Below are 57,671 nucleotides of genomic sequence, written 5' to 3' on the forward strand. Positions count from 1 at the left end.
CGTGGGCCACACCAACTCATTTCAGAGGAAGTACCACCATGTCCCACCCCCACGAAACCCCGGAGAGCGAACGCTACCCCACGCCGTACGCCGACCACATTCGAAAGATCGGCGAAGATCTGCTCGAAGAAATCCGCCAGGCCGATCTTGAGATCGAGCGACTGGAAGCGGAGATCGCCGCGCTGCAGAAAGCGCAAGAGACGAAAGAGCGAACGCCGCCACCACTTGATTCCCTCGACCAAGAGATGCACGAGGCCATCCAACAACGACCGAGCGTTCCTCGCTTCCGCGTCGATGCGCACGGTAACTTTACGCGGCGCGAGGAATCGTTCAACAACCTTCGTCCGAAAACGATCGATGTCGACGCGATCCTTACCAGATCACTACCCACGCAAGAGTCGCCACCCAACAAGAAAACCCCTCACCCTAACCCTCTCCCCGCAGGGGCGAGGGGACCGGAACGCGGGCACACGGCTGACTGCCGGCGGGTATCAAGGTCCAAACAACACCAGATACCCCAACCCTCACCGCATCCAACACCACCCCGGGGGCCACGCTCAAGTCTGCCTGGGCGTGCTAAGCAGCGGCAAGCAGTACCACCGCCAGATCCTGCGGCGAAGCTTCGTGCTCGTGCGGGTTTACGACGTCCTGCGCACCAGCCTTTCCCTCTTACCCGGTTGCCCATTGCGGCAGAAACGGCCACACTTAACCGAATTGATTTCCTTTGACCTGGCCAACTGAATTACGAGTAACCTGCGATGTCGATCTCCCTCCCCCGCGAGCCTGACTTTGAAAAGGCCGGCGGTCTGGTGCCTGCGATTGCGCAAGATGCCGACAATGGCGAGGTGCTGATGATGGCCTGGATGAACCGCGAGGCCTTTCAAGAGACCCTGGCCACCGGCCGGGCTGTCTACTTCAGTCGCAGCCGCAACAAGCTGTGGCGCAAAGGGGAAGAGAGTGGCCACCAGCAGCAGGTTCGCCAGGTGCTGATCGACTGCGATGCCGATACGGTTCTGCTGAAAGTGGAACAAAAAGGAGCGGCCTGCCACGAAGGGTATCGAACTTGCTTCTTTCGTGAAGTAGGCCCCACCGAAACCAAGATCGTCGAAACGCGCCTGGTCAACCCAGACGACGTTTATAAGAAATAGCCCACAACGTATTTCCCTCTCTTCCCAAGGAAGAGGACCATGGAAAGGGTTGGTGATGCGTGTACCTGCTTCGCCCCCTCACCCTAACCCTCTCCCCGCAGGGGCGAGGGGACTATAGAAGAACACTTAACCGAAAGAATCATCATGAGCTTCGATGCCAACCTGGATGCTTTGAACGTGGAACTTCCGCCGGCCCCTAAGGCAATGGGTTTGTACAAGCCAGCGGTCACGGTCGGCAACCTGGTTTACCTCTCGGGACATGGCCCTTTGAGCCCCGACGGTTCGCTTCAGCTCGGCAAAGTGGGCGTCGATGTCGATCAGGACACGGCCAACGCCGCCGCTCGTCAAACCGGGCTGGCCATGCTCGCCACGTTGAAGGCGCACCTGGGCAGCCTCGACAAGATCAAGCGTCTGGTGAAGACCTTCGGCATGGTCAACTGCGAAGATACATTCACGCAGCAGCCGGCGGTGATCAACGGTTTCAGCGAACTGATGAAGCAGGTCTTCGGCGAAGATTGCGGCATCGCCGCACGTAGCGCCATCGGCGTGAATGCCCTGCCAGCTGGTATGACCGTGGAAATCGAAGCGATCTTCGAATTGAACGACTAACACAACTCCTGTCCCCTCTCCCTGCGAGGGAGAGGGGACAGGAAGACTTCGCTCCCACAAGAACACCCCCACACCTTTCTCGGATCCACCATGGAACGCGAGTTTTACGATCGAGCAGAGAGCATTCGTCAGCGACTCCTTCAGTTAAAGGACTCTCTTTGACTACGCTGCCAAGCAGCAGCAACTGCAGGAAATTGAAGAGCGGATGTCGGCCTCCGATTTCTGGAACAACCAGGAGAAAGCCCAGGAAACGGTCGGCCAGATGAAGTCGCTCAAGAGCCTGGTCGAACCGATGGAAGAGTGCCTGTCGGGTATCGAAGACCTGGAAGTCATGCTCGAAATGGCCGAGGAAGATGCATCCCTGGCCGCGGAAGTTCCCGGCACGATCGAGAAACTGGAAAACGACCTGGAAACGCTCGAGCTCAAAGCGCTGCTCGATGGACCGTACGACAATTGCGGCGCGATCGTCACGATCAACGCGCGCGATGGTGGTACCGATGCCAACGACTGGGCAGAAATGATGCTCACGATGTATGGTCGTTGGGCGGATCAGAACGAGTACGACGTCGAACTGATCGACCGCACCGACAACGAAGAGGCTGGCATCAACAATGCCACCTTCGTCGTTCGCGGGCCCATGGCTTACGGTTACCTGAAAGGGGAAACCGGCATGCATCGCCTGGTGCGGATCAGCCCGTTCAACTCGGAAGGCAAACGCCAGACAAGCTTCGCAGCGGTCGACGTTTCGCCTGAGATTCCCGATAGCGAAGAAGTCGATATCGATGAAGACGACGTACGTGTCGACACGTTCCGGGCCAGCGGTGCTGGTGGTCAGCACGTGAACAAGACCGACAGCGCTATTCGCTTGACGCATATTCCCACCGGCATTGTCGTGCAGTGCCAACAGGAACGCAGTCAGCATAAGAACCGGGCCCAGGCCTGGAAGATGCTGCGTTCGCGAATCGCGCGCGTCGAGGAAGAACGTCGCGAAAGCCAACAGGCCGAAAAGTATAAGACCCAAGCCAAGGTCGGTTTCGGCTCGCAGATTCGCAATTACTTCCTGCACCCCGATCAGCGCGTGAAGGATGCCCGGACCGGCTATTACATGGGCAGCTTCCATAGCGTCATGAACGGCGAAATCCAAGGCTTCCTCGATGCCTACCTACGCTGGCGAGTCGGGCAGGAATCGCCGCAGAACTAACCACCAGGAACATCAACTCGTGTCAGAATCGTCCACCGATGCCGAGGGCTTTTTCGTTGAATCCATTCGCGAAGATGGCGTCGGCCTGTTCATTAATTTCGTGAAGCAGAAAGATCGCTTCGGTCACATCATCGCCTTGGTCCAGGGGGACGAATGCATCCCGCTGTTCGTTTCCATCGAAGGGGACGACCAGGAGCCGTGGCCGGAGAGTCCTCCGTTTCAAGAGATCCACCTGGAAGAACGCAAGGAAGGAACGGTCGCCCTGCTGGTGGGAATGGCGGGCGATAGCCACTGGTCGGCAGCGGTCGAACCGATGGCCGAGCCAGGCGGAATTCATTTCTCGGTCGCGTGCCGCATGAAGGACTACCCGATGCGGATTTGCAGCCACTACGGCAGTGCGATGGAAGACGAGATCGATCCCAAACTGGAACGGGATGGCCCATGGGTTTGGAACATCAACGGCAGCGAAGTGTGTGTGGATGTGATTGCTCAAGAGCAATTCCCCACGCCTGAGCTACCGGCGTCGGCCAATGGTTTCGAGGTAAACGCTTCGCTCGACGGCGAACCGTTCCCGAAGACGATCCAATGGCGTTATCAGATTTGGGTGCGATAACGTTTAGAAATCGGTCGCGCTGAACGTCGCCCCCAGCGACATGGCTCCACAACTGTTCCCGCAATCTCCGCGAACAGTTTCCAGGAGATCGGTCATCAGGTCCTGCATCTTCGAGACCGTACCAATAACCATCGCAGCGTGTTCATCTTCCGAGCGAACTTCCACGTCGTTGGTCAACTGACGCGACGTTTCCGCGAGAAGTTTGGCCGCTAATTCCAGTCGTTTCGACGACGAACTCGAAGCGTTGCCGGCCACGCCAGGCAGGCCGCTCTGTTTCCAGGTTGTGTTGGCAAGCCACCGCAAAATGCTTTGCCGACTGAGGATCCCCAGGGCCTTGCCGTTCTCGGTGATCAAGACGGTACGAATCGAAACACGATTCAGAAATTCCCAGACAACACTCAAAGGAATGTTCGGCGGGTAGCAGATCAGGTTCTTCCGCATCACTTCGGCGATAGTGATCTCATGAGGATTCGGCCGGCTGGCAACCGACATCAAATCCTTCTCCGAGACAATCCCCACCAGGTTGCCATCGTGGTCGACGACCGGTGCGGAAGGGATGCGGTAGTTCAAAAAGAACTGGCTGATATCGATAACACTCGAATCAGGCGTCACCGTGCTGATCACCGGGGTCATCGCGTCGGAGGAAACCGCTCCGCCGAACACGAAATCGAGATGACCCGATGCGTCGCTCGAGACCGCATTCTGTAGCTTGTTGAACGAGACAACCTGGTTGCGTCCCTTTTGCTTGGCTTCGATCAGGCATTGATCGGAGGCCTCGACCAGGTTATCCAGATCCTCCATTTCGGCCATTGCCTCGGCAACCCCGAAACTGCTGGTCACGTTCACGACAGCCGCATCCAGGATGATTTCGGTCTCGGCAATACGTTTGCGGAGGTTCTCGGCCCAGACGCACGCTTGAGCGGCCGAGGTCTCGGGCAAGACGGCACAGAACTCTTCGCCACCATATCGGCAAATGATATCCGACTTGCGTACCGAATCGGCGAATACTCGTCCTACTTCGCGTAAGACCTGGTCGCCGGCGGCATGACCATGCACGTCGTTGATTCGTTTGAAGTAGTCGATATCGAAGATCACGCACGACAGCGGCAAACGATAGCGACGCGAACGGCTCCATTCCTTGGCCACCATGTCTTCAAACACACGTCGTGTCGGCAGCCCAGTTAAGAGGTCGTTGTTGGCCAGGTGAGTCAATCGTGTTTCCAAGGCCAGAATGCGTTGCCCCGATCGCATACGTGCGACCAGTTCGCCGCGATCGATTGGCTTGGCCAGGAAGTCGTCGGCCCCGGCGTTAAGAGCCTGGGTCAGGCTTTCGCGATTGCCGTGAGAAGTGGCCATCACGATATACATGTAGTGCGAGCTGACCACGTGCCGCACATGACGAATCAGATCGATGCCTGAACCGTCGGGCAATTCCCAGTCGGTGACCAGGAACTTGAATTCATGCTTTTCTTCTTCCAACACCTCGAGCGCCTGACGGCAGTTCTCGGCCGTAACCACTTCGTACCCTTCTCGCGTCAGAAACTCGCGAATCAGAGTTCGAATGAGCCTATCGTCGTCAACAACCAAAACCTGGCTGCGAGTCGGTAAGGATTCGGGTTGAATTTTGGTGCCGGGTGTCAATGTAGTGCTCTTTCACACGCTTACAGCGAAGCCACTGAAATATTCAGGTCAAGCAAAGGTAGATCACATTTAACGGTGTGCGAATGATTACATACTACGAAAACAATATTTCTTTCCACGGATCATTTCAGCCCTCCAGGCAGATCCAATTGGCCTGTAACGATTATCCGGAACGTTCCCCTCCTAGGGCATGTATCACGTATGCGTCCCCACCTTCCGACTAGCATGTCTGACGTGGTTGGTTTGAGTGATTGCATTGAAATCGTTTGGTCGATTCCGTGTTTAGGAATCGATGCGCCGCTGCACGGATGGCAATGGGCTGCATCACGAGACACTTCATGGATGGACCGATGGACCGACCTCTGCCCTCAACCAGCTGCGTTGGGATTGCCCTGAGTCTGACGATCATGCTGATCGTCGGCTGTGGAAGCGATTCGACGGTGGCCAAGCACACTGACGAGAAGTCGCCGGCCAGCGCACCGAACCGTTTTCATGCGCCGGACGATGTACGCCCGATGGCACAACTAGCGGCTCATCTTGAAATCAGTGAAGCGCACGAGAACATCGTCAACAATCCTTACGCCAACCCTAAGCGTCTTCCTCCGGTTGCCAAATCGAAACCATCGGACAAGCCAACTTCGCTTGAATCAATTCGCTTTCCGCTAAAGATCGAAAAGTCGGTACAGCCCGAACAATCGCCCCAGACAGAACCACCAGCAAAGCCGGCCCCTTCCATGCCGCGAAAGCCGGAAGAGCTTCTGCTTGAACCGCCGACGCATATTCATGGCCCTAAGCCAAACATTGCCCAATCGCAGCCAGCCCCGACGAAGCCTGCGCCGTCAAAGCCCGCGCCGTCGAAGCCTGCTCCCACACCTCCAGCCCCAGCCAAGCCGGTACCACCCCAACCGGCTCCGGCCAAGTCGATTGCGGCCCAACCGGATCAGATGCGCTCGGTGCTCGAATCGAAGCCGTTGACCGCCCCCAGCCAGCAGCTCGAACCACTTGCGATCAACCCACCGCAGATCGAAGCGCCGCGCAGCGTGCCCGCTCCGCCAGCCGCACGTCCGACACCACCGGCGGAAATGCCGCTGGCCAGTAGCCGTCCAGAGCTGCAGCTTCTGCCGGAAGTCGATGACATGGACCTGGAACCCCCAGCGATGCGTCACATTCCACAGGCACCTGCGATGCCCAACATGCTAGGCAGTTCACAGCCAACGGCAGAGCCCAAGTTGCCAGCACCTAAGCCGGAATCTGCGTCGCAGACGCCGTCCAAGTTCGTAAGTCTCGCACCACCGGCACCCCAGCAAGAGATTACGCTGAATCCAGCGAAGCAAAACATAGTGGACGTTGCCGACATGCCGCTCGGGTCGCATACCGCCGCGCCCCGATCGGTGGTCATGAATCCGAACTTCGCCCCAACCATGCAGCAGCGTGCCCAGGTCGATCACGCTATGCTGGCCGTTCGCGGGCGCATGGCTTCGCTGGTCGATCATGGTTTGATCCTCGCTCAGCGAGGTGCCTATTACTCGGCCCGCGCCGAGTTCATTCAGGCCCTGCGTCTGGCAACGCAAACGCTGGACACCGCCGAGAAGACGCACCGCCACAGCGAAGCACTCGCCGATGCGATCGCCGCTCTGGATGAAGCAGGCGAATTCATTCCGGCTGGGGCTCAACTGGAAGGGAATGTCGACTTGAACCTGGTGGTTGATGCCCATCGCACGCCGGTTCTTAAAGGGAAGGACCTGCAATACGAAACGGCCCTCACCGCCGCTCAGGCCTACTTCTCCTTCGCTCAACAGCGTTTGAACGTCGCTTGCGGTGGTATGCCGGAAACGGCTCGGGCACTGGTTGGACTGGGTCGCATTCAGCAATACCTCAACAACACCACCGGCGACAACCGTACGCTGGTCGGGCCGCGCTCGATTGCCTTGTTCCAAACAGCACTCGCCGTCGATGGCTTGAACTACGAAGCTGCCAACGAACTGGGCGTGCTACTGGCTCGCTACGGTCAACTGGAAGATGCGAAAGCGGCCCTGCTGCAAGGCGTCAAGGCTTCGCCGCGGCCTGAGATCTGGCAGAACCTCGCTTCGGTGCATCAAACGCTGGGAGAAGTCGAGATGGCTCGACGTGCTTCCCTCGAAGCCGAAGCGGCCCAGCAATTCGCCAACATGAACGCTGGCCTCGATGCGGTTCGCTGGGTGTCGCCTGAGCAGATGGCTCAACATGGCCGCGGTGACGCCGGGCTGAAGCAGTCGCAAGAGGAAGCAGCGGTCCCACCGGTTGCCCAGCGTCAACGTTCCACCTCACGATCAACTTGGTAGTCCGGTCAAGGATTCGACCTGATGCGTATTCATAAACTGATTCTCTGCAGCTTGATCGCACTTTGTGTGACGTCGTCGGCCTGGGCTCAAATGATGGCCCCCAACTGCAGTCCACACGATCGACAAGTGCTGGTCGGTGTCGACTCGACCGATCCAATGTGCGAAGGAGAACCCCACTGGGATGCTCGTCGACCGATACCCTGGCAGGTCTTCGCCCAAGGAGAATACGTCGGTCCGGCTCGTACGGCTCATGTGCCTGAGTATCGCCTGCGGGTGGGGGACGATCTCGACTTCGTCTATCGCTTGACCCGTCAGGAAACGACGCGTCCCTACCGATTGGAAGTGGGGGACAAAGTCAGCATCGAATCGCTTACCGACCCGAATCTCGATCGCGACCTGGTCATTCAGCCCGATGGAACCATCACCGTCTTGCTGCTGGGTCAGGTTCATGCTGCCCGCCGGACCGTCGACGAACTGCGATCCGCGCTCGAAGAGAAGTACAAACAGTACTACAAGGTGCCAGCCATCGCCGTGACTCCGCTGCAGGTGAATACCAAGCTAGAAGACCTGCGAGCGACGGTCGATGCCCGAGCTGGTACCGGTGGTCAGGGCCGCAGCAGCCGCGTGACCCCGGAAGGAACCGTGCAGCTACCGGCTATCGGCAACGTGCCTGCCCAAGGGATGACGCTGGATGAACTGAAGCGCGAGATCGACCAACGCTACGCCCAGGAGATCGAAGGGATCGAAGTCACGCCGGTCCTGGTCAACCGAGCCCCACGTTACATCTACGTGCTGGGGGAAGTCCCCAACCCAGGCCGCTACGAGCTGACCGGCCCAACGACCGCCATTCAAAGTATCGCCATGGCGGGCGGGTGGAATGTGGGTGCCAACCTGCGTGAAGTGGTCGTCTTCCGCCGCGCCGAAGACTGGCGTCTGGTAGCGACCAAGCTCGACCTGAAGGGGGCCCTGTACGGCAAACGCCCTGCCCCTTCGGACGAACTTTGGATCCGCGATGCCGACATCGTGATCGTCCCCAAGAGCCCTGTCCTGTGGGCGGACGAGTTCATCGAACTAGTCTTCACACGCGGCATTTACGGAGTGGTGCCATTCCAAGGGGTGAACATCAGCGTCAACCGACTGAGCAACTTCTAGTTGGCAGGAAAAACCTGAAAAATTTACGCTTGGCGAAACTTCTGGCTGTTCACTACAGTTTATGAAGTAGGAATTCGCTCGCCTGGCTTTATTTCTCGGGAGTGCCCACGTCGTGTACCGCCTCATCCTTGTCTTTTCCTTGAGCTGCCTGCTGGTATCGCCGGCCTGGGCACGAGAATCGAAAATCGAACCTCAGCCGATCGGCAAGAAGATAGAAGGGTTCGAGCTGAAGGATTTCCGCGGCAAAACACACAAGCTCTCGGACTACGCCGCTAGTGACGTCGTCGTTCTGGCGTTTATTGGCTGTGAATGCCCCGTTGCCAAACGGTACACCGTCACCCTGGGCGAACTGGCCAACGAGTTCAAGGATCAGAAGGTCGCCATCCTGGCGGTCGATGCCAACCAGCACGACTCGATCACCGAGATGGCCGCGTTTGCCCGGGTACACTCGCTGGAGATCCCTTTCCTGAAAGACCTGGCCAACCGACTGGCCGACCAGGTGGGTGCCGAGCGAACGCCGGAAGTCGTGCTGTTGGATCAAGAGCGAACCATTCGTTATCGCGGCCGTATCGACGATCACTTCCAGGTGGGCAACATCCGCGATGGCTCTTCGCGTGATGACTTGAAAATCGCCATCCAGGAAGTTCTAGCTGGCAAGAAGGTCAGTGTGCCGGAAACCGATGCCGTCGGCTGCCATATCGGACGCATTCTGGAAGCGGACGAGAGTTCGGAAGTAACGTACTCGAACCAGATCGCGCGAATCTTCCAAAATCGCTGCGTCGAATGCCACCGCGAAAGCCAGATCGCTCCTTTCGCCCTGACCGACTACGACGAGGTGGTTGGCTGGGCCGAGATGATTGCTGAAGTGGTCGAAGATCAGCGGATGCCTCCCTGGCATGCCGATCCGAAGTACGGGCACTTTTCCAACGATCGCCATCTGAGCAAAGAAGAGAAAGACACCATCCTGAAGTGGGTTGAAGCAGGTGCCCCGGAAGGTGATTCGAAGCGGCTGCCCGAGCCGGTAAAGTATGTCGAAGGATGGACTTTGCCTGAGAAGCCAGAGCTGATCCTCGATATCACGAAGGAGCCTTACCAGGTTCCGGCCGAAGGGGAAGTCAAATACAAGTACTTCGTCACCGACCCTGGCTTCACCGAAGATAAGTGGATCAAGGGAGCGGAGTTGAAAGCCGGCAACCTGCAGGTCGTGCATCACATTTTGTGCTTTGCGTTGCCGCCGGGTTCCGATGGCAGAGACCTGGAAGGAGGCGCTCGTGGTTTCCTGGTTGGCTATGTGCCGGGCAAGCTGGCCCGAAACTACCCGGAAGGAATGGCCAAACGCATTCCGGCCGGCTCGCGGCTGGTGTTTCAGATGCACTACACGCCAATCGGTTCACCGCAGGAAGATCTCAGCCAGATCGGTTTTAACTTCATGGACCCCAAGGACGTAAAGTACGAGGTGAAAACGACCAGCGCGGTGAATCATCGCATTGCGATTCCACCGGGGGACAACAACTTCAAAGTGGAAGCCAAGTCGAGGCCATCGCCGAGTGACGAAACGGTTATCCTCAGCTTCATGCCGCACATGCACCTGCGTGGCAAGGCGTTCCGCTATGTGGGGATCGACAATGATGGGACGGAAGAGATTCTGATCGACATTCCGGCGTACGACTTCAACTGGCAAACGGCCTACGAACTGGCTGAGCCCAAGAGGATGCCCAAGGGTTCGCATGTGCGAGCGATCGCCCACTACGACAACTCGAAAGAGAACATCTTCAACCCCGACCCAACCAAGACGGTGCGTTGGGGGGATCAGACCTGGGACGAAATGATGATCGGCTACTTCGACGTTGCCGTGCCGGTCGATCCAGAGAGCCTGGCCCAGAAGGGGAAGCCAGGCGAAGTTCCGCAAGAGGTGATCGACAAAGCCAACGAACTGATCACCAAGTTCGACGCTAACCTGGACGGCAAAGTCGATCGCGACGAAGTGCCAGAGAAGGGGCACAACGTCTTCGATCGACTCGATAGCAATTCCGACAAGACGGTGACCCGCCAGGAACTGATCGACATCTTCCACAAGTTCCCGGCCGTGATGCGATTGATTCGCTAATCAGCCGAGCGGCCAATGCTTCTAGCAAGGTCCGTTTTGCGTTAGAACCTGCAGAAAGCGGCCCCCGTTGTCGTACCATCCTTGCCGTGTGAAGCGGGTCCACAGCAGGTCGGTCACCATGGATGCCCGCGTACCGTCTTCGGCTTCGAGGGTCAGGATCACGCGGCGATACGGGAGGGGATCGCGATGGAAGAAGTCGATTCCGCGCTCGGTGATATTCTTTCCCACGACGACGGTCGATAGTTCGTTCAGGGCCTGGCCTGAGGCATCGACCGGTGTCAGGTAGATCAAGTGCGGATACGGATAACGGAAGTCGCGCCGCCGTTCGTTGGTGATCTTCTTGGGCAGAATCCGGCTGATCAGCTGACCTACCGTTGCACGCACTTTGGCTTCGCTCTCGTCGGAGCAATTGGGAACCGTGGTGAATGCAAATTCAGTCGTGGTCAAAACGCCGCTTGCCATGGATTCAACCTGAAGAGTAGCGAGACAAAAAAGAGAAGTAGCTCGTGAAGCAGGCAGCTCACGAGGTTGTACGCGGAAAAGGAGGAGGTTCCAGCCAGCAGCGGTGAGCCGAACAGACGGAATAACCGATCCGCGCGGACCTTCCTCACCAAGCTTGCCTGAGAACTAATGAAATAAATAGGTCATGATTCGACGATGGGCAAACGAAAATACCCCTAATGCGGCGAGAATGCTGCGAATCCCAACCGTTTCAGCGGTTAGCCGGCGGTCAGCTGGCGATACTGGCGACGCAGTTGGGCGACGGCCAGGGGGTCGTTCTCATGCGCTGAGATAGCCAGACGCAGGGCATTCTTCGCTTCGAGCCAATCGCCGCGGCTGGCCGCGTCTTGAATCCACTGCTGATAGATCGAACGCACCGAGTGGCGGCTGTTCGCCGGATCGGTTTGCGTTTGCAGCAGGCGAAGCGATTCCGAGTAACGTCCCTGGTGGCACCACTGATCAATCACGGCGTCGACGATCTTACTGCGGTTCCCTTCCAGGTCAGGGTCATGCGGACGCTGCGACTCCATTCGCTCGAGGATCTCGAGCGCCGTTTGGCAGTCCTTCTGCGTGATGCAGGCCACGGCCCAGTTGTTCAGGATCGCACTCCGGTTCCGCAATGCCGCTTCGTCTTGCGGGTCTAACGACAACGCGAAGTTGAGGTACTGGATCGCGCCAGGATAGTCTCCTTGCGCCGCGGACTGGCTGGCTTTGTTGTAGGGGATCTTTGCGGCCAGACCGCGCGCGGACAGCGTACGCGCTTCGCTGGCCGCTTGGACGGCGGGGGATTGATCTTGATCGTGCGGTTCCAGCAGAAACCAGGTCGGACAGGTCGTTTCGATATCCAACTCTGGGCGGCTCAACAGGCGGCACCAGACGTGCCCTCGGGTTTGCATCGCCACGGTAGGCAAGCCTGCTCGGTCGCTGAGAATTTGAAACAGGATCGTCGCGGAAACGCAGTTGTAGTTACCTTCGACCAGTGCGGTGCTGAGTGCGTTCTGGTCTTCGTCGTACTTGCCGGTCAGCAGACGATCGTGCATCGACTGAAAGACCCAAGCGGCCCGCTCGGCGATGGTGTAGCGTCCCCACTGTTTCGGAAGGTTGTCTTCCATCCACTTCAGGTGCGTGGCCAGGCGATCCTGAGCCGCGGAACGATCGGCTTCGCTGAGGTTGCCTTCAGCGGCCCAGGCCATTTCCAGCAGGGTAGCGGGACGACTGGCTGCGGCGCGGCGCTGTAATGTTGGCAACGAGGCGACCGTCATGATCACCAGGTACAACAGAATCAGCATCCAAAGGACGCGGTCAGATTCCTTCCAAATTCGAAGCATACCGTCACCGGCCGGGATTTGGTTCTCGGGAGAGTTTCCCAATTGTGCGCGCTGGCTGGCGGCAGGCAGTTGGCGATGCTGTTTTTTTTCCACACGCAGGCATTGCCCAAACGGCAAAGCCCAGTAAACCGGCACGACCCGATCGCATTGCCCCATGCGGACGATCAAATGCTGGTCACTTGCACCGAGTTTAAATTCGCCATGGCCGATCCTTGCTCCGCATTTTCCCCACGTTATATTTAGAGGTACGCCTTGCGGGTGTAGCTCAATGGTAGAGCCCTAGCTTCCCAAGCTAGTTACGAGGGTTCGATTCCCTTCACCCGCTCTGGAAATGAAAACGCCGCGTAGGAATTACCTTTCGCGGCGTTTTTTGTTTCGAAGGCCTTTCCCAGGTACGATAGAACCTTCCCAGCATCTCGTCCCTTGAAGTTTTCACCGGTGAATCGCCATGCTTGCTCGCACCCCTGCTCTGCTGTTGTTTGCTTTCGTGTTGTTTGCGTCGTCGCTGGCAACCGCCCAGGAAGCGGTGGACGTTTACATTCTTTCCGGTCAGTCGAACATGGCCGGCAGTGGTACCAAGTCGCAGATGCCGGAGAAGTGGCAAACGCCGCTGCCGTCGGTCCAATACTGGGACGGCAAGCAGTTTGTCGACTTCGATCCGATGAAGTTGAATGTCAACGGTAACGGCAACGGACGCTTTGGACCGGAAGTTGGTTTCGCAAGCACGATGGCCTCGCTTCAGCCGGGTAAGAAGATTTACATCGTTAAGTTCGCGCTGAGTGGTCAGCCGCTGCATGCGGGCTTCAACGGAGGGAATTGGATGGGGGAAGCACCGGGGCCCAATCGAGCGACCTTCTACCCGGGCACCTCGCCCGAAGATCCGAACATGGGCAAGCACTACATCCGTCTACGAGAGCAGTTCACCAAGGCCTTTGATGCTTTGAAAGAAGCCGGACTGAATCCGCAGCTGAAGGGAATTGCCTGGATGCAAGGGGAAGCGGATGCCAAGCAGGAAATTTCGGCCACGACCTACGATCAGTCGATCGCGCTGCTCAAGTCGCGAATGGAAGAGGACTGCCACAGCGGGCCGGTCCCGTTTGCCATGGGACAGGTTCTACCCAACATCCCATGGATGGAACGCTTCACGCATCGGAACGAGATCCGCAAAGCCCAGGCCGATGCCGACATGCGCAGCGGATCAGAGCTGGCCATTCTCGGCGTGTGGAACGTTCCGACCGATGGCATGCCGCTGCTAGCAGATACGGTGCACTACGACACGACCGGCCAGTTGATGCTGGGGACTTCCTTCGCGCTGGGGGTTCTGGAAGCAGCGAACCAAATGAAGATGCTCTCGGCCGGGGACGATCCTGAATAATCTTTGCTAGCACCAGGTGGAATTCGCCTGCTTCGCCTGACTGATATTGCTGGCAACCGCGAATCGTTGTAGCTTTCGTCGGTTCCCAATTCGCCGTGACGGTACTGCGCAATGGATGTGCGTTTACGACGGCGAGATTCCCAAGGGCACACCGCGTTGCAAATGCTTCCTGGTGTGCTACTTACCGAGATTGCACGACCCGAAGCATGAAGTATCTGCTGCTCGCGATTCGCCACTGTGTTTCCCATTACCGCTGGTCCATCGTTGGTTCGATCATCTGCTCGTTGATGGTGGGCTTTCTGTGGGGCGCGAATATCGGTGCCGTCTATCCGTTCGCCGAAATCATTTTCGACGGCCAAAGTCTGCACCAATGGGCCGAGCGCGAGACAGTCAACTGTAAAGAACAGATTGCCCATCTCCGCAAGAAAATCGACGGCTACGACGAAGAGATCGCCAAAACGGACGATCCCGTCAAGCGAGCAGAAATCAATCGACATCTGCGCCGCGACGATAGCGCGATGAATGGCTGGGAAGACAAGCTGGCCAACATCGAGAAATCGCAGCCGTGGATCGACGCCTATGCGCCCGAAACCCCGTTCAATACGCTGCTGTTATTGGTCGGCTTCCTACTGGTGGGCACCCTGGTCAAAGGGGTGTTCCTCTCGTTGAGTATGATGCTCGTGGCCCGGGCTACGCAGCTAACGACCCTCGATCTAAAGCACCAGGTATTCGATAAGCTGCTTGATATTCGCCTGGGTAAATCCAACATCTCGACCGGCGATTCGACAACCCGCATGAACGGGGACGTCGGTTCGATCGGTGCCGCACTCGAAATCCTGTTCGGTAAAACCATTCGCGAACCGGTCAAAATGTTTGCCTGCCTGGCCGGTGCCGCCTATATCAACTGGCGACTGTTGATTCTCTCGCTGCTGATCGCTCCGATTGCGGCGTTCGTGCTGTATAAGCTTGCCCGCACGATCAAAGAACTGAACAAGTCTTCGATCCTGATTCAGGCCCGCATTACCGGTTTCTTCCTGCAAGTGATGAATGGCTACTACGTGGTGAAAGCGTACGGCACCGAAGATTACGAACGCAAACGCTTTGAAGCCAAGTCGCGTGAAGCGTATTGGGAACGGGTCAAAATCCAGTTCTTCAACTCGATGGTCCGCGTTAACAACGAAGTGCTGGGTCTGGGCATGGTGTGCCTGTCGATGATTGCTGGTGGCTACCTGGTGCTGAATCAGGAGACGCAGATCTTTGGTATTCCTCTAGCGGATAAGCCAATGGAACTGGGTTCGATCCTCGCTTTTTATGCCTTCCTGATTGGCTGCACCGATCCGCTGCGAAAGCTGGGGGACGTGTTTGGATCGATCCAGGCCGGTATCGCTGCTTCGGAAATGGTCTATCCACTGCTGCAGCAGGAACTGCCGATTCAAGATCCACAGCGTCCTGTTTCGATCGATAGTGTTGGCCGTGACATCACGTTCAAAGAAGTTCAGTTCTGCTATGTTGCCAAGACGCCGGTGCTGAAAAACCTGGACCTGACCATTCACCAAGGCGAGACCGTAGCGATTGTCGGCCCTAACGGCTGCGGCAAGAGCACGCTGATCAACTTGCTGATGCGATTCTACGATCCGGATCTGGGGACGGTGGAAATCGGTGGGACCGACATTCGCCAGTTCCGCCAGCACGACCTGCGATCGCAGATTGCCTTGGTGACGCAGTCGACCGTTTTGTTCGACGAGTCGATCCTCGAAAACATTCGCTACAGCCGCATGGACGCCACCGATGAAGAGGTGCTCAAAGCGGCCAAGCTCGCGTACGTCGATCAGTTTGTCCAGACGCACATGAGCAACGGATACGATACGCTGTGCGGCGATAGCGGCTCGAACCTATCAGGCGGGCAGCGTCAACGGATCTCGATTGCCCGGGCCCTGCTGCGTGACCCTGATATCATCATCATGGACGAGGCGACCAGCCAGATCGACCTGGACAGCGAACGCCTGATTCACGAGAGCCTGAAGAACTGCATCGCCGGTCGAACGGCCATTCTCATCACGCACCGAGCCAGCACGCTGCAACTTGCCGACCGCATCATCGTGATGAATCACGGCCAGATCGAAGCGGCAGGAACGCACGAAGAGCTGATCCAAACCAGCAGCACCTACTGCCGACTGTACGTCGAAGACGAGTCAGAAAACGGGGAAGCGAACTCTCAGAAGCGTTCGGCCGCGTAGCGATGGGCCTCGATCCCAATTGTTAAGAAAGCGACTCGTATCGAGTCGCTTTTTTTGTGCCCACGGTCACTTTTTGCCTTGGCTAGGTTAAACTAATAGGAATACTTTCCAGTATTCTCTCCTTCCCTCCACACCATAGGTAATACCCAATGCCGTTCCACCTTCATGCCAAGATTCTAATGCTTCTGCTTGTCAGTTCGTTCGCCATGTCTTTGGGATGTGGTAGCGAAGTTGCCGACGATCGTCCTGCTCGAGCCAAGGTGACCGGAAAGGTCATGCTCAATGGCGCACCGGTCGAGAACGCTCGCATTCAGTTCCATGCGGTCAATAAATCGCAGGGAGCCATCGGCCAAACAACCGCCGACGGCACATTCACCGTCACGACCTACGTTGCCGGCGACGGTGCGTTGCCAGGCGACTACGTGGTTACCATCAGCAAAGTCGAAGTCCAAGACGGGCTGAGTGAAGACGAGAAACTGAAGATGCAGGAGATGGGTCGCCCGGTCCCCCCTCCGAAGACGAAAGAACACATGCCACCGCAATACACCAAGAGCACGGCATCGCCGCTGAAAGTCACCGTCAAGGCCGGTGAAGAAAACCACTTTGACTTTGACGTGAAGAAGTAGCATCTTCCGCCTTCGACAAGAACATGAAAAAGGCCTCTCGCATCACGAGAGGCCTTTTTGCTTTTACGTATGAAGTGATTCAGTCGCCTTACGGGATCTGAACGCTTTCACCACCGTCGCGGCTACCGATTGCACCCCAAACACCGTAAGGGCTAATACCGCTGTTAACCGGAGCAGCACCGGTGTTACCGGTATCGATCGTCTCAGGAATGAAGCTCACCGAGGCATCACCGAAGGCCACCAGAACACCGCCTGGGTGCTGGCTGGAAGGAGGCAGAACGGCATCGGTCGCATTGTCGTTTCCGTCGTTACCACATGCTGGGGCGTTCGGCGGAAGGATGGTGTTGAAGCCGATATGCGAGGCGGAACCGTGATCGTAACGACCGGCCCAGTTCTGGACCGTTGCCGACGAAATAAACTGACGGCGATTGTTAGGATCGACTGCGTTGTAGCATTCGTTCGGAGCGGTCAAAGGATTGTAACCCGGCGAGGCGATACCACGTCCGATCAACTGCTTGTTGGTCACACCGTACAGGCGTTCGGAAAGCATGGCAGTGTTCGACGTACCGTCAGTGATGCTGGCGAAGGTGATCTTGGCCTTGAGGTTACCGAAGATACCACGCGATTCGTTGACGTCGTTCACACCGCGAGTACCACCGCTGTCGATCGAGTCGCCAACGCTGAACATGTAGTTGGTGGCACCACGCCCGGTGGCCGAGGCGGCGTCGCCGTCCGATGGACACTTAAGCGAAGCGATCTGCACCGAGTAAGGGGTGTAATTGCCAGCGGTACCGTCCCATGGGCATGGCCCCCAAGCAGGATAGCTCGTGCTGTTGAAAGTCGATGCGGTCGACCATTGATCGTACAGTGCGTTCTGTTCAAAGAACGGCAACAAACGCATCCAGCCAGAACCGAATGACCCATTCTTCACCGTGCAGTCTGCACCTTGATCGGTACCGGCACGCTTTGGAGGGAAGGCCAAGTGGATGTCGGCGTAGTTGTGCACCGACAACGCCAATTGCTTCAAATTGTTCGTGCACTGCATGCGGCGAGCCGCTTCGCGGGCTTGTTGGACGGCAGGCAGAAGCAGCGCGATCAAGACACCGATGATCGCAATCACGACCAACAGTTCGACCAGGGTGAATGCGCGCGGATTCCCACGATAGGGTTTCATAGCCAAGTGTTCCTTAGAGTAATGGGGAGGGAGTTCCTGTGGTGCTGGCTGCATTAGGAGGGATTAATAATGCACAAGCCAACCTAGATATTATAACGCAACGAGTAAACTAAGGATAAATAAAGAAACTTTTCTTTAGAAATTAGCTTCACAAACAGGGGGCCAATCACCCCTCCCAAGAGCAGGTAGCTCTGTTTTTCCTACCAGCTAGGCCTGCTTCTTTTGCATCCGCTTGGCGGCTCGTTGCCTCTTCAGACTGGAAAGGATGCTGGCGATCGGCGAGGGGTTCTGACCGTATTTGAACTCCAGCTTCTGGATTTCGGCATGGGCGGCCGCACGGGCCGACTTCTCGGTGAGGAATCCGGTCATGTACGACCGCAGTAGTGGCTCGCCCCCATCGACGCGGACGCTGTAGAGAATGCGGGTCGAGATTGGGCTGGCCGGCCGCTGGGTGATCTCGATCTGGTATTCGAGGAAGGTCTCGACCTGCGGCTTTTGCATGCCGGCACGGCGGACAGATTTGGGTTTCCCAGCTTCGTGGGCGTTGTGCTTGCGGAGATCGAACATTGCCAGGACTCCTTCTTCCTGAAATCAACGATCAGTTGCGTTGAGTCTAAGTTTCCGAATTCTTCTTCGGTCCAAAATGAATCGCACAGGCGTCGCCGCAGTCATCGTCGGAAAGCTTTCCGAATCGATAACGTGCCACGGCAACTTTTTGATAGAGCCAACTCCACAGGGGAAGCGAGCCGGGAATATGCAATAGCGGCATCACCGGCCACAGCATGGCCAAACGACGCGTGAGATACCGAAACGCCCCGGCACCACCATGCTGCCGGCCTTGGGTGTCGACGACCCACATCTCTTCCATCATCTGGTCGTAGGTCAAGTTTGGAGCAACCTCGGCGACCTTCGCGTCGTGAAGCGACAAGAAGGATAGCCGCCGGCCAAAATCGAGCCGGTAGAGAATCCGCACACCGCCGGTGCAGATTCGGCAGTGACCGTCATAGATCACCACGTCGGTGCCTGGCCGATCTTCGGGACTGGGCAGGCTCTTTTTGTCGCTGCGAGTTTGTGTTTGGGTACTCATGACTTGTCATTTCTGGGCTGCCTGACACAGGTAAGGCAAGAATCCGCCAGCAAGGCAAATTCGTCTCATCCAACGTAGGCAACACCACGGTGTTTCTATACTACCCGCAAATTCCAGTGTAATACCACTGCAACTTGAACGCCTAAATCCTACGATTTAGGGGGAAAATAAGTGGTATTTCCTGGCCTATTTCCGCTACACTTACTGATGAACTGATCTAAACGGCGAAATACCCGTAATGGTCCCCCTGCGTGCGACGATTTCAAAAGGACTTGGTTCCATGGAAACTCTTCAGAAGCACATCCGTAAAGCCCAGTGGCGAATGATCTTACAGCAATTCATCGGGCGGCTGATCGTTTGCCTGTCGGTGACGCTGACGCTGGCCGCGATCGCGGTTATTCTGCCCAAGGTCTGGCCGATGGGACTCGATGGCAACATCTGGATGTGGAGCTGGATCGGTGGCGGAGCGGCCGTAGGGCTGATTTCGGCCATCGTCTGGACCTACGTCAGCCGCACTTCGGCTCTGGCGGCTGCCATCGAGCTGGACATTCGCTTTGGCTTGAAGGAACGTGTTTCCAGCTCGCTTTCGATGGACGAAGAAGCCCGGCAGACCCAATGGGGCCAGGCCCTGATGGAAGACGCCACGCGGCAGGTCGAACGCATCGACGTGAACGATCGCTTCCCGGTACGTAGCGGCTGGAACGGTCTGGCACCGGTGCTGATTATCGTTGGTGCCTTGCTGATCGCCCTGTTTGTCCCAGATGCGGTGCTCGATCCCAACACGGCCGAAGCCAACCCGGCCCAACTCGATCCGGAACAAACCAAGGTTGTGAAGAAGACGGCTGACGAGCTTCGCAAAGAGCTTAAAGAGCGTAAAGAGAAAGCCGAAGAAAAGGGGCTGAAGGAAGCCGAAGAGCTGTTCAAGAAGCTGGAAGAAAGCACCAAGGATATTGCCAAGAAGGACAAGGTCGACCAGAAGGACACCTTGCTCGAACTGAACGACCTGGCCAAGGAACTCAAGAAACGCCGCGACGAACTGGCTTCCAGCGAAGAGTTTAAAAAGAAGCTCGAAATGCTGAAGGACCTGCTCAAAGGTGGCCTGGCCGAAGAACTCGCCAAAGCGATGCAGAAAGGCGACCTGCAAAAAGCCCTGGAAGCCATGCAGAACCTACAGAACAAGATGAAGAACGGCGACCTGACCAAGGAAGAACAGCAGGCATTGGCCAAGCAATTGGAAGAGATGGGCAAGAAGCTGGAAGACATCGCCAAGGCCCACGAAGACGCCAAGAAAGCTTTGCAGGAACAAATCAAACAGGCCCAACAGGCAGGCAACCAGGCCGAAGCCGAGCGACTACAGAAGCAGCTCGACCAGATGGGCATGCAAGACGCTCAGATGCAGCGAATGCAGCAGATGGGCAACCAACTGTCGAAGGCCTCGGAAGCTCTGCAGAACGGCCAGCAGAAGCAGGCAGCCGACCAGCTGAACCAGATGGCCAACGAAATGCAGGACCTCCAGGCCCAGCTCGACGAGTTGGAAATGATGGACGAAGCCATGGAACAAATGGAAATGGCTCGCAATCAGATGTGCAAAGCCTGCCAGGGCGGAAAGAACGGAATGATGGGGCAGATGGGTCAAATGGGACGCATGGGCCAGCAACCTGGTAACGGCATGGGTCAGGGACAAGGCCAAGGGGATCGACCGGAAGAAGAAAACGACACCGGTGCCTACGATTCCCAGGTTCGTGCCGATCCTAAGACCGGCCGCGGCGTGATCGTCGACTATGTAGACGGCAAGAACCGAGCTGGCCAGACACTGATCGAAATCAAGTCCGCCATGGAATCGGAATCGTCCCTCAACAGCGATGCGTTGACCGAAACGCGACTCTCGAAGGATCACCAGGAAAACGCCCAGGAATACTTCGATATGGTCCGCGAAGGACGCTAAGCCCTGCCGGCAGACAAACTAAAAGCATAAGCGGCGACCGAGACTCGGTCGCCGTTTTTTATTAGCCGTGCATCCGCTTGGGGATGGTAAAGCTGTACAGAATGACGATGGCCCCGCTGGACATCATGCTCCAAGGTGCCCAGTCAGGCGGCGTAAACGCCTTGGGGCCTCCTTCGGCGGCCATCATGGCCGAATCAACGATCAGGCACTCAGCCCCGACGATGATCAACGTGATGCCAACTGCCAAAAATAGCGATCGCCACATGGCAAATTCCCTCTTTCCTCCGTGTCTTCCACTTCGGCCTGAAATACGTCAGACCGCAGGGCGATCGTTCGCCCGAATGATTCGTTGTCTTTCTTATCGGACAGCCACCGGGGGATAGCTAGCGTGAAAACTCAACTGCCAGCGCAGTCGTCATAACCCCTTTCTTGCCCCTCTCCTCTGAGGGGAGAGGGTTAGGGTGAGGGAGGTTTTCACAAGCGTCAAGAAACGAAAAAGCACCGCTTGAAACGAATGTCATGCGGTGCTTGTTTTGGAATGATTATCTCAGCTTCGCCCCCTCACCCTAGCCTTCTCCCCGCCGGGGCGAAGGGACCAGACAAGGCTGGGGCGTGCGTTAGTCGACGATCCAGGTGTCGCCAGAGTTGAACAGCTTATCGAGGCTGGCTTCGCCGCGGGCTTCCTTGGCTTGCTGAACTTGGTAGTTGATGGCGTCGTCGTAGCATGGGGCATCGACATCACGCAGCACGCCAATTGGTTCAGGGAACTCAGGGTGCGACATGCGAGTCAGCAGGTAAGCCAGCGTCGGATCGTTCGTCTTTTCGTCGTGGAAAAGAAGATCGTCTTCGCTGATGCCTTTGCCCAGTTCGACTACTTCCGGAGTCATGCCATTCAGGCGGATACCCTTGTCGCGATCCTTACCGAAGATCAGCGGCTTGCCGTGTTCCAGTTCAAGCACGGTCTCGGCCTTGGTGTCTTTGTCGGTCGCCCACTTGTAAGCGCCGTCGTTGAACACGTTGCAGTTCTGGTAAACCTCGACAAACGAAACACCCTTGTGCGCCACGGCGCGTTCCAGCGTTTCGGTCAGGTGCTTGATGTGGACGTCGATCGAGCGAGCCACGAAGGTCGCTTCGCACGAGATGGCCACCGAAAGGGGATGAATCGGGTTATCGATTGCGCCCATCGGCGTACTCTTGGTGATCTTCCCCTTTTCAGAGGTCGGCGAGTACTGCCCCTTGGTCAAACCATAAATGCGGTTGTTGAACAGGATGATGTTCAGGTTCACATTACGACGCAACACGTGCATCAGGTGGTTACCACCGATCGAAAGCGCGTCGCCGTCGCCGGTGATGACGAAGACGGTCAGGTCCTGCCGCGAAGACTTGAGCCCAGTCGCGAACGCCGGAGCACGACCATGCACGCTGTGCATGCCGTAGGTGTTCATGTAGTAAGGGAAGCGGCTGCTGCAACCGATACCGCTGACGAAGACGGTGTCTTCGCGGCTCATGTTGAGGTTCGACATGACCTTTTTCATTTGGGCCAAAATCGAGTAGTCACCGCATCCAGGGCACCAACGCACGTCCTGGTCGGTGCCGTAGTCCGCGGGCTTCAATACTGGCAGTTCTGCGGATGCCATGGTGGATCTTTTCTCTATCATTGGAGGTTTGCAATCAAGTGTGTGATATGGGTGTCACCTTAGTCCCCTCGCCAGTGAGGGGAGAGGTTTGGGGTGAGGGGTTTTGCATTTTCCAGGTGGGTAAGCGGGCACTTGATTCGCCCTCTCACCCTAGCCCTCTCCCCGTAGGGGCGAGAGGGAACATGCTTGGGTTAGTCCAACATTGACTCGATCTTTTCGGCGATCTCGGTCGTGGTGAAAGGCTTGCCTTGCACCTTGTTTAATCCGACTGCGTCTACCAGGAACTTGTCGCGAAGCAACATTCGCAGTTGGCCCAGGTTCAATTCCGGAACCAGCACTTTGTCGAACTGCGAAAGCAACTGGCCCAGGTTACGCGGGAACGGGTTGAGGTAACGCACATGAGCGTGGCTGACCGACTTGCCTTGGGCTTGGAGTCGGGCAACGGCCGTGCGGCACGAACCATAAGTTCCGCCCCAACTGACGACCAACACCTTGCCGCTGTCGCTGCCCATCACCTCTTGCGGTGGAACCGCTTCGGCAATGTTGGCAACCTTCTTGGCACGGGTCAGCACCATGTGATGGTGGTTTTGCGGATCGTAGCTAACGTTACCGGTACCATCCTGTTTTTCGAGACCACCAACGCGGTGCATCAAGCCAGGAGTACCTGGAATCGCCCATGGACGGGCCAGCTCTTCGTTTCGCTTGTAGGCCATAAACGGCGGATCGTCTTCGTTACGCGGGCCAGGATGCGAAACTTCGATCTTCGGTAGATCGGCCATGTTCGGAATCCGCCACGGCTCGCTACCGTTGGCAATGTAGCCGTCGGTCAGGATGACGATTGGCGTCATGAAACGCGTTGCGATTCGCCAGGCTTCGATGGCCACGTCGAAACAGTCAGCAGGGCTGCGGGCCGCGATGATCGGTATCGGCGATTCGCCGTTTCGGCCGAACATGGCTTGCAGCAAGTCGGCCTGCTCGGTCTTGGTTGGCAGACCGGTGCTGGGTCCACCACGCTGAACGTCGACGATCACCAGGGGCAGTTCCAGCATCATCGCCAGGCCCATCGCTTCACCCTTGAGGGCCATACCGGGGCCACTGGTCGTGGTGAGTGCCATCTCGCCACCGTAGGCCGCACCAATCGCAGCACAAACGGCTGCGATCTCGTCTTCGGCCTGGAAGGTCAGCACGTCGTAGTTCTTGTACTTGCTCAGTTCGTGCAGAATGTCACTGGCTGGCGTGATCGGGTACGAACCAAGGAACAGCTTCTTCTCGCTCAGCTTGGCCGCACTGATCAAGCCCCAAGCGAGTGCCTGGTTGCCGGTCATGTTGCGATATTTGCCTGGTGGCAGCTTGGCCTTTTCGACCGAGTAGCTGCTGCGGAAAGCGTCGGTCGTCTCGCCGAAGTTATAACCGGCTTTCAAAGCGCGGCGGTTGGCTTCAGCAATGGCCGGCAGCTTCGAGAACTTGGCATCGATGAATCGCAGGGTCGGCTCCATCGAGCGACCATACAGCCAGAAGACCAGGCCCATCGCAAAGAAGTTACGGCAGCGGTCCGCTTCCTTCTGGCTCAGGTCGAGCCCTTCCACGGCACCACGGGTCATGCTGGTCATGGGGACCGAGAAAACCTGGTAGGCGGTGAGCGAATCGTCTTCGATCGGGTTGTTTTCGTAACCGGCCTGACCAAGCGCCTTCTTGTCGAACGCGTTGCTGTTGACGATCAGCACGCCGTTGCGCTTCAGGTCGCCCAGGTTGGTTTTGAGGGCCGCGGGATTCATGGCCACGAGCGCATCGACCGTTTCGCCTGGGGTGAAAATATCGTGCGAGGCGAAGTGAATCTGGAAACCACTCACGCCAGCCAGCGTTCCACGCGGAGCACGGATTTCAGCCGGGAAGTCAGGGAAGGTCGCAATGTCGTTACCGGCCAGGGCCGAGGTATTCGAGAACTGCGTACCGGCCAATTGCATACCGTCGCCAGAGTCGCCGCAGAAGCGCACAGTGGCTTCTTCCAAAGGCTGAATCTCTTTTACGACCGTCGTTTCATCAGTAGTGGTGGACATGGTTTATCGGGCAATCCGAGCAACAACAGGGTTTCTATGGGTATTATGGAAAAGCGCGAGTTCGCGGCAAATTTCGCGTCGTTCGCACTGTTCAATCAGGTTGGTTCTGCGATGACAGGCAGTGAGTGATGATTCGAAATTTCGTGATTTACTACTCAACCAAATGTTATCAATGTCTGCCACGCAATTTGGGCTCGCATTCCTCCCAAAACGGGAAGTCAGCTGGCAGAAGAGAGGCTGTTTTCCCGAATCAGGCGAATTCAAACCCAGTCGCTGGGGATCGCCTGCAGATCGGGTTTGCTGGAGGAAGTCGACGAAGCGGGTAGTCCACCGATTGGTATCGATCGGGGATGCCGGTAACGACCAGAAACTGACATCTGCGATGGGGCTCGCAAACGCGTCAGCTTGCCTGGGCCGAACGGACTTTGCTTCGTGGTTCATAGCCACCAGGGCAAAAGCCGATTGACCGCTGCTATCAATAGCAGCAGTCCGCCTTCAATCTTTCTGTTGATTTCCGAACTTCCAACAGCCTCGCAAAACTGCGCTAACTAATTGAAATTTCGACGGTGTCCCCGCTTTTTATGAGGCAATTTTGCCGGTTATGCCGATTTTTCGGGGTTCGCGTAACCGTATAGTCTAGCAATGTCCCCCAATCGGTAGAACAAGCCGACCTGCGAAACATGGGTAAAACCGGGAGAAATTACCGCAATTTACACCAAATTGGACAACGTCATCCATTTTATGGTTCGCGTCCGAAGTGGGAAATACCAATCACGATAGCAACCGACCATTTTGGTGGATATTCAGAGTAGGCACCGCATCACAGCATCTGGGTGCCATGCCTAATCGTCGAAGTCGCCGAATTTCGGCGGGCGGCCTTCTTTCTCGTAGAACTTCGAGAGATCGATCCCGCCGCGATTCTCATCTTCCAGAAGCTTGATGCGGGCCTCCATCCGTTCCATTCGCCGCATCATTTGCGGGATGAGGAACAGCTCTTCGTCCATCTTCTTTTTAGACGGCACTTTCGGATAGCCAAGCTGGCGTTGCAAGGCGGAAAACAGCAGCAGCGGGTCTCGCTTGCGGTTGGCCAGGGCAATGCGTCCTTCGCGCTCGCCAAACAGCGTGGGGTAATCGTCCCCTGGCAGCTTGCCGCCGCGGCGTTTCTGCTGCGTGATGTAATGCTCGCTGCGCAGGTAGATCATGTCGGCGATATCGATCAGCCCGATCCGCCGACGATTGACCTCGAGGAATTGCCGCCAGTTCTCGTCGTACATCGGGTCGATGGCCATCGCGGCGAAGCCGTTGTCGTACTTCAAACGGTGCCGACAGATGGTCTCGAACTGGTAGAGAAACAAGCTTTGCGGAGTCGCGTGATCGGCCCGGAGTTTGACCTCGTACTTTAAAATTTCGAGGCCTGTCTGAAAGTCGAACCGCCCTCGATCGTCTTCCGCCGACTCGACAATAAAGGTCTGAAAGCCGGTGAAATAGTGGGCCAGACGCTTCATCGCCGGGTGAAACTGGCCACTGTGACGCAGTTCGGCCGCCATGAAGTCGATGGCCATCGGCAGCTTGGTCGTGACGAGAATCTCATCACGAACCGACTTCAGAATCTCTTGCATCGGGCGGTTGTCGGCCAGCCCTGCCTGAATTCCTTCGAAGAAGTGCCGCTGCTCAACAAATTCTTCGGCCTCCAACTCAGGGGATGACTGCGCCTCGTCACTCATCTTTGGCGGATAACTCTCACAGACAGGGGATGACTCTTTTCCCAAAGGGAACGACGAAACTACGACTTCCCGAGTTTGAGATGTCCGTCCAGGAATTTCAATGCCTCTCGCTTGGCGGCGGGATCGATGAACGTTCCCAGGTGCCCGCGCCCTTCCAGCTTGTAGAAGGTGGTCGGGATGCCCAACGCAGTGAGTTTGTCGTGCATGACCTCGGCATTCCGCATCGGAACGACACTATCCTGCGTTCCATGAAAAAAGAAAATCGGAGGACACTTGGCCGTCACATGGGTTAGTGGCGATGCTTCTTCGTAGGTACCAGGCACGTCAGCTCGCGACCCGCCGAGAAAGAATTTCAGCCGTTCGCTTTGGGGTGGCTCGCAGGTGAAATCGCACGGAGCACCCCCAGCGACGACCGCTTTCAGCTGCGGCACGCCGGCCCCCTTCTCAGCTTCAACGGTCGCCACAAGACACGCCAGATGGCCACCGGCCGAGTAGCCCCAGCCGCCCATGCGATTAGTATCTAACTGATACTGGTCGGCATGCGTGACCAGCCAGTTGAGCGCTGACTGACAGTCTTCCAGTTGAGCTGGGAAAATGTGATTGGGGGCGAAACGATACGTAATTGTCGCCACCGCGTAGCCGTTATTGGCCAGGAACAACGCATGCGTTGTCATATGACTTCGCGAACCTCCGACCCACGCTCCGCCATGAATCATGAGGATGGTCGGGTAGGGTCCTTCGCCTGGGGGCAAATAGAGATCGGCCTTGAGCGTCTTGCCTTCCCGCTCGGCGAAAACGAGATTGGGCACCTTGCGAATCGAAGGAGATTCGGCCATCGCCGGGGCCGCTATGGCCGCAAAAGCAAAAAACGCAACGAATATTGTTTTCCAAGCAGTCACTACGGACTCCGTCAAGGTGAACTATGCCGCAAAGGTGCGGGTCCTATAATGAGTTATTCCGCCGACGTTGCCCAATATTAACCCCGAGGATCGTGCAGGGCATCCCTTTTTCCATCGGCGATGCCCCGTGTCTATCAGGAGAGTGCTTCCCGTGAGCAACCGATTTTCCACCGTGCAAGCGGCCGTCGATGCGATCAAAGCTGGCAAAGTCATCATTGTGGTCGATGCCGAAGATCGGGAAAACGAAGGAGATTTCGTCGCTGCTGCGGAAAAAACGACCCCCGAAGTGGTGAATTTCATGATCACCCAGGGGCGCGGTTTGCTATGCACGGCTTGCCTGCCGGATGTGTGCGAACGCCTGGAACTGACCCCGCTGGTCGAGAACAACAACGCCCCGCTGCGTACGGCCTTCACGACCCCCATCGACCACAAGAACGCCAAAACCGGCATCACGGCCAAAGAACGCTCGGAAACGATCATGTCCATGGTCGACCACAATTCAACCGCCGACGACTTCGTCCGGCCTGGCCACGTTTACCCCCTGCTGGCCAAAGAAGGGGGCGTGCTGCGTCGCGCCGGGCACACCGAAGCAGCGGTCGATCTGGCCCGCATGGCTGGCCTGACCCCGGCAGGTTCGCTGTGCGAGATCCTCAACGAAGAAGGAGACCGAGCATCGCGTGAAGAACTGATCGCCATCGCCGAGAAGTTCAACCTCGAGATCATCTCCATCGAACAGCTCATCCGCCATCGCCGCGTGAACGAGAAGCTGGTCGAACGCGGCGCAGAAGCGAAGCTGCCGACAACCTTCGGCGAGTTCGACATCATCGTCTACGACGTCAAGTACGAAACGCAGGAACCGGTGGCGATCGCCATGGGGGATCTCTCTTCGGTCGAAGCCCCACTGGTTCGCTTGCACAGCAGTTGCTTCACGGGGGACCTGATCAACTCGCTGCGCTGCGACTGTGGCGATCAGCTGAAAATGGCCCTGCAGCGAATCAGCGAAGAGGGGGTGGGGGCTTTGATCTACCTGCCGCAGGAAGGACGCGGCATCGGTCTGAAAGCGAAGATCCGAGCCTACGCCCTGCAAGACCAGGGGCTCGATACGGTCGAAGCGAATCATGCCCTTGGCTTCAAGAGCGACATGCGCGACTACGGCGTGGGGATTCAGATTCTGAAAGACCTGGGCCTATCGAAGATTCGTCTGCTGACGAACAACCCGAAGAAGACCGACGCATTCATCTACGGCGGCTTCGACCTGGAAGTGGTCGATCAGGTTCCGATTCACCCCGAACCAAACCCACACAACCAGAAATACCTGGATACGAAGCGCGACAAAATGGGACATCGCTTGCCGTAGCGTTTAGTTCCGCACCATGCACATGCTGGCGATGAGTTCGCCGTTGCGGACGATGGCCAGGCCGGCGTCGCCGCGGTTGTTGGCCCAGTGGCTGTTAGGCGAAGAGTAATTCCACAGTTCGTCCCCTGGCTGCATCTTTTGAAACAGAGGAGCAGCCTGGTTGAGGTAGTGGTTGGCGACCGCCGCGACCTGAGGATCGGGGTTGTTGCACGTGGCCATGATCTCTTGCAGCGTGGTGGGCGCGGTGAGCCACTCTTTGGGGATTAGGTGCGAGTCCATCGAGACCCCTTCTAGATGTAAAACATTTCGTCGGGTTGTTCGGCGACGCGTGCGGCCAGATTGGCCAGCGTCACCTCTTCCAGAAGCTTCGTGCGTGCCTGACTGATTTGCCCCCACACACCACACAATGCTTCGGTCGCTGGCGTTGGCTTTTGCAGATTCGATTCGGTCTGATCGCCGTTCCCTTCGATGACCTGAAAAATATCGGCCAAGGTAATACGATCGGGTGCCTGAGCCAACCGATAGCCACCGGCAGAGCCACGCGAGGTGAGCACCAGGCCGGCAGCTTTAAGCTGGGCCATAATCTGCACGAGAAACGGCTGCGGGATACCTTGGGCCTCGACGATCTCGCGCAGCCGAGCTGGTTGACCCGATTCATACCGGGCTGCCAGTTCGATCATCGCGATGCATGCGTATTCGGTTTTCGCCGAGACTGTCATCATTGCCTACGCGTTGGGGCTATCGTCTTCCATCGTGTGCAAACCGCACTCGGTCTTGGCGGTACCGCTCCAACGACCGGCTCGTTCGTCTTCGCCGGCCAGTACGGCCCGCGTGCAGGGCCAGCAGCCAATGCTGGTGTAGCCTTGATCGTGGAGCACGTTGTACGGAATGCCATGTTCGGTGATCATCCTCCAAACCCAGCTTTTGCTCTGGTTGGCCAGCGGGTTGATCTTCACCAGGCCGAACTTCTTATCCCAGCCGACGATGCTGGCCTTGGCTCGGTCTTCGCTTTGATCGCGGCGAATCGCACTGATCCAGGCATGCTTCCCTTCCGCACCACGCTTGAGGACCTTGATCTTGCGATCGAAGCAGCACTGCGTGGGGTTCGTCTTATAGAGGGGTCCGCCGTGGATTTGTTCGTACTCTTCGACCGTGTGTTCCGGCTGCAACAGTTCGACATCGATGCCGAACTTCTCGCGAATCTGGTCGCGAACGTCGAGCGTTTCCTGGAACTGGTAGCCTGTGTCGAGGTTAAAGACGGGCGTTTGAGGGGCGACCTGGGAAAGGAGGTAAAGAATGACGCACCCCTCCGGACCAAAAGCGGTACCCATGGTCAATTTCAAGCCGAAGCGCTCGGCACCCCAGCGGATGATCTCTTCCGGGGTGGCCGATTCAAGCCGCTGGGAGGCTTCCGCCAGCTCGGCCATCAGCTCAGGCGTGGGTTGTAGCATTTCGGAAGTTGTTTGCTGCTGGGGAGTTACTTCACCGGCCGACATGGCATTCACTTCAATCGGGACCACCGAGGTAAGGCTAATTGCTGGCATAGGTTATGCTTCCTATGGGTTCATTGTTAACTATCATGACCAACTTAGTCAACAATGGGTTCGATGCTGAAAGATTACATCGGTTACGGTCCGTGGTGAACTTCACGACGATTTGTGACGGTTGTGCTGTCTGAGACGGAGTTTGAAGTTTTCAGTGTTCCGTTTTCAGTAGGATTGGCGTAGCACGATCCTCTTACTGAAAACTGAAAACTTCACACTGAAAACGATCTGGCCGCAGAAGGCCTGAGATTTAGAACGATTCACTCTCGGCCAGCTTCTCAATCATCCCGATCAGTTGCAGGGCCGTTTGCGACTCTTCGTCGGTGACGTAGTCGGCACCCACCAGATGCAGACGTTCGCGGTTCCGCTGATAGCGGCAGCGGGCCAGGATGGTGCAGTGGCGGTTCATCCCGCGAATCGTTTTGACGATTTGCACCGATGCTTCATCGTCCGGCACAGCCACCAGAACCAGGTTGGCGTGGGCGATCTCAGCTTCTTCGAGCGTCTTACGCTTGGTGGCATCGCCGGTGACGGCTCGGAAACCGGCTTGTACCAAGGGATAGGTATTCACCGAGTTGAGGTCGATAAAGCGGACGTCCGCCCCGGAAGTTTCGATCCGCGAGGCAACTTGCCGGGCAACCGGCCCCACGCCAATGATCACCGCTTCGCGAATCTGCTCGCGGGCCTCGATCGGCTTTTCTTCCTTCTTGGTATGCAACGCCGGTTCGTCGCGCAGCTTACGAATACCCCATTTGATCAGGCCTGGGGTCAGAATCATCGTACCGATCGCTAGCACCAGCATTTGGTTGTAGTGCGCCTCGTTGATGAGCTTCGATTCCATTCCTGCCGACAACAGCAGAAAGCTCAATTCGCCTACCTGCGAAAGCCCCAGCCCCATCAATAAAGCGACCTTCCAGTTCATGCCGGAAAGCTTCAGAGCCAAGGCCGCCCCCAGTGTTTTCACCGCGACAATCAGGGGAAAACCAATCAGCACCAACATCGGATCTCGCAGCAGCGCTTGAATATCGAGCAAACCACCCAGCGAGATAAAGAACACCGCCGCGAAGCTTTCGCGGAACGGCAGCGTCAGGGCATCGACCTGCTGCGTGAAGCGATTTCCGCCGAGGATCAGGCCTGCTCCAAAGGCCCCGAATGCTGCCGGAAGCCCAAGCATATGGGCCACGAAGCAGCCGCCGCCCAGCAGTGCCAACGCGAAAAGCAGCAGCAGTTCACGGCTGCGAAGCATCGAAAACAGCGGCAGCGCGAAACGGTGGGTTACGAACGCGAGAACGGGAATCGTGGTCACAAACAGCAGCGAAACGGTCGCCAGGCGGATGAACTCATAGCTGGAATTTTCGCCCGTGGCAGCCAAAAGAGGCACGGCCAGCATCAGTGGGACGATCGCCATATCTTGAAACAGCAAGATCCCCACGCTGCGCAAGCCCCCAGGCGAGGAAGCTACGTTCAGCTCGTGCAGGGCGCGAAAGACGAGCACGGTCGAACTGAGTGCCACCGCCGCCCCCAATAATGCGGCTCCTTGCCAGGGAATCCCGATCATCGCAAACAATAAGCTGGCCGGAACGCTTACGGCAACCAGTTGAACGAAGCCAGCCACCAGGATCCATGGGCCGACATGCTTGAGTTCTTCCCACGAGATTTCGGTACCGATCGAAAACAGAAGGAACAGGGCTCCCATTTCCGCAAGATGCTTGAGATCGTGGTTTTCTGTATGCAGAATCTGCAAGCCACCATCGCCAATAATGGCCCCAACCACCAGGTAGCCCACAATCGTCGAAAAGTGGTAATAACGACAAAACGCACCCGACACGAAGCCTGCGGCCAGAATCACAATCAGGTTGAGTGCCAGGATTTCAAGCGGATCCACAGGCCATAACCTCGGAAGCGAAAGACGTCGGTGCGTAATTCATTGTCGTTTTTTGTTTCGATCGGACAGACATTAGTTTTAAGCGGACACGCGTTTTTTAGCGATTGGGCCAGCAGGCACTTTCTCAAGAAACTACCCAGAAAACGCTGATTGTTGAGGCCGCTTGCGTCTATTAAACTGCAATCCCAATTCCATCGTGACCGGCATTAACCCCTTGTCTGCCTGTCTCTGATAATACGGTTCCCCCAATCCTGCATCTGCACTAAAAAGTTCAACTATGTCTAACAAGACCTACCTCGCCGTCGACCTGGGTGCTTCCAGTGGTCGAGTTCTCGGTGGCCGATTCGATGGTACCAAGCTGGAACTCGAAGAAGTCCATCGCTTCGAGAACGGACCGGTTGCCTTCGCCGGGCATCTGCACTGGGACCTCTTGAAGCTTTGGCAGAATATCAAAGACGGTCTGACCAGTGCCGGCACGAAGTTTGGCCGCGACATCAGCAGCATTGGGGTCGATACATGGGGGGTCGACTTCGCGCTTCTCGGCCGCAACGACGAACTGCTTGGCAATCCGTATCATTACCGTGATCCACGCACCCAGGGGATCTTCGACCGAGCATTCGCCACGGTCAGCCGTGAAGAGATCTTTGCCGAGACCGGTTTGCAGTTCATGGAGATCAACACGCTGTATCAGCTGATCGCCATGCGGGAGGCCAACAGCTCGATCCTGGAGGCGGCCCAAAGCTTTCTGATGATGCCCGACATGTTTCACTGGCTGTTGACCGGGGAAAAAGGAAACGAGCTCACCAACGCCACCACCACGCAGCTGTTCAACCCCGTTACCAAGCAGTGGTCTCAGAAGCTGATCGACGGTTTCGACCTGCCAGGACACATCTTCGGCGAGATCGTCGACCCAGGCACCGTGGTGGGGCCGCTGCGCGAAACGGTGCTCGAACAGATCGGCCTGAGCGGCACGAAGGTCGTTCGCCCTGGTACGCACGATACGGCCTCGGCCGTGGTAGCCGTACCGGCGAAGAGTTCGCCCGGAGAGATGCCCAACTGGTGCTATATCTCCAGCGGGACATGGTCGCTGATGGGGGTCGAGACGCCTCATCCGATCATCAACGACCAGTGCGCCGAGTTTAACTACACCAACGAAGGGGGCGTCTATGGCACAACGCGTTTGCTAAAGAACATCGCCGGGCTGTGGCTGGTGCAGGAATGCCGCCGCATCTGGAAGCAAGGTGGCCACGAGTACGGCTATTCCGACCTGGTTCGCATGTCGCAGGAAGCCACGCCACTGGCTTCGTTCGTGAACCCAGATCATCCCGACTTTGCCGCTCCACAGGACATGCCGGCGCAGCTGCGTGATTTCTGCCGCCGCACCGGTCAGATTATTCCTGAAACCGACGGGGCACTCATTCGCTGCGTGCTGGAGAGCCTGGCGATGCGATACCGCGTGGTGCATCGCAAGCTGCAGGATTTGACCGGCACCAAGATCGATACGATCCACATCGTCGGTGGTGGTACGCAGAACCAACTGCTGTGTCAGATGGCCGCCGATGCATGCAACTGCCAGGTGGTGGCCGGCCCCGTGGAAGCGACCGCGATTGGCAACCTCATGCTGCAAGCCGTCGCTTCCGGCGACATCGGCAGCCTGGCCGAGGGACGTGAAGTTATTCGCAACAGCTTCCCCGTGGTAACGTACGAACCGAAGACTCCCACAATGTGGGACGATGCGTTTCCTCGGTTCGAGAAGACCTGCCGCATCTAAGCCGTAAGTTTTCGCAGAACGTTTTTTTGACACTGACACGTGCGAAGCGACGTTAATTTGTGTTAACTATTGACAAACCCTACCACCTCCTCCTCACACTCGAGAGACACCATGATTAAAGTTGGCATCGTTGGCGTTGGATTTATGAGCTGGATTCACTACCTCGCTTACCAGAAGGTACGCGGGATGAGTGTGGCCGGCTTTTGCTCGCGCGATGCCAAGAAGCAAAAAGGGGACTGGCGAGGCATCAAAGGGAACTTTGGCCCGGCTGGCGAGCAGATTGATGTCTCGAAGATGAACGTCTGTGCGACGCTCGAAGAGCTGTTGGCCGACGATTCAATCGACATGATCGACATTTGCCTCCCCCCTGCCCTGCACGAAGAAGCAACCATCGCGGCGCTGAACGCTGGCAAGCATGTCCTGGTCGAAAAGCCGATCGCCCTGAATCCTGCCGCCGCCAAGCGGATGCAGAAAGCAGCCGAGAAGAATGGCAAGCTGCTGCTGACCGCCCATGTGCTTCCCTTCTTCGCCGATTTCAACTTCGCGTTGGAAGCGGCCCGTAGCGGCAAGTTCGGCAAGCTGCTGGGTGGGCACTTCAAGCGATTGATCAACGACCCGACCTGGATCAAGGACTTCTTCAACCTGGAAAAGGTAGGCGGTCCCCTCTTGGACCTGCACATTCACGATGCCCACTTCATTCGCCTGATGTTTGGCATGCCAACCAGCGTGACCAGCAGCGGCCGCATGCGAGGGGATTGTGTCGAGTACTGCACCACGCAGTTCGGTTTCGCCGACAAAAGCTACGTCGTAACGGCTACCAGCGGCGTGCTGCACCAGGCAGCTCGTAGTTTCACCCATGGCTTCGAGATCCACTACGAAGAAGCCACGCTGTTGATGGACTTCGCCGTGATTGATGACGCCCCGGTGGTCTCGATGCCGCTGACGGTGCTGCCCAAGAAGGGGAAGTCGAAGCAGCCGAAGCTCAAGGGGGGCGATCCAGTCGACTCGTTCGCCGCCGAGCTGAAGGAAGTGCAAAAGAGCATCGAAGAAGGCAAGCCGTCCGATATCCTCGGCGGGGAATTAGCCGTCGACGCCCTAATCCTTTGCCAGAAGCAGGCCGACTCGGTGGCCAAGGGAAAGACGATTCGCGTTTAAGAACGCAATCGCCTGAGATTGTGTCTAAGAATGTTTCTCTCACTCCGAATGACTACCAGTACTCTGGTCATTCTCAGGGGAGACACGATGGATACGATTGAACTGATATTCGGGCTGATCGGCAGCCTACTGCAACTGGCGTTCGAGTTGTTCGTGGGGTTAATCAGCGATCACGAGGCACGGCAGCGATAGCAGCGCGTGAAGTTGTTCCGATTACGGGAGCTTTGAGAGCTCATTGCGAGGCTTCCGATCAGTTCTTGTTAAATCCCTGGGCAAAGCTTGCGGAAAACACTTGATCGGGGCTAACTCTTGGTGGTACAACACTTTCTTACATGACGTTTCGGGGTGAAACGTGCTTTCGTAAGTCTAATGGGGGAGTCTACACCATGGCATTTCTATTCCTCGGCTTGGCCGGCATCTTAGGCATCGTAAGCCTTGTCTGTTTCATCCTGATCATTGTTAAAATGTTTCAGAACGATGACTCGACACTGGGCATCATCTGCATTGTTACGATTTTCTGTGGTATCGGTGGTCTGATCGCGTTTGTGATGGGCTGGATCAACGCAGGGAAGTACGGAGCCAGCCAGCTCATGCTGATCTGGACCGGTGCGATTGTAGGTAGCGTCGTGCTGAACATCATCGGCTCGGCACTGGCAGGGGGCGACATGGCTCCATAGCCAACGATTGCCATGCCAAAATAAGCCTAAGGCCGTCCCCAACATGGGACGGCCTTTTTTTTCTGTCATAATGGCAGACCAGTCCTAGGCCGCCATTTCTGGTCGGGCCTCTGCGAAATATATTCACCATAAGCCATTGCCATTAAGCAACTTGCGCCACCACAGACACTTTCTGGCACGCTAGTTGCAAGATTGAATCTCTACGCAATTGTTCGCGCAACAATGGCAGTCGGGCCCGGTTCAGACTTACCGCGGCACGGATGAGCCAACCGTTCATATCCCGCATCGGCGTCTCCTGAGATCAGGAGACACAAGCCCCTAGTTTTCTGGAGGAAGGCATTAGCATGGCAACGGCTACGAAAAAGAAGGCTTCGAGCACCAAACAGCGTTTGCAGCCCCTGGGCGATCGCGTTGTCGTCCGTCGTGACGAGCTGGAAGAAAAGACCTCGGGCGGGATCTTCCTGCCAGAAACCGCCAAGAACAAGCCATCGCGTGGCGTGGTGGTGAGCGTTGGCAACGGTCGTCTGCTGGAAGACGGCAGCCGCAGCCCACTGCAAGTGAAGGAAGGCGACAAGGTCGTTTTCAGCATGTATGCCGGTAGCGACACCTTCACCGTCGGCGACGACGAAGTCATCCTGCTCCGCGAAGACGACATCCTGGCCGTCATCGAAGGCTAGAAATCGACCTTCGGTCATTCATTCTCGTACACAACCTCAGACGAATCGAAACATTTAGGAGATACCATCGATGGCAAAGATCATCGCCTTTGATCAGGAAGCACGCGAAGCCATCCGTCGCGGCGTATCCAAGTTGGCGAAAGCCGTCAAAACGACCCTCGGCCCCAAGGGTCGTAACGTCATCATCCAGAAATCCTTTGGCAGCCCAACCGTCACCAAGGACGGCGTGACCGTGGCCAAGGAAATCGAACTGGAAGACGTCTACGAAAACATGGGCGCTCAGATGGTTCGTGAAGTTGCCAGCAAGACGAGCGACGTCGCTGGCGACGGTACCACCACCGCCACGCTGATGGCCGAAGCGATCTTCAACGAAGGTTTGAAGGCCGTTGTCGCCGGTGTGAACCCAGTTCAAATGAAGGCCGGTATCGAAAAGGCCGTCAACGCCATCACCGCCGAACTGAACGGCATGGCGATTCCGATCAAGAAGAAGGAAGAAATGGCCAACGTTGGTGCCATCGCTTCGAACAACGATCGCGAAATTGGCGAACTGCTGGCCGACGCCATGGAAAAGGTCGGTAAGGACGGCGTCATCACCGTCGACGAAGGCAAGTCGCTTGCCACCGAAGTCGAATGGGTTGAAGGGATGCAGTTCGATCGCGGCTACCTGTCCCCTTACTTCGTCACCAACCCGACCAGCATGCAGGTCGAACTGGACGACGCTTACGTTCTGGTCTTCGAAAAGAAGATTAGCAACATCAAGGACCTGGTTCCGGTTCTGGAAGCTGTGGTTCAGCAGAGCAAGCCGCTGTTGATCATCGCGGAAGACGTTGACGGCGAAGCTTTGGCAACGCTAGTGATCAACCGCCTGCGTGGTACGTTCGTTTGTGCCGCCGTTAAGGCTCCTGGCTACGGCGACCGCCGCAAGGCCATGATGGAAGACATTGCCATCCTGACCGGTGGTACGGCCATCTTCGAAAGCCTGGGCATTAAGCTGGAAAACCTCGGTCTGGCCGAACTCGGTCGCGCCAAGAAGGTGATCATCGACAAAGACAACACGACGATCATCGAAGGTGCCGGCGATACCCAGAACATCAAGGATCGTATCGCTCAGATCCGCCGCGAAATCGATAACTCGACCAGCGACTACGACAAGGAAAAGCTGGAAGAACGTCTGGCCAAGCTCGCCGGTGGCGTTGCTAAGGTCAACGTCGGTGCCGCGACCGAAAGCGAAATGAAGGAAAAGAAGGCCCGCGTCGAAGACGCTCTGCACGCTACCCGTGCTGCTGCCGCCGAAGGCATCCTGCCGGGTGGTGGTGTTGCTCTGCTGCGTGCTTCGTCGAAGGTTAAGCCAGATGGCTTGTCGCATGACGAAGAAATCGGCTTCAACATCGTTATCCGCGCTTGCCGTGCTCCGATCACCACGATCGCCACCAACGCCGGTAAAGATGGCAGCATCATCTGCGAAAAGATCTTGGACTCGAAGGGCAACCAGGGTTACAACGCTCTGACCGACACCTACGAAGACCTGGTCAAGTCGGGCGTCATCGACCCAGCCAAGGTTACCAAGACCGCCCTGGCCAACGCCGCTTCGGTCGCTACCTTGCTGCTGACCAGCGATGCTTTGATCGCTGAAAAGCCGAAGGCTGACAAGAAGGGTGGCCACAGCCACGACGACATGTACTAAACCGATTTAGTACATCACCTAATAGAAAAGCCCGCCGAGTATCTGCTCGGCGGGCTTTTTTTCGTTTAATGGCAATCAAGATAAAACGTCCAGGGCGATGCCTAATACACGGACGGCACAATCACATCTTCGGGAAGGGGTTGCCGCCGGTACCCTTCGTCGTGCTCGCGTGGCGGAAGCGAGATCCTTTCCTGCGGGACTTCCGTGTAGGGAAGCTGCTGCAGAAAGTGATGGATGCAGTTGAGCCGGGCTCGCTTCTTATCATCCGCTTCGACAACCCACCAGGGTGCTTCCGAGAAATTGGTGCGGGCAAACATCTCTTCCTTGGCGACGGTGTACTGTTCCCACCGCCGGCGCGATTCAAGATCCATCGGGCTGAGCTTCCACTGCTTCAGCGGATCGTCGATACGGCATTGGAAGCGAAACTGTTGCTCCTGGTCGCTGATCGAGAACCAATACTTGATCAGGTACATGCCTGATTGGACCAGCATCCGTTCAAACTCAGGTACAGTTCGAAAGAACTCTTCCAGTTGCTGTTGATTGCAGAAGCCCATTACACGTTCGACGCCAGCCCGGTTGTACCAACTGCGATCGAACAAGACGATCTCTCCGCCGGCTGGCAAGTGCTGTACATAGCGTTGAAAATACCACTGTGTTTGCTCGCGTTGGCTCGGGGCCGACAAGGCTACCACGCGGCACACGCGGGGATTCAATCGCTGCGTAATGCGTTTAATTGCACCTCCTTTGCCGGCTGCATCCCGTCCTTCAAATAGGACCGCAACTTTCGCCTTGCTTTCGACCACCCAGTTTTGCAGCTTGATCAGTTCACGCTGCAGACGCAGCAGTTCCCGGAAGTAGACTCTCCGCGACAAATGCCCCTCTTCGATCGCTTCGTCGCGCGAGCCCACGCGATCCATCATCGCGTCTTCCAATTCGGCTTCGAACTCTTCGTCTAGCGAATCGAGGATTTCATTGTGTAAGCGTTCGTGGTCGTCACTAGGATTGGAGTCACTCATAATCATCTTTTGCCATCAATGAAAAACTACTCGTACCAACTTAGGATATATTCCGCGGAAAGCTTTCCCTGCTGCTGCGAAGCCAATTCCGAGGACAAGGGAACGTAGCCTGCATCAAGTAAAGCTTGTTGTCCTTCGCGGCTCAACAGAAAACGCAAAACACGATCGACTGGTGCAGGCAAAATCCCACAAAACCCACTAGGGGCGTTTTGCATTGGAGCTTAAGAAAGTGCCCAGGGTTTGAATCGCATCGTTTGCGACAATGGAATAGGCCGCCAAAAGAAACCCAATAATCGCCACTGTTGTTGCCATGCGAGTTCCTTTCCACATCAACCACTGCTAGTTCCCTAATGGCTGATTCTAGCAGATTCAATCGCCGACAAACGTTAATTATCAATGAAGCAATTCACAGGAACAAAGTAACTCATTACTGCATTCTGGCGAATGTGACAGGTCCTGTAGAGCCTGGCTACGAAGTACTTGGATTCTGTTCGTTCAAGAGATTCGTGCCATTTCGTATATCAAACAGGATCTTCGGGGCTTCTTCCGAGATGGCCATCACCACGGGATGCAGCAGTTTCCGTTGGGCGGTAATCGCGAAGAAATGGCTTCGCAGCTCTTCAAGTGTTCCCACTAGTTCGACGTTGTATTGCTGGCATACCTGATCCAGTACGGCCGCTGGCGTGGGAAAGACGCCGGCCCCCCCTCTTCCGAATTCCTTGAGCATTGCGCTGTCGTCGAACTGAGCCACGATCTTCGGGCAGATATCGTTTTCGTCAAACCATCGATCGAGATTGCGTCGCAATTCCGTTTGTGGCGATGGCAATAGCAACGGAGCACGCTGCAGCGATTGGGGAAAGTCTGCCCGCAGTTGGTCGGCCATTGGCTTGACGGCACAAAACGCGACCGCGCAGTCCCCCAACGGATGATTAAAACAACGCTTGTTGCCGTCGGACGAAATCGATCGATCCGAGATGATCAAGTCGTGCCGATGCCGAGCAAGGTCTGCCACCAACTGTTCCATCGGGGCTTCGTGGTAATCAATCTGCACCGGTTCAGGAAACCGGAGAGCGGCCTCCAGCAGTCGGTAGGTGATCAGTTTGGGCACGTACATCGGTACGCCCACACTCAGCCGTAGCGACCGCTGCGACGGCAGCCCGCGTAAGCTACCTAACATTTCACGCCCCGCCGAGAAGATTTCGTCGGCGTATTCAAAGACGGTTGAACCGACATCGGTCAGCCGTAGTTCGCGCCCACTTCGATCGAACAGTTCGTGATTCAGCGATTTCTCGAGCTTCTTAATCTGGGAACTCACCGTCGGCTGAGAAAGATGCAAGTGATCACATGCCGCCGTAATACTGCCCTGACGTACGGCCACCCAAAAATAGAACAAGTGCAGGAAATTCAAATCCTGGAGACGCTCAATCATCAGTTCGTTTATCCAATGCTCCCGCTCGTATCGTGGGGCTGCGACACCTGCGGAATTCCAAGGCAGCGATAGCTCTTAAGGGGTGCCTGACATTCTAGCTATCAGCTTTCATTTGTCCGCTGCCATCGGCTTAATTGATGAAGAAAAGGGATAGTTTTCGCCCCTTAGCCTGCTTGCATAGAAATTTTAAATGTCTGACCAAGACAGACGCCAGCATAGAAATTTTGAATGTCAGGCAACGAAAGAAAATAGGGGGTTCTGAACTCGACTTTTCCGTATAACTCTACATGCCGCGAGCCACGGTTGGGTCGCCAATGCATGAAACGATCTTCGTGATTGCATGATTCTTTCGGACAGAAGAGGCTACACAGTGCTTAAGCGAGTGCTACTTCACTTGAGCGGATCCTTCGGAGCAGATCAAGTCATTGAATTGGGAGCGAGAATCTCTCATCGCACGTCCGCGCGACTGCGAGGCCTTTCCACCCTGGATACCAGTGGCCTGCAAAACGCTGGACACTTAGACTCCGCCGCGTATGCCGTTTCCGAGTCGCATCGAATCGCTCATGCCGAGCGACGGCAACGGATTTCGCACCAGCAAATGGAGCAAGTCGGCCAGCGTTACCAGATTGACTTCGATACGCTGGGCATCGAAGGGAACCCGATTCAAAGCCTGGTCCGCGAAGCGCAATACCACGATCTGCTGATCACGCGATCGGCCGATCATGCTCGTCAGTTGCCTGGTGAATTGAATGCCCCTGAGCTGATCGAGCTTGTCGTTCAAAGTCGCCAGCCGGTTTATATTTCGCGCGGATCGAACACGAACCCGAACCGATTTCTCCTTGTTTACGATGGCTCGGAATCGTCGGCTCGCGTGATTCGCACCTTCCTGACGCAAAAACCAGTACGCAGTGCCCATTGCCGTCTGCTGGGTGTCGGTGCGGCGGCCGATCCTTCGTCGAAGCTCCTTAACTCGATGCGTGACTACTGCGAGGCCAGGCACGCTGATCTCGAGGTCGGACGGCTTGCCGGTTCACCACGCAAGGTGCTCATTCCCTACGCGCGCAAGTGGGCCCCCGACGTCGTCGTCATGGGGGTTCCGCGTGTAACAGGGCTATGGAGGAGAATCCGAGGACACGTCGCTTTAGATTTCCTCCATCACACGCAGTTCGATCTGTACCTGATGGGATGACCCAACCAACTACCGCGCCAGTATCCCCCCGGTACGATTCCACGGATGAAAGAAGCAGGAACATGATTCGAGAAGGTTTTTGGACGGAAGTCTTCAGGCTCAACGGCTCGGTAACTCCGCTAGTGGCAGGGCGATTACTTGGCTTTACCGCATTCGGAGCGATCATCTACGCTTTATTTGAAGCGTTTCATTTGAAGAACGGCCTGGCAACCGCGCATTACGAATACATTGGTGCCGTCCTGGCATTGCTCTTGGTTCTTCGTACCAATGCTGGCTACGACCGCTGGTGGGAAGCACGCAAGATCTGGGGAGGCATCGTCAATCAGTCACGTAACCTGGCCCAAATTGGCCTGATTTACGGCCCGACGAATCCCTCCTGGCGAGAAGACTACACGCGTTGGGTGGCTGCGTTTTCGGCGACTTGCCACCATAGCCTGCGAGGGGAACACAAGTTCGACGAAATCCAAGGGATGTGCGAGATCGTCGGGACAGCCGAAACGCGTCGGCTCAGCCAGGCCGACCATATGCCGTTGTACGCGATTCACCGGGTGGCAGACCTGCTGAAGCAAGCCGTCGACTCTGGCGAGATGGATCGCTTTTACTTTCTACAAGCCGAATCGGAGCGAGCGAAACTGATCGATCACATCGGCGGCTGCGAGCGAATCTTAAAAACGCCGTTGGCCTCGGCGTTTTCGATCAAGATCCGCCGCTTCCTGTTTCTGTACCTGATGTTCTTGCCGATCGCGATTGTCGACGCGGCAGGCGTGGCGACGCCGCTGATCGTATTTCTGGTGGCTTATCCGTTACTGGCCCTCGATCAAATTGGCGTCGAATTAGAAAACCCGTTCAGCAAGTCACGGCTCAATCACCTTCCGTTGAATCAAATTTCAGAAACGATTCGCGGCAACCTGATGGCCTCGCTGGAACCGCTGCCGCCAATCATTCCCCACAATGCGGTACCGATTCCTAAACCGAAATCGCGGCAAGGGGAAGTTGTGATTGCCTACCCCGAGGAAGGCTACGCAACCTATCCTTTTCCCTCCCCGGCCGAGTCGTAGGAGCACTTATTTGGCCGCTTTGTTCGGCTGACGATACAAGACCAACACAGGCTCACCAGAGACCTCAATTGAAACCAATGCCCGATTCGCATCGATGCGTTTCCTCAGACCATCGATGCGGATCACGTCGACCTTGGCGTCCGCCGCGACGCCAAGGTCGACAATTTTCTTGCCGTTGTCGTTCCATACGACTTTCAGGCATTCTCCCTGGTCATCGACAAACAGAAACTCCTGCGTCCCGTCAGGGTGCTGTTTCTCTGCCTGGAACTTCTTCACGGCCAGGCTATTGATCATGTGGTAATATGCCACGGCATCCAAACGTGGGTTGTAGTTGTTGAATTTGCAGTCAAACACACAGTGAGCATCGCCGAACTGGCCGCGGGCGTTGCCGTCTTTATCAGGATACATGATCGTAAACCAACTGACCGTTTCTCCCCCTTCGGCAAAGAAGACGGTGCACTTCTTAATCAACTCGACAGCAACGGCCAACCGCGCCTGACCTTGGCTGTTGAGCCCCAGCTCGGTCGAGTGGATCGGTTTCACCGCGCCGTACTTGCGCATCAGCTCGCGATACTCGGCCATCGTGCGGCGAACGTTGGTGTAGTGCTCGTAAATGTGAAAATCATACGAGTCGAGGTAGTTCTGATAGCCTGCCTGAAAATACTCTTCGTTCGGCTCGACGGACGTACCGATCACGTGGATCTCCGGATCGAACGCTTTCACTGCCTCGTAGACCGTTTTGTAAGCTTTCACGTTATCCAGCACGACTTGCCCCTTGCCGTGTGGTTCGTTGCCTAGCGCGATCATGGCGAGGCCCTGGTCAGAGTAAGCTTCCAGGAAGTTGGTCATCCCTTCTCGTAGCGACTCCTCGGTCACACTTTTGAATCCTTCGTCTTCGACCTGCGAACAAGGCGTACCGGTCACCCACTTAGCATCCAGTTTTTTCACGACATCCAGTCCCGGCAGATGCGGCTTGTAAGGAGGCTTGTTCGACCAGCCACCCCACACGCCCATCATCCGTAGCCCTAAGCGATCGGCCAGGTAAAAGTAATCTCCGATGCGGCTATCCCAGTTGCGAATGGTGAAGGGAATTTGCTCGGGGCGATATTGCTTGCTCGCCGCTTCTGGCAGGATCGCGAAACCGGAGAACTCGGTGATCGGGTTCCCTTCTCCTTGCGGGACGGAAACGTGTAGTTCGTAAAACTGCCCAACATTTAATTCGCTGGCCTCTACCGATAGGTTGGCCTGATATTCCCGCTGCCGTTTTCCTTCGGCAGCGACGAGCGCAACATCCGTGGGCCGAGCTACCACTTTGCCTTGATAGTCGCGGACTTCCCACTGAAGCTCGCGATCGCTCGGCTGTAGTGCTTTGGTGGTGGGGACGGTTACTTGAAATTCAATAGCATCGCCGGGATAGAACAGATTCCCCACTGTTTTCGTGGCAATGCGAATACTTTCAACACTCGGTTCGGCCGGTTGCACGACCAGCCGGGCTGCCGAGAGATCGTCGATCGCAAACTGTCCATACGCCTTGTTCAGCTGCACTTCCCATTGGGCCGTTTTCGCTTTGGCAGGAAGCTTGACCAACTTGCTAACCTGCTCCCAATCGTTCTCACCGTAACCAATCGCTAGGGGAAAGGTCGCCAGGAGGTTACCATCGACATCGAAAGTCTTGATGGAAACCGCTCCATGAAACGAGTTATCTGGCGAATGCAGCTTCGATCGCCAGCGATAGGCAAATTCCCAAGTTCCCTGCTGCACGGGAAATAGCGAGCTGTCAGCCAGCGTAGGTTGCTGAAGCTTCTCGAGGGAGCGTTGCAGGGACAACTGTGAATCGATGCGAACGTCACCTTGCGTCTGCCAGCCAGTAGCATCCCCGTCGAAGCCTTCGGTCCACGCACTGCGTGAGCGTTCCCCTTCGACGATCGCTTCCATGCGGATGTCCCCCAAGTCGAGGCTCATCATAGGTGACTCGGACGAACGGCCATTGAGCATTACTTCGAGCAGCTTGACCGCCCCGTGCCACTTGCCGTCGTTGGCCCCTCCCCAATGTTCGCCACCGGCAATCTGCACGGGGTCGATCGTCATGGCGTGCCACTGACCATCGGCGACCATCGCAATACCATGCCGCTGATGGGTTTGATCGCTGCTGTCGACCAGACGCAGTGAAAACTCCTTCACTTCATCGGAGCGTACTTGAAGTTCGATCGACTTGCTTTGTTTGACATCGAGCTGTGCGAAGCTGCTACGCACGCCAACATAACGCCCTCCGGCACTAAAGTCAGCACTAAGTCGAAGTGCGTGCTCGTCGCTGCGGGGTCCTTCGATGATGACGAGGCTGCCTTTGGCACCAGGAAACTCGTTTCCGTTGTTGTATTGCCACGTGCCGGTCCCTTCTTCTCCGACGTCATCCAGGCGAATCGATTTCGCGATTTCGACTTTGGGTGCTGTCGGCAAGAGCATCACGTTGCGGATCGCAATGTTCCCTTCCTTGAGTGCCTCGCGACCGGCGAGGAAGACGAGCAACTTCCCTGGCTGATGCCAACGACCATCGTTTGCGCCGCTCCATTTCTCGTAGCCGGTCACGATATCCATCGGTGCTCCGGCTTCGAGTGAAGCAAAGTAGCGTGCCACCGGGAAGGTGAATTGTTGCCACCCTCCTTTATCCCCCAGGCGAATATTCAATTGGTGGCATTGCCCCGTACCATCGATCAGACGCGTCGTCAGTTTCTCGACACCGCGTGGGACATTCACTTCAAACGTTACCGTATCGATAGGAATGTCTGGCAAATGTTTGGCAGCCTGGACGTACATTCCCCCCTTCGAGAAGTCACCGTGCAGTACGAGCGTTGGCATTTCTTCCTGCTTGAGTTCCAAGTGCCCGACTGCTCCGGGGAACTCTTTACCGTTGTCGAACGTCCAGCCTCCCAGCTTTTGTTGAGGATCAATCAGCGATGCTCGCTGTTGGCCCAGCGCAGTGGCTACGAAGCACAAAAACAGAACAGAACAAACAACGGGACGTATCATCGAGAAATCTGAAAAAATAGGGTCACAAGCAGGGGAATCCTCGTGGTCTCAATTTGACCGGCGGCTTTCAGGCGAGGACAATAGCGTGCATCTGAAGCCCACCAATCTATGCCCCTTCACGACTGAAGGTTTCATCATGCCACGTCTTTTTTCGCTACTCCTGCTCGCTTTTGGCCTGTTTTTGCCTACGTTCGCGTATGCCGCCGACGCCACGAAACCCAACGTCGTAATGATCCTCACCGACGACCAAGGTTGGGGTGATCTGAGCGTGCATGGCAATAAGAACCTCGCCACGCCCAACATCGATCAACTAGCGAAAGAGGGAGCCCTGTTCGAGAACTTCTACGTCTGCCACCTGTGCGCACCGACACGTGCTGAAATGCTGACCGGTCGGTTCTATGCCCGGACTGGCGTTCGCGGTGTTTCGACCGGACAGGAACGTTTGAACATCGACGAGAAGACAATTGCCCAGTACTTCCAAGAAGCAGGCTACGTGACCGGGGCCTTCGGCAAGTGGCACAACGGCATGCAGTTCCCTTACCACCCCAATGCCCGCGGCTTCGATGAGTACTACGGTTTCTGCTCGGGTCACTGGGGGCATTACTTCAGCCCGGAACTCGATCACAATAACCAACTCGTCCGCGGCGATGACTATGTATCCGACGACTTCACTAACCACGCCATGAAGTTTATCGAAGACAACAAGGACAAACCATTCTTCTGCTACGTCCCGTACTGCACGCCTCATTCGCCGATGCAGGTTCCCGATCAGTTCTACGACAAGTTCGCCAACATGGATCCCGAGATGAAGAATCGAGATCCCCAAAAGGAACAACTCGGCATGACCCGCGCCGCGTTGGCCATGTGCGAGAACATTGACTGGAACGTGGGACGCATCCTAAAGAAGCTCGATCAACTCGACCTGGCCGATAACACGATCGTCATCTACTTCGCCGACAACGGACCCAATAGCTTCCGCTGGAACGGGGGGATGAAAGGTCGCAAAGGCTCGCTCGATGAAGGTGGTACACGCGTTCCGTGCATCATTCGTTGGCCAGGGCATATTCCTCAAGACAGAACCATTGAGCCAATCGCCGGTGCCGTCGACCTGCTGCCTACCTTGCTTGACTTTGCTGGAATCAAATCGGAGTTCCCCAAACCAATCGACGGCATCAGCCTTAAGCCACTGCTGACACAAGACACCGCCGAGTGGGAAGATCGCTATCTCATCGCCTCACGTAACAATCAAGTCAGCGTGCGTAATCAAACGTATCGACTCGACAACGATGGACAGCTATTCGATATCACCAGCGACCGTGGACAATACAAGAACGTTGCCAAGGATCATCCGGAAGTCTTGGCCCAACTGAAAGCAGTTGCCAAGCAGTATCGCTCGGAGATGCTTCCCACGCAGGACGATCGCCCCTTTACCGTGGGTTACACGGAGAACACGCCGCTACCGGCCCGCGATGGGAACGGCCATGGGGGCATCAAGCGTAGCGCTAACGCCCCGAACTGTTCTTACTTCACCAATTGGAAGACGGCCAACGACACCGTGACGTGGGATGTCGAAGTAGGTGAGCCGGGCGAGTACGAAGCGATCATCTACTATACCTGCCCACAGGAAAACGTCGGCGTCGAGATCCAGGCCGAACTACTGGGGCAGAAAACCTCGGCCACGATCAAACAAGCACACGATCCCGAAAGCTACGGTCCCGAGCGAGACCGGTTCGATCGTGGTGCCGAATCGCCGGTGAAGGATTTCAAACCGTTTTCGCTTGGTTCGCTCAAGCTTCCCAAGGGGCGTGATACGTTGACTCTGTCGGCGCTGAAGATCCCTGGCGACGGGGCGATTGAAGTTCGCTACATCTGGTTGAACAAGAAGTAAGCCAAGCGAGGCAGCCTCATTTGAGCGAAGCAGAACCGAACCCGTATGCTCCGCCGCAACCGGCAGCGAAGCCAGTCAGTTCGCTGTCGGCTCTGCGAATTCTGGCGTGGTGCTCGCTCCTGCTTCCCTACGCCATGCTACCTCTCTTAATGATGCTCCCTCAATTCGTTGGGGGAATACTTGGGTTTATCTTGTTTATCCCGATGGTTCCCATGACCATCGCCGTCACGATCGGTCGAGCTTGTGCATTAGGTTTCAAACTCATTCCTCCCCGCTACATTGAGTGGCTGTCGGTATTTTATGTGGTGACAATCATCGTCGAATACATGACACTATTTGAAGTGATCTATCCCAACTTCAGTTGGAAGTAACGTCTCCTCTTTTTCTTCACTGCCCCTGTTTCATTTCCCAGCCTGGACCTCGCCTAAGATGATACCACGTAACATCTCTATCGCCCTGCTCTTTGCTTTGTTGCTCTATCCGTCTTCCGGATATGCTCAGCAGGCACCGTCGTACGATCTGGTTGTGTACGGCGGAACGAGTGCCGGAGTGGCTGCCGCGGTGCAGGCCAAGCAGATGGGTAAGTCGGTCGTGATCATCAGCCCGGACACGCATCTGGGCGGGCTTTCCAGTAGCGGCTTGGGACGAACCGATAGCGGTCGACAGAATGCTATCGGCGGTATCGCGAAGGAGTTTTACCATCGCGTCTACCTGCACTATGCCCAGGCTCAGGCGTGGCCGCATCAAACGCCGGAGGCCTACCTGGCCCAGCGGGAAGCCCATGGAGCATCCGATCCGAAGAACGAAACATGGTGGGTATTCGAACCGCATGTTGCGGAAAACGTGTTCGAGCAGTTCATTGCTGAGAGCAAGATCGAAGTCCTCCGCGACGAGTGGCTCGATCGCGAGAAAGGAGTCCGCATGGATGGTCAGCGGATCGCCTCGATCACAACCCTCTCCGGCAAAACCCTGGCCGGCAAGATGTTCATTGATGCGACCTATGAAGGGGACCTGATGGCCGCCGCTGGCGTGACGTATACCATCGGGCGGGAAAGTAACGCGAAGTATGGCGAAGTCGGCAATGGAGTCGAGGTGGCTCAGAACACCAAGAACCATCGCTTCCGTGTGGCCGTTGATCCGTACGTGAAGCCAGGCGACCCCAGCAGCGGCCTGGTGTGGGGTGTTCATAACCAAGGACCAGGCGAGGAAGGGTCTGCCGACAATCGCGTGCAAGCCTATTGCTACCGCATGTGCATGTCCCTGGTTCCTGAAAACAGCGTTCCATTTGCCAAGCCAGAAGGCTACGACGAAAGTGTCTACGAGCTTCTTTTCCGCAACTACGAAGCTGGCGATCCGCGCGTGCCGCTGCACCCGGCTCCGGCCCCGAACGGCAAGACCGACACGAACAACAACGGAGCGTTCTCGACCGACAACATCGGCATGAACTACGACTACCCTGAAGCCAGCTATGAGCAGCGAAAGAACATCCTGCATCAGCATCTGACTTACCAGCAAGGGCTGATGTGGACCCTGGCCAACCATCCCCGCGTTCCCCAAGAGGTGCGCGACGAGATGTCGCAGTGGGGACTAGCCAAGGACGAGTTCGCCGATAACGATCACTGGCCCTATCAGATCTACGTACGCGAGGCCAGGCGGATGGTTTCCGACTATGTGCAAACGGAACACGATTGTCGGCGGCTGCGGATTTGTGACGACAGCGTCGGTCTGGGCTCTTACAATATGGATTCGCACAACGTGCAGCGTTTTGTCACTGCGGAGGGGACTGTGCAGAATGAAGGGGATGTGCAAGTCGCCACCGGTGGCAGTTACGCCGTCAGTTTTCGTTCGCTGATTCCTAAGCGTGGCGAAACCGCGAACCTGCTTGTCCCTTGTTGCTTGTCCAGTTCCCACATTGCCTTCGGCAGCATCCGCATGGAGCCAGTCTTCATGATCCTCGGTCAAAGCTCGGCAACCGCCGCAGCCTTGGCGATCGATCAGAAGGTGGCATTACAAGACCTGCCTTATCCGCTGCTCAAAGCTCAATTAGAGAAGGATGGACAACAGCTTGTTCCAGCGGGAAAGCCGAAACCGATCACACCGTAGCCCTTCGCCCCGATGCCTGGAGATCTCGTTATGAAACGTTCCGCAATGGTCTTGGCCATGTTGTTCGCTCTGGGCGTCAGCTCATGGGCGATCGCCGCTCCCGTGAAAGTCTTTATCCTGTGCGGTCAATCGAACATGGAAGGGAAAGGGGCGATCTCGCATCTGGAGCAACTGCTCGCAGATCCCGCCACGGCCAAGGCCTATCAGCACCTGCGTGACGACAACGGCTGGGTGGAACGCAACGACGTATTCATCAAGTACAACGACGACCGCGGACAAGGCAAACTGGGGCTGGGGTACGGCACTCCGACCAATCGCTTTGGCCCGGAACTCGAGTTCGGGCATGTTGTTGGCAATGCATTTGATGAGAAGGTGTTGATCATCAAGTGTGCCTGGGGAGGCCGAGCATTGGCGGTTCGTTTTCGTCCACCAAGCTCCGGCAAAGGGGACTACACCCAGCGCAACAAGCAGACGAAAGAACTTGAACCGCTGCCGGAAGAAACGTACGGCGAAGCGTACCGCGATACCCTTCGCATCGTGAAGGAATCGTTGACTGGCATCGACAAGATTGTCCCCGACTACAACAAGGAAGATGGCTACGAACTTTCCGGCTTCGTCTTCTTCCAAGGCTTCAACGACATTATCGACCAGAAAAAGATGGACGAGTACGGGAAGAACCTGGAGAACCTCGTTCGTGATGTTCGCAAGGACCTGGATGCCCCGAATCTGCCGATCGTGATCGGCGAACTAGGCCAACAAGGAGTCGAGCCGGAGAAACGCTATGCGGAAAAACATTTCGCGTTTCGAAAGATGCAGGAAGACGTATCTAAACTGCCGGAATTCAAAGGGAACGTTGCCTTCGTAAAAACGAGCCCCTACATCGTGAGTGACGGCGAGTCATTCGACGGCGGGTATCACTACTACGGCCGGGCTGACACGTTCTTTAACATCGGTCACGCGTTTGGAGAAGCGATGGTGCAGATGGTGAAATCGAACTGAGTTTGGCCAGTCGTTCAGACGGTTTTTGCCTGGTGAATTTCATGCCGCGACATTCTCTTTCGATCGGCTTCGACATCGTGCTGCCCATCATTCTTGGCACGGTGTTTGTCCTGAACATCATGTTCATGCTGCTCGTACCGTTGGTTTGGGTGATTTTGTTCCATATGCGTTCGAATGCACGGCGAGACAAGCGTCTTCCTGCTCTACCGCTTTTTGGGAATCTCGTAGGAGCGTGCACCTTTGCGGCTATTGTTTACGCCGCCGCATCGTACGAGCCTACTAAGACGAAACTTCAATACCTAGGTCGCGAGCAGACTTTCCCCTTGAAGAGAATCGAGCTTGGCGAACTAGCTTACCTCACTTCAAGCTCAAACGTTGACCGCCAATTTACGATCAACTTCTCATTTCCTGACGCCCAGAAGCTCCAAGTTGTCCACCTCCCCGACGAGACCGTAACGCTGCAACAACTTCTCGACGCGGTTGAGCACGACACAGGCATGGAAGGTCGTTTCCATAGCTGTGGCAACGGGTACAGCATTATCCAAGGGGAAGATTGCTGCTTTGGGCTAAACATAGGCGGCACGTACTTTACGGAAGAAGCGTTTGACCTTGATGCTTATGAGGAAGAGCGGTTCAAACGACTAAACCAAGTAATTCCCTAGGGTTTTTATGCACAAATCAGCACCTTGCCACAGAGGCCTGACTCAGTTAAGATTTCTCTAATGAGAATTACTCTCAATTAGCAGGCAAGAGATGTTCCCCGATATCCCCCTTAACATGGTTCAACCTGGGTCCGTTGTGCGGATTTCGCAAGTCGTTGGTGGGCAGGACGATGTCAAGCGCATGGCCGAGATGGGTCTTCAGACGGGAACGGAAGTCGAGATGCTTCAAAGTGGCAGTCCCTGCATCGTGCGTGTAGGACAGTCGAAGCTCTGTTTTCGACAATCGGACGTCTTGAATATTCTGGTCAGTACGGACTAAGCACTATGTCGAAGTTGTCGCAGCTTGCGGTCGGCCAGGAAGCCGTTATCGCCTCGATCGATGCCACTAACGTGGCGGCCGTGCGACTCATGGAAATGGGGATGACTCCTGGCTGCAGCGTGAAGATGATCGGCTCGGCCCCCTTCGGCGATCCCTTAGAGGTGGAGATTCGCGGTTACCACCTGAGCCTGCGTAAGACGGAAGCCGACCTGGTGGAACTCGTGAGTTAGTTCTTCAACAAATACCGTCCTCGCGCCCTGCCTGTTGCCAAGTGCGACTTCCCTCAGATTCCCCAACGCAGCCAACCCCAATAGTCCACTGAATGTCTGTCGACGCACCTGCTCGAACATTGAACGTCGCCCTGGTCGGAAACCCTAATACCGGCAAGTCGACCCTCTTCAACGCGTTGTCTGGCATCCGTCAAAAGACCGGCAACTACCCCGGAGTGACCGTCGAAAAGAAGCACGGTTCATTCACGCATAAGGGACAGAAAGTCGAACTGATCGACCTGCCTGGCACCTACAGTCTCGCTCCGCGATCGCCAGACGAAATGGTGACGGTTGACGTTCTGCTTGGTCGACAGGCCAACGAAGCCAAGCCGAACGCCGTGCTGGTGATTGTCGATGCCAGTAATCTCGAACGCAATTTGTACATCGTCAGCCAGGTCAAGGAACTCGGCCTGCCGACCGTAGTAGCCCTGAACATGGGGGACATCGCGAAGGACAAAGGGATATCGGTGGATGTCATCCAGCTGGCACAGCGGTTGGGCGTGCCGGTCGTGTCCACCCAGGCCAACCGCCGCGGAGGGCTCGATCAATTGCGCGATTCGATCGTTGCTTTGCTGTATCGAGAAAGTATTCCGGTCGAAAGCCCTTTCCCGGAAGAGTTTCGCGACAAGGTCGGTCAACTGCATGCCAAGCTTCAAGAGCACGATGCGAAAGCAACCCGATACCTGGCCGAACGTCTACTGCTAGACACGAGCGGTTACCTCGAGAAAGAGCTTACCAGCGGCGGCCGGGCCCTGCACAACTGGATTGTCGAATCCCGCAATCAACTGGCCGAGCTTGGCCAGCCGGTACCTGCTATTGAAGCGATCTCGCGATACAAATGGGTTCAAGGCGTTCTCGATGGAATCGTCACTCGGGAAGCAACCCGCAAGGTGACCCTCTCCGACCGTATCGATCGGGTTCTGACCAATCGCATTGGTGGAACGGTCTTCTTTATCTTGATCATGACCCTTATGTTCCAGGCAGTTTTCAGCGACCTGGTAGCCGGAAACCTGATGGGGTACATCGAAGGGTTTTTCGAGATCATCGCCGGAGTGGTCGATGCCAACCTGGCCGATGGGGCGTTTAAATCACTGCTTATCGACGGCGTCATCGCTGGCGTTGGGGGGGTGTTGGTATTCTTGCCTCAGATTTGCATTCTGTTCTTCTTTATCGCCATTTTAGAAGACTGCGGATACCTGGCCCGGGCAGCTTATTTGATGGATCGCTTGTTCAGCAAAATTGGTCTGAGCGGTAAGTCGTTCATTCCGCTACTGTCCAGCTTTGCCTGTGCCATTCCCGGGATCATGGCCGCGCGCGTGATCGAGAATCGCCGCGATCGCCTGATCACCATCCTGGTGGCTCCGCTGATGAGCTGCAGTGCTCGTATGCCGGTCTACGTGCTGCTGACCGCGGCATTCATTCCCGACGAAACAATCGGTGGGGTCCTCTCGCTACACACGCTGGTCATGCTCAGCATGTACCTGCTGGGGATTTTGGCGGCCGTCGGCGTGGCATTCGTGCTGCGGCGAACGATCCTGCCAGGCGAAACGCCACCGTTTGTGATGGAGCTTCCCAGCTACAAGTTCCCGTCGATTAGCGGCGTGTTGATGGTGATGGTGGAAAAGGGCTGGGCGTTCGTCAAACGTGCCGGAACGCTGATCTTCGCGATGACTGTCATCGTGTGGGCCCTGTCGTATTTCCCACGCAACGAAGAGGCAGCCACGGCTCCGTTTGCCGCTGAGATCGCCCAGTTGGAAAATCAACTAGAAGGTGCCAGCGAAGAACAAGCCGAACAAATCGAAGAGCGTCTGACTGAAATCAATAATCAGATCGACGGCGAGCTGCTTCGCGGCAGTTTTCTTGGCATGGCGGGTCACTGGATCGAACCGATCGTCCGGCCGCTGGGGTGGGACTGGAAAATCGGCAGCGCCGCGATCGCCTCGTTCCCGGCTCGAGAGGTGATCATCAGCACGATGGGCGTTCTCTATAACCTGGGTGGCGATGAAGACGAAGAATCTGCCCCGCTCCGCGAAACCATCAAGGATGCCAAGTGGGCAGGCACCGACGAGAACGTGTTTAACATTCCGGTGGCCTTGTCGATCATGGTATTTTTCGCCCTATGTGCCCAGTGTGCTGCCACCCTGGCAGTGATCAAGCGAGAAACCAACAGCTGGAAATGGCCAATCTTCACCTTCGTCTATATGACCGTGCTCGCCTACGTAGGTGCCTTGATCACCTACCAGGTATCCGCCGCGATACTGCTGAATTAGCTACTAACTAGAAACATGAATTTGACTTTGTGAACCGACTGGCAACGATTGGACCGAGGAGTTTTCCATGTGGCAGAACTTAATCGTAATGGTCATCGTCGCTTCGGCCGCCGGTTATATTGGCTGGACGATCTTTCGTGGCATCCAAGGGGCTGCCGGGGCATGCGGTGGGGGCTGTGGTTCTGGCTGTGGTGCGAAGTCTCAACCGGGCAACCTGGTTCAATTGACCACAACCCCACAAGATGACGACTCGGCAACTTCCCCCGACCAGTCATCTGCGGTAAGCTCGACTCGATCGTAACGACGTTCGATCGCAATGCATTTCCGCTTTGAAAGGACACGACTGTGGCTCAGCCGATCGCTTATTGGGAAGGGACCTGGGTTCCACGCAGTGAACTTACCATTCCCTTGAACGATGCCGGGTTTCAGCTGGGCACGACCATCGCCGAGCAGTGTCGCACGTTCAACGGCAAAGTGTTTCGCCTGGAACAGCATCTCGATCGTCTCTGGAAAAGTCTGGAGATTGTTGATGTCCAGTCGCCTGAATCGCGCCAGTCACTCACCGATGTGATTCATCAAATCATCGAGCACAACTATCCGCTACTGCCTGCGGGGGCGGATTTGGGCATTACGATCTTCGTGACGCCTGGCTCAATGGATCAGCTGTATCGTCCTCACAAAACGGGGCGTCTGGCCGTTCATACACAGATGGTTGCGTTCGAGACGTTTGCCAACCTGTACGAAGCGGGACAGCCCCTTATCGTCCCTAAAACACGTCAAACGCCCGTCGAATGCTGGCCGCGGGAATTGAAGGTCCGCTCGCGCGTGCATTATTACCTGGCCGACCTGGAAGCCAAGCGTGAAGCCCCCGACGCGAGGGCCGTTTTGTTGGATCAAGACGGATATGTGATGGAAGCCACTACGGCCAACATCGCCAAATATCACCCCGATACGGGTCTCGAGCTTCCACCGGCCGATCTGGTGCTGCCTGGTATTAGCATCGCAACGCTAGAAAAATTGGCCGACGAAATGGCTATTCCGGTTACGCATCGGCAGCTTACGCCGGAAGACTTTGCGACCGCCGATGAGGTCTTACTCACCAGTACTTCACCATGCATCGTGCCGTGCAATCAATGGAACGGAAAGCCGATCAGCGTGGGTAAACCGGGTCCAATCTTCAAGCGTTTGATTGCTGCCTGGGAAGAAATGGTCGGGGTCGACATCCGTCAACAGGCCGAGCGATTCGCAAAAGCTTAATGCCGATTAGTCGCGTCGAAGATCGACGTTGAGCGGCATCTTCTTGTTGGCGAACCAGGTCTTCCAGGCGGCTTCGTCGAAGTTGTAGTCGACTTCCTCTTCGAGGACCTGCTTCAGGGCCACACGGACCCCTTGATTCTGAAGGTCTTGCTCGATGATCCGGGGTTTTTCCTGGCCGAATGACATGCCACCTCCGCCGTTGCTATCGAACGCGGCATTCGTTCGACCTGGCTGCGTGCCGCGGGTCACTTGAAACTTGTGCGTTGTGACCAGGGCATCCATCAGCGGCAGTATACTCGCAGGGTGCTTGAGTCGCCCCAAGACAATCGCGGCGCGGTTCACAACCTGATTGTCAGAGCTTTTCAGTTGTCCGATGAGATAGCTAACGGCAACCTGATTGTCTCGCTTCTCAAGCCCAATCGTTGCTCGATCGCGGAGTGAGTCGTTGGGATCGTTCGCGGCCAGCTTCACCAGGGCCATAGTGGTTTGTGGTGTATTGATGTTGGAAAGGGCATCCACCAGCAGTTCTCGCACGGCTGGGACGTTTTCATCCTCCAGCGTCTCAATCACGGCCAGACCGGCATTAGGGTCGTTGACCTTTTGCAGTTCTCGGGCAGCTTCCTGGGCTTTCTCGCCACCACGCTTGAGCCACGACCGCCAGATTTTCACCTGCTTCCGCCACTCGATTTGTTGATATTCGATGTCTTGATCGTTCTTGGCTAGTTTGACGTCTTGCGGAAACCGCCAGCGTCCACCATCGCGAACAAAACCTTGGCTGAGCATCCAGTCTTCGCGAATGATCCACTTGTTCCGAAATCGCTCGTACCCCAAGGCCTTACGTGCTTCGACGTTGTCAGGCTCGCGTTTGAGGATCTCGTTGTAGTGGTAGTCGCGTTTTTCCGGCAAGTTGTTTTGATCGCACCACTTGGCCATCTGAAATTGGCCTTCAATGGTGTCTGGCATGCGGGGCAGAAACTCTTCGTACTGCTTCAACTGGGCCGAGAAGGCAACCACCTCGCGCACGGTTGTTCGCCCCAGAACGAGCGTCCCGCTATCGGTCTGGACTTGGAAGGTCGATCGCGGCGATTCATCCGGATTCAGGAGCTTCCCTTCGACCGTCCCACCACTGGACAAATGAAAGATCTCGGCCTGAGCCACCACGCAACTACCCATCGTTATCATCGCTGCGATGATAAGCGACGCGTAATGCGGCTTATTGTGGCTGTGGCTCGGCACCGGCAACTTCCAGCAAGGTAGGGAAAAAGAAACCTATCCCTAAGTATAGGAACCCCTTAGCTTCGATTCCAAGAATTGACCGCAGAAATCAGAAAATGCGGATTGTATGGACAAAATGCTTTGGCATTCGGGTGAAATAAAACTAAAAAAATGGTCGTAGGATGGGTTTGCTTGCTCCACCCAAAGTGGCCTGGCTGGAATCCCGAGATTTATGCCAAGTGTTAGGCTGAATGCGGAGCGTGTTCAATGGGGCGATATCTTCGAGCTAAACAACCAGGAGGAATCAACTTCTTCACTCTGGTCACAGCGCAAAGACGACCGCTACTTACAACTGCCAGTTCTCGCCGAATCCTGCGCCAATCGATCGAGAACGTGCGTTGCAAACGTCCCTTCGATATTCTTGCCTTCGTGCTACTTCCTGACCATCTCCACACGATCTGGCAGCTACCCCAGAAAGATGACGATTTCTCTACGCGTTGAAGGCTCATCAAAAGACGCTTTTCGCAGCAACTTGCAGCCAACGATTCGTCGATTGAGCGCGGGCGTTTGCCAAAAGAGTACAGCGTCTGGCAGCGTAGATTCTACGAGCATCTCATTCCGAATGAGCAAGATCTCAAACGTTGCGCAGACTACATCCATATCAATCCGTTGAAGCATGGAGTCGTTACATCTGTAAAGGATTGGCCTTGGTCCTCATTCCACCGTTTTGTCGCGCATGGGGAATATGAACCCGATTGGGGCAAGGCCCCAATCTTCTACGGTGACGAGTTTTCACAGTTCGAGTAGCTTAAAGATGGCTATCGCCGAAGACGTCGTA

49 protein-coding genes, 1 tRNA gene and 1 pseudogene are annotated in these 57,671 nt (G+C 56.2%); 32 read left to right on the forward strand and 19 right to left on the reverse strand.

The features are described from left to right. Positions 1-38 precede the first annotated feature (38 nt). The 5 genes from C5Y96_RS27185 (at position 39) to C5Y96_RS24990 (ending at position 3,571) form a co-directional block, all read left to right on the forward strand. Complete coding sequence (locus C5Y96_RS27185; protein ID WP_146115801.1) at positions 39-728, forward strand: hypothetical protein; 690 nt, start codon at positions 39-41, stop codon at positions 726-728. A gap of 30 nt (positions 729-758) precedes the next feature. Beyond that, complete coding sequence (hisI, locus tag C5Y96_RS24975; protein WP_105359118.1) at positions 759-1,148, forward strand: phosphoribosyl-AMP cyclohydrolase; 390 nt, start codon at positions 759-761, stop codon at positions 1,146-1,148. A gap of 144 nt (positions 1,149-1,292) precedes the next feature. After that, positions 1,293-1,757: a RidA family protein gene (locus C5Y96_RS24980; protein ID WP_105359120.1), complete on the forward strand. Its 465-nt coding sequence runs from the start codon at positions 1,293-1,295 to the stop codon at positions 1,755-1,757. A 90-nt stretch (positions 1,758-1,847) separates the two neighbouring features. Continuing rightward, positions 1,848-2,958 (forward strand): peptide chain release factor 2 gene (prfB, locus tag C5Y96_RS24985; protein ID WP_409994436.1). Its coding sequence is split into 2 segments (ribosomal slippage): positions 1,848-1,916 and positions 1,918-2,958, totalling 1,110 coding nucleotides; the frame shifts between segments, so codons are not numbered across the junction. Between the two features lie 19 nt (positions 2,959-2,977). Then, a complete protein-coding gene (locus C5Y96_RS24990; protein ID WP_105359121.1) occupies positions 2,978-3,571 on the forward strand; it encodes a hypothetical protein in 594 nt (197 codons plus the stop codon). Between the two features lie 3 nt (positions 3,572-3,574). Here C5Y96_RS24990 and C5Y96_RS24995 read toward each other — a convergent pair whose 3' ends face one another. Further along, on the reverse strand, positions 3,575-5,212 hold the full coding sequence (locus tag C5Y96_RS24995) for a diguanylate cyclase (protein WP_105359122.1): 1,638 nt from the start codon (positions 5,210-5,212) through the stop codon (positions 3,575-3,577). A 350-nt stretch (positions 5,213-5,562) separates the two neighbouring features. On the opposite strand from C5Y96_RS24995, the gene C5Y96_RS25000 reads away from it, so the two are divergent. The 3 genes from C5Y96_RS25000 (at position 5,563) to C5Y96_RS25010 (ending at position 10,792) form a co-directional block, all read left to right on the forward strand. Then, positions 5,563-7,533, forward strand: a complete 1,971-nt coding sequence (locus C5Y96_RS25000; RefSeq protein WP_146115802.1) for a hypothetical protein — start codon at positions 5,563-5,565, stop codon at positions 7,531-7,533. Positions 7,534-7,554: 21 nt separating this feature from the next. Then, positions 7,555-8,685: a polysaccharide biosynthesis/export family protein gene (locus tag C5Y96_RS25005; RefSeq protein WP_105359124.1), complete on the forward strand. Its 1,131-nt coding sequence runs from the start codon at positions 7,555-7,557 to the stop codon at positions 8,683-8,685. A 112-nt stretch (positions 8,686-8,797) separates the two neighbouring features. Further along, positions 8,798-10,792, forward strand: a complete 1,995-nt coding sequence (locus C5Y96_RS25010) for a redoxin domain-containing protein (protein ID WP_105359125.1) — start codon at positions 8,798-8,800, stop codon at positions 10,790-10,792. 21 nt (positions 10,793-10,813) lie between these two features. Here the strand turns inward: C5Y96_RS25010 and C5Y96_RS25015 are convergent, their stop codons facing one another. Both C5Y96_RS25015 and C5Y96_RS25020 read right to left on the reverse strand, forming a co-directional pair. After that, positions 10,814-11,254, reverse strand: a complete 441-nt coding sequence (locus C5Y96_RS25015; protein ID WP_105359126.1) for a hypothetical protein — start codon at positions 11,252-11,254, stop codon at positions 10,814-10,816. Positions 11,255-11,511: 257 nt separating this feature from the next. After that, the gene (locus C5Y96_RS25020; protein ID WP_146115803.1) at positions 11,512-12,756 is read right to left on the reverse strand and encodes a hypothetical protein; all 1,245 of its coding nucleotides are present in this window, start codon (positions 12,754-12,756) and stop codon (positions 11,512-11,514) included. Positions 12,757-12,875: 119 nt separating this feature from the next. On the opposite strand from C5Y96_RS25020, the gene C5Y96_RS25025 reads away from it, so the two are divergent. The 4 genes from C5Y96_RS25025 to C5Y96_RS25040 all read left to right on the forward strand — a co-directional run bounded on the left by C5Y96_RS25025 (position 12,876) and on the right by C5Y96_RS25040 (position 16,859). Next, a tRNA-Gly gene (locus tag C5Y96_RS25025) sits at positions 12,876-12,946 on the forward strand. Between the two features lie 123 nt (positions 12,947-13,069). Then, a complete protein-coding gene (locus C5Y96_RS25030) occupies positions 13,070-13,996 on the forward strand; it encodes a sialate O-acetylesterase (RefSeq protein ID WP_105359130.1) in 927 nt (308 codons plus the stop codon). A 206-nt stretch (positions 13,997-14,202) separates the two neighbouring features. Next, complete coding sequence (locus C5Y96_RS25035) at positions 14,203-16,233, forward strand: ABC transporter ATP-binding protein (RefSeq protein ID WP_105359132.1); 2,031 nt, start codon at positions 14,203-14,205, stop codon at positions 16,231-16,233. 149 nt (positions 16,234-16,382) lie between these two features. Next, complete coding sequence (locus tag C5Y96_RS25040; RefSeq protein WP_105359134.1) at positions 16,383-16,859, forward strand: carboxypeptidase-like regulatory domain-containing protein; 477 nt, start codon at positions 16,383-16,385, stop codon at positions 16,857-16,859. A gap of 88 nt (positions 16,860-16,947) precedes the next feature. Here the strand turns inward: C5Y96_RS25040 and C5Y96_RS25045 are convergent, their stop codons facing one another. The 3 genes from C5Y96_RS25045 to C5Y96_RS25055 all read right to left on the reverse strand — a co-directional run bounded on the left by C5Y96_RS25045 (position 16,948) and on the right by C5Y96_RS25055 (position 19,120). After that, the gene (locus C5Y96_RS25045; protein WP_105359136.1) at positions 16,948-18,033 is read right to left on the reverse strand and encodes a DUF1559 domain-containing protein; all 1,086 of its coding nucleotides are present in this window, start codon (positions 18,031-18,033) and stop codon (positions 16,948-16,950) included. 207 nt (positions 18,034-18,240) lie between these two features. After that, complete coding sequence (locus C5Y96_RS25050) at positions 18,241-18,600, reverse strand: hypothetical protein (RefSeq protein ID WP_105359138.1); 360 nt, start codon at positions 18,598-18,600, stop codon at positions 18,241-18,243. A 46-nt stretch (positions 18,601-18,646) separates the two neighbouring features. Further along, positions 18,647-19,120: a thiol-disulfide oxidoreductase DCC family protein gene (locus C5Y96_RS25055; RefSeq protein ID WP_105359140.1), complete on the reverse strand. Its 474-nt coding sequence runs from the start codon at positions 19,118-19,120 to the stop codon at positions 18,647-18,649. A gap of 280 nt (positions 19,121-19,400) precedes the next feature. On the opposite strand from C5Y96_RS25055, the gene C5Y96_RS25060 reads away from it, so the two are divergent. Next, positions 19,401-21,065 (forward strand): hypothetical protein, encoded by a 1,665-nt coding sequence (locus C5Y96_RS25060; protein WP_146115804.1) that lies wholly within the window; start codon positions 19,401-19,403, stop codon positions 21,063-21,065. A gap of 61 nt (positions 21,066-21,126) precedes the next feature. On the opposite strand, the gene C5Y96_RS25065 is transcribed toward C5Y96_RS25060, so the two are convergent. The 5 genes from C5Y96_RS25065 to C5Y96_RS25085 all read right to left on the reverse strand — a co-directional run bounded on the left by C5Y96_RS25065 (position 21,127) and on the right by C5Y96_RS25085 (position 27,382). Continuing rightward, positions 21,127-21,330 carry a hypothetical protein gene (locus tag C5Y96_RS25065; RefSeq protein ID WP_105359144.1) on the reverse strand — a complete coding sequence of 68 codons (204 nt, stop codon included), beginning with the start codon at positions 21,328-21,330 and terminating at the stop codon, positions 21,127-21,129. A 352-nt stretch (positions 21,331-21,682) separates the two neighbouring features. Beyond that, positions 21,683-22,702, reverse strand: coding sequence for a 2-oxoacid:ferredoxin oxidoreductase subunit beta (locus C5Y96_RS25070; RefSeq protein ID WP_105359146.1), 1,020 nt, complete (start codon positions 22,700-22,702; stop codon positions 21,683-21,685). A 191-nt stretch (positions 22,703-22,893) separates the two neighbouring features. Next, positions 22,894-24,759 carry a 2-oxoacid:acceptor oxidoreductase subunit alpha gene (locus tag C5Y96_RS25075; protein ID WP_105359148.1) on the reverse strand — a complete coding sequence of 622 codons (1,866 nt, stop codon included), beginning with the start codon at positions 24,757-24,759 and terminating at the stop codon, positions 22,894-22,896. Between the two features lie 842 nt (positions 24,760-25,601). Continuing rightward, positions 25,602-26,483, reverse strand: coding sequence for a hypothetical protein (locus tag C5Y96_RS25080; RefSeq protein WP_105359150.1), 882 nt, complete (start codon positions 26,481-26,483; stop codon positions 25,602-25,604). A 59-nt stretch (positions 26,484-26,542) separates the two neighbouring features. Further along, positions 26,543-27,382 (reverse strand): alpha/beta hydrolase, encoded by an 840-nt coding sequence (locus tag C5Y96_RS25085; RefSeq protein ID WP_105359153.1) that lies wholly within the window; start codon positions 27,380-27,382, stop codon positions 26,543-26,545. Positions 27,383-27,533: 151 nt separating this feature from the next. On the opposite strand from C5Y96_RS25085, the gene ribA reads away from it, so the two are divergent. Continuing rightward, a complete protein-coding gene (gene ribA, locus C5Y96_RS25090; protein WP_105359156.1) occupies positions 27,534-28,739 on the forward strand; it encodes a GTP cyclohydrolase II in 1,206 nt (401 codons plus the stop codon). A gap of 3 nt (positions 28,740-28,742) precedes the next feature. Here the strand turns inward: ribA and C5Y96_RS25095 are convergent, their stop codons facing one another. The 4 genes from C5Y96_RS25095 to C5Y96_RS25110 form a co-directional block, all read right to left on the reverse strand. Beyond that, positions 28,743-29,018, reverse strand: coding sequence for a hypothetical protein (locus C5Y96_RS25095; protein ID WP_105359158.1), 276 nt, complete (start codon positions 29,016-29,018; stop codon positions 28,743-28,745). An 11-nt stretch (positions 29,019-29,029) separates the two neighbouring features. Continuing rightward, positions 29,030-29,461: an RrF2 family transcriptional regulator gene (locus tag C5Y96_RS25100; RefSeq protein WP_105359160.1), complete on the reverse strand. Its 432-nt coding sequence runs from the start codon at positions 29,459-29,461 to the stop codon at positions 29,030-29,032. 3 nt (positions 29,462-29,464) lie between these two features. Next, positions 29,465-30,283, reverse strand: coding sequence for a phosphoadenylyl-sulfate reductase (locus tag C5Y96_RS25105; RefSeq protein WP_105359162.1), 819 nt, complete (start codon positions 30,281-30,283; stop codon positions 29,465-29,467). Positions 30,284-30,533: 250 nt separating this feature from the next. Continuing rightward, positions 30,534-32,168: a cation:proton antiporter gene (locus tag C5Y96_RS25110; RefSeq protein WP_105359164.1), complete on the reverse strand. Its 1,635-nt coding sequence runs from the start codon at positions 32,166-32,168 to the stop codon at positions 30,534-30,536. Positions 32,169-32,445: 277 nt separating this feature from the next. Between C5Y96_RS25110 and C5Y96_RS25115 the strand changes: the two genes are divergently transcribed. The 5 genes from C5Y96_RS25115 (at position 32,446) to groL (ending at position 38,132) form a co-directional block, all read left to right on the forward strand. Next, a complete protein-coding gene (locus C5Y96_RS25115; protein ID WP_105359166.1) occupies positions 32,446-33,939 on the forward strand; it encodes a rhamnulokinase in 1,494 nt (497 codons plus the stop codon). Between the two features lie 111 nt (positions 33,940-34,050). Continuing rightward, the gene (locus C5Y96_RS25120; protein WP_105359168.1) at positions 34,051-35,094 is read left to right on the forward strand and encodes a Gfo/Idh/MocA family protein; all 1,044 of its coding nucleotides are present in this window, start codon (positions 34,051-34,053) and stop codon (positions 35,092-35,094) included. Between the two features lie 386 nt (positions 35,095-35,480). After that, positions 35,481-35,771, forward strand: coding sequence for a hypothetical protein (locus C5Y96_RS25125; RefSeq protein WP_105359171.1), 291 nt, complete (start codon positions 35,481-35,483; stop codon positions 35,769-35,771). A 344-nt stretch (positions 35,772-36,115) separates the two neighbouring features. After that, positions 36,116-36,448, forward strand: coding sequence for a co-chaperone GroES (groES, locus tag C5Y96_RS25130; RefSeq protein WP_105359173.1), 333 nt, complete (start codon positions 36,116-36,118; stop codon positions 36,446-36,448). Between the two features lie 70 nt (positions 36,449-36,518). Beyond that, positions 36,519-38,132, forward strand: coding sequence for a chaperonin GroEL (groL, locus tag C5Y96_RS25135; protein WP_105359175.1), 1,614 nt, complete (start codon positions 36,519-36,521; stop codon positions 38,130-38,132). A 101-nt stretch (positions 38,133-38,233) separates the two neighbouring features. On the opposite strand, the gene ppk2 is transcribed toward groL, so the two are convergent. Both ppk2 and C5Y96_RS25145 read right to left on the reverse strand, forming a co-directional pair. Further along, a complete protein-coding gene (gene ppk2, locus C5Y96_RS25140) occupies positions 38,234-39,148 on the reverse strand; it encodes a polyphosphate kinase 2 (protein WP_105359177.1) in 915 nt (304 codons plus the stop codon). Positions 39,149-39,617: 469 nt separating this feature from the next. Beyond that, positions 39,618-40,577, reverse strand: a complete 960-nt coding sequence (locus tag C5Y96_RS25145; protein WP_105359179.1) for a LysR family transcriptional regulator — start codon at positions 40,575-40,577, stop codon at positions 39,618-39,620. A gap of 394 nt (positions 40,578-40,971) precedes the next feature. On the opposite strand from C5Y96_RS25145, the gene C5Y96_RS25150 reads away from it, so the two are divergent. After that, complete coding sequence (locus C5Y96_RS25150; RefSeq protein ID WP_158261420.1) at positions 40,972-41,766, forward strand: universal stress protein; 795 nt, start codon at positions 40,972-40,974, stop codon at positions 41,764-41,766. A 62-nt stretch (positions 41,767-41,828) separates the two neighbouring features. Then, on the forward strand, positions 41,829-42,824 hold the full coding sequence (locus tag C5Y96_RS25155) for a bestrophin family protein (RefSeq protein WP_158261421.1): 996 nt from the start codon (positions 41,829-41,831) through the stop codon (positions 42,822-42,824). A 6-nt stretch (positions 42,825-42,830) separates the two neighbouring features. Here the strand turns inward: C5Y96_RS25155 and C5Y96_RS25160 are convergent, their stop codons facing one another. Then, positions 42,831-45,851, reverse strand: a complete 3,021-nt coding sequence (locus C5Y96_RS25160) for a hypothetical protein (RefSeq protein WP_146115805.1) — start codon at positions 45,849-45,851, stop codon at positions 42,831-42,833. A 136-nt stretch (positions 45,852-45,987) separates the two neighbouring features. On the opposite strand from C5Y96_RS25160, the gene C5Y96_RS25165 reads away from it, so the two are divergent. The 10 genes from C5Y96_RS25165 (at position 45,988) to C5Y96_RS25210 (ending at position 55,618) form a co-directional block, all read left to right on the forward strand. Beyond that, the gene (locus C5Y96_RS25165) at positions 45,988-47,739 is read left to right on the forward strand and encodes an arylsulfatase (protein ID WP_105359473.1); all 1,752 of its coding nucleotides are present in this window, start codon (positions 45,988-45,990) and stop codon (positions 47,737-47,739) included. 20 nt (positions 47,740-47,759) lie between these two features. After that, positions 47,760-48,110, forward strand: a complete 351-nt coding sequence (locus tag C5Y96_RS25170; protein WP_105359187.1) for a hypothetical protein — start codon at positions 47,760-47,762, stop codon at positions 48,108-48,110. A 58-nt stretch (positions 48,111-48,168) separates the two neighbouring features. Continuing rightward, positions 48,169-49,842 (forward strand): FAD-dependent oxidoreductase, encoded by a 1,674-nt coding sequence (locus tag C5Y96_RS25175; RefSeq protein ID WP_105359189.1) that lies wholly within the window; start codon positions 48,169-48,171, stop codon positions 49,840-49,842. 30 nt (positions 49,843-49,872) lie between these two features. Beyond that, positions 49,873-50,841 (forward strand): sialate O-acetylesterase, encoded by a 969-nt coding sequence (locus C5Y96_RS25180; RefSeq protein WP_158261422.1) that lies wholly within the window; start codon positions 49,873-49,875, stop codon positions 50,839-50,841. Between the two features lie 41 nt (positions 50,842-50,882). Continuing rightward, positions 50,883-51,503: a hypothetical protein gene (locus C5Y96_RS25185; RefSeq protein ID WP_146115806.1), complete on the forward strand. Its 621-nt coding sequence runs from the start codon at positions 50,883-50,885 to the stop codon at positions 51,501-51,503. A 91-nt stretch (positions 51,504-51,594) separates the two neighbouring features. Next, on the forward strand, positions 51,595-51,822 hold the full coding sequence (locus C5Y96_RS25190) for a ferrous iron transport protein A (RefSeq protein WP_105359195.1): 228 nt from the start codon (positions 51,595-51,597) through the stop codon (positions 51,820-51,822). 5 nt (positions 51,823-51,827) lie between these two features. Further along, positions 51,828-52,052 carry a ferrous iron transport protein A gene (locus C5Y96_RS25195; RefSeq protein ID WP_105359197.1) on the forward strand — a complete coding sequence of 75 codons (225 nt, stop codon included), beginning with the start codon at positions 51,828-51,830 and terminating at the stop codon, positions 52,050-52,052. A gap of 92 nt (positions 52,053-52,144) precedes the next feature. Continuing rightward, positions 52,145-54,361 (forward strand): ferrous iron transport protein B, encoded by a 2,217-nt coding sequence (feoB, locus tag C5Y96_RS25200; RefSeq protein ID WP_105359199.1) that lies wholly within the window; start codon positions 52,145-52,147, stop codon positions 54,359-54,361. Between the two features lie 67 nt (positions 54,362-54,428). Then, positions 54,429-54,662, forward strand: a complete 234-nt coding sequence (locus C5Y96_RS25205) for a FeoB-associated Cys-rich membrane protein (RefSeq protein ID WP_105359201.1) — start codon at positions 54,429-54,431, stop codon at positions 54,660-54,662. Positions 54,663-54,706: 44 nt separating this feature from the next. Continuing rightward, positions 54,707-55,618 carry an aminotransferase class IV gene (locus C5Y96_RS25210; protein WP_105359203.1) on the forward strand — a complete coding sequence of 304 codons (912 nt, stop codon included), beginning with the start codon at positions 54,707-54,709 and terminating at the stop codon, positions 55,616-55,618. 6 nt (positions 55,619-55,624) lie between these two features. Here C5Y96_RS25210 and C5Y96_RS25215 read toward each other — a convergent pair whose 3' ends face one another. Then, complete coding sequence (locus C5Y96_RS25215; RefSeq protein ID WP_158261423.1) at positions 55,625-56,791, reverse strand: HEAT repeat domain-containing protein; 1,167 nt, start codon at positions 56,789-56,791, stop codon at positions 55,625-55,627. Positions 56,792-57,100: 309 nt separating this feature from the next. Between C5Y96_RS25215 and C5Y96_RS28235 the strand changes: the two are divergent. Further along, positions 57,101-57,640 (forward strand): annotated as a pseudogene (locus C5Y96_RS28235) (REP-associated tyrosine transposase). Positions 57,641-57,671: the final 31 nt, after the last annotated feature.

Source organism: Blastopirellula marina, assembly GCF_002967715.1.
In the GTDB taxonomy this organism is placed as follows: domain Bacteria; phylum Planctomycetota; class Planctomycetia; order Pirellulales; family Pirellulaceae; genus Bremerella; species Bremerella marina_B.

Excerpts from the sequence above, each read along its gene's own strand:
- C5Y96_RS27185 (WP_146115801.1), top strand. The coding sequence starts at position 39 with ATGTCCCACCCCCACGAAACCCCGGAGAGCGAACGCTACCCCACGCCG.
- hisI (WP_105359118.1), top strand. The coding sequence starts at position 759 with ATGTCGATCTCCCTCCCCCGCGAGCCTGACTTTGAAAAGGCCGGCGGT.
- C5Y96_RS24980 (WP_105359120.1), top strand. The coding sequence starts at position 1,293 with ATGAGCTTCGATGCCAACCTGGATGCTTTGAACGTGGAACTTCCGCCG.
- C5Y96_RS25000 (WP_146115802.1), top strand. The coding sequence starts at position 5,563 with ATGGACCGACCTCTGCCCTCAACCAGCTGCGTTGGGATTGCCCTGAGT.
- C5Y96_RS25005 (WP_105359124.1), top strand. The coding sequence starts at position 7,555 with ATGCGTATTCATAAACTGATTCTCTGCAGCTTGATCGCACTTTGTGTG.
- C5Y96_RS25015 (WP_105359126.1), bottom strand. The coding sequence starts at position 11,254 with ATGGCAAGCGGCGTTTTGACCACGACTGAATTTGCATTCACCACGGTT.
- C5Y96_RS25030 (WP_105359130.1), top strand. The coding sequence starts at position 13,070 with ATGCTTGCTCGCACCCCTGCTCTGCTGTTGTTTGCTTTCGTGTTGTTT.
- C5Y96_RS25035 (WP_105359132.1), top strand. The coding sequence starts at position 14,203 with ATGAAGTATCTGCTGCTCGCGATTCGCCACTGTGTTTCCCATTACCGC.
- C5Y96_RS25040 (WP_105359134.1), top strand. The coding sequence starts at position 16,383 with ATGCCGTTCCACCTTCATGCCAAGATTCTAATGCTTCTGCTTGTCAGT.
- C5Y96_RS25045 (WP_105359136.1), bottom strand. The coding sequence starts at position 18,033 with ATGAAACCCTATCGTGGGAATCCGCGCGCATTCACCCTGGTCGAACTG.
- C5Y96_RS25050 (WP_105359138.1), bottom strand. The coding sequence starts at position 18,600 with ATGTTCGATCTCCGCAAGCACAACGCCCACGAAGCTGGGAAACCCAAA.
- C5Y96_RS25055 (WP_105359140.1), bottom strand. The coding sequence starts at position 19,120 with ATGAGTACCCAAACACAAACTCGCAGCGACAAAAAGAGCCTGCCCAGT.
- C5Y96_RS25060 (WP_146115804.1), top strand. The coding sequence starts at position 19,401 with ATGGAAACTCTTCAGAAGCACATCCGTAAAGCCCAGTGGCGAATGATC.
- C5Y96_RS25065 (WP_105359144.1), bottom strand. The coding sequence starts at position 21,330 with ATGTGGCGATCGCTATTTTTGGCAGTTGGCATCACGTTGATCATCGTC.
- C5Y96_RS25070 (WP_105359146.1), bottom strand. The coding sequence starts at position 22,702 with ATGGCATCCGCAGAACTGCCAGTATTGAAGCCCGCGGACTACGGCACC.
- C5Y96_RS25075 (WP_105359148.1), bottom strand. The coding sequence starts at position 24,759 with ATGTCCACCACTACTGATGAAACGACGGTCGTAAAAGAGATTCAGCCT.
- C5Y96_RS25080 (WP_105359150.1), bottom strand. The coding sequence starts at position 26,483 with ATGAGTGACGAGGCGCAGTCATCCCCTGAGTTGGAGGCCGAAGAATTT.
- C5Y96_RS25095 (WP_105359158.1), bottom strand. The coding sequence starts at position 29,018 with ATGGACTCGCACCTAATCCCCAAAGAGTGGCTCACCGCGCCCACCACG.
- C5Y96_RS25100 (WP_105359160.1), bottom strand. The coding sequence starts at position 29,461 with ATGATGACAGTCTCGGCGAAAACCGAATACGCATGCATCGCGATGATC.
- C5Y96_RS25105 (WP_105359162.1), bottom strand. The coding sequence starts at position 30,283 with ATGCCAGCAATTAGCCTTACCTCGGTGGTCCCGATTGAAGTGAATGCC.
- C5Y96_RS25115 (WP_105359166.1), top strand. The coding sequence starts at position 32,446 with ATGTCTAACAAGACCTACCTCGCCGTCGACCTGGGTGCTTCCAGTGGT.
- C5Y96_RS25120 (WP_105359168.1), top strand. The coding sequence starts at position 34,051 with ATGATTAAAGTTGGCATCGTTGGCGTTGGATTTATGAGCTGGATTCAC.
- C5Y96_RS25125 (WP_105359171.1), top strand. The coding sequence starts at position 35,481 with ATGGCATTTCTATTCCTCGGCTTGGCCGGCATCTTAGGCATCGTAAGC.
- groES (WP_105359173.1), top strand. The coding sequence starts at position 36,116 with ATGGCAACGGCTACGAAAAAGAAGGCTTCGAGCACCAAACAGCGTTTG.
- groL (WP_105359175.1), top strand. The coding sequence starts at position 36,519 with ATGGCAAAGATCATCGCCTTTGATCAGGAAGCACGCGAAGCCATCCGT.
- ppk2 (WP_105359177.1), bottom strand. The coding sequence starts at position 39,148 with ATGAGTGACTCCAATCCTAGTGACGACCACGAACGCTTACACAATGAA.
- C5Y96_RS25145 (WP_105359179.1), bottom strand. The coding sequence starts at position 40,577 with ATGATTGAGCGTCTCCAGGATTTGAATTTCCTGCACTTGTTCTATTTT.
- C5Y96_RS25155 (WP_158261421.1), top strand. The coding sequence starts at position 41,829 with ATGATTCGAGAAGGTTTTTGGACGGAAGTCTTCAGGCTCAACGGCTCG.
- C5Y96_RS25160 (WP_146115805.1), bottom strand. The coding sequence starts at position 45,851 with ATGATACGTCCCGTTGTTTGTTCTGTTCTGTTTTTGTGCTTCGTAGCC.
- C5Y96_RS25165 (WP_105359473.1), top strand. The coding sequence starts at position 45,988 with ATGCCACGTCTTTTTTCGCTACTCCTGCTCGCTTTTGGCCTGTTTTTG.
- C5Y96_RS25175 (WP_105359189.1), top strand. The coding sequence starts at position 48,169 with ATGATACCACGTAACATCTCTATCGCCCTGCTCTTTGCTTTGTTGCTC.
- C5Y96_RS25180 (WP_158261422.1), top strand. The coding sequence starts at position 49,873 with ATGAAACGTTCCGCAATGGTCTTGGCCATGTTGTTCGCTCTGGGCGTC.
- C5Y96_RS25185 (WP_146115806.1), top strand. The coding sequence starts at position 50,883 with ATGCCGCGACATTCTCTTTCGATCGGCTTCGACATCGTGCTGCCCATC.
- C5Y96_RS25190 (WP_105359195.1), top strand. The coding sequence starts at position 51,595 with ATGTTCCCCGATATCCCCCTTAACATGGTTCAACCTGGGTCCGTTGTG.
- C5Y96_RS25195 (WP_105359197.1), top strand. The coding sequence starts at position 51,828 with ATGTCGAAGTTGTCGCAGCTTGCGGTCGGCCAGGAAGCCGTTATCGCC.
- feoB (WP_105359199.1), top strand. The coding sequence starts at position 52,145 with ATGTCTGTCGACGCACCTGCTCGAACATTGAACGTCGCCCTGGTCGGA.
- C5Y96_RS25205 (WP_105359201.1), top strand. The coding sequence starts at position 54,429 with ATGTGGCAGAACTTAATCGTAATGGTCATCGTCGCTTCGGCCGCCGGT.
- C5Y96_RS25215 (WP_158261423.1), bottom strand. The coding sequence starts at position 56,791 with ATGGGTAGTTGCGTGGTGGCTCAGGCCGAGATCTTTCATTTGTCCAGT.